50 protein-coding genes (2 of these 50 only partly in view) are annotated in these 57,273 nt (G+C 70.5%); 21 read left to right on the plus strand and 29 right to left on the minus strand.

Features of this window, described 5'->3' with window-relative positions; genetic code table 11:
- From ETD86_RS00995 to ETD86_RS01025, 7 genes are all read left to right on the plus strand, one after another.
- Positions 1 to 924: the 3' portion of an ABC transporter substrate-binding protein gene (locus ETD86_RS00995; protein WP_211369740.1), read on the plus strand. Its footprint begins 174 nt before the window's first position; the window shows 924 of its 1,098 coding nt (coding positions 175-1,098); the start codon falls outside the window, past its left edge; its stop codon occupies positions 922 to 924.
- A complete protein-coding gene (locus tag ETD86_RS01000) occupies positions 924 to 1,685 on the plus strand; it encodes an ATP-binding cassette domain-containing protein (RefSeq protein WP_138664149.1) in 762 nt (253 codons plus the stop codon). The genes ETD86_RS00995 and ETD86_RS01000 overlap by 1 nt, the downstream gene beginning before the upstream one ends.
- Positions 1,682 to 2,914 (plus strand): sugar ABC transporter permease, encoded by a 1,233-nt coding sequence (locus ETD86_RS01005; protein ID WP_138664150.1) that lies wholly within the window; start codon positions 1,682 to 1,684, stop codon positions 2,912 to 2,914. Before ETD86_RS01000 ends, ETD86_RS01005 begins: the two co-directional genes overlap by 4 nt.
- On the plus strand, positions 2,914 to 4,395 hold the full coding sequence (locus ETD86_RS01010; RefSeq protein WP_138664151.1) for an FGGY-family carbohydrate kinase: 1,482 nt from the start codon (positions 2,914 to 2,916) through the stop codon (positions 4,393 to 4,395). The genes ETD86_RS01005 and ETD86_RS01010 overlap by 1 nt, the downstream gene beginning before the upstream one ends.
- Before the next feature lie 67 nt (positions 4,396 to 4,462).
- Positions 4,463 to 5,929, plus strand: a complete 1,467-nt coding sequence (locus tag ETD86_RS01015) for an FGGY-family carbohydrate kinase (RefSeq protein ID WP_138664152.1) — start codon at positions 4,463 to 4,465, stop codon at positions 5,927 to 5,929.
- The gene (locus tag ETD86_RS01020) at positions 5,926 to 6,543 is read left to right on the plus strand and encodes a histidine phosphatase family protein (RefSeq protein ID WP_138664153.1); all 618 of its coding nucleotides are present in this window, start codon (positions 5,926 to 5,928) and stop codon (positions 6,541 to 6,543) included. The genes ETD86_RS01015 and ETD86_RS01020 overlap by 4 nt, the downstream gene beginning before the upstream one ends.
- On the plus strand, positions 6,540 to 7,544 hold the full coding sequence (locus ETD86_RS01025) for a 2-hydroxyacid dehydrogenase (protein WP_138664154.1): 1,005 nt from the start codon (positions 6,540 to 6,542) through the stop codon (positions 7,542 to 7,544). The genes ETD86_RS01020 and ETD86_RS01025 overlap by 4 nt, the downstream gene beginning before the upstream one ends.
- Positions 7,545 to 7,554: 10 nt before the next feature.
- Here ETD86_RS01025 and ETD86_RS01030 read toward each other — a convergent pair whose 3' ends face one another.
- Entirely contained in the window at positions 7,555 to 8,322 is a 768-nt protein-coding gene (locus ETD86_RS01030) for an AMP-binding protein (RefSeq protein WP_138664155.1), read from the minus strand.
- A gap of 399 nt (positions 8,323 to 8,721) precedes the next feature.
- On the opposite strand from ETD86_RS01030, the gene ETD86_RS01035 reads away from it, so the two are divergent.
- Positions 8,722 to 10,584 (plus strand): ABC transporter ATP-binding protein, encoded by a 1,863-nt coding sequence (locus ETD86_RS01035; protein WP_138664156.1) that lies wholly within the window; start codon positions 8,722 to 8,724, stop codon positions 10,582 to 10,584.
- A 7-nt stretch (positions 10,585 to 10,591) separates the two neighbouring features.
- On the opposite strand, the gene ETD86_RS01040 is transcribed toward ETD86_RS01035, so the two are convergent.
- Positions 10,592 to 12,043, minus strand: coding sequence for a penicillin-binding transpeptidase domain-containing protein (locus ETD86_RS01040; protein ID WP_138664157.1), 1,452 nt, complete (start codon positions 12,041 to 12,043; stop codon positions 10,592 to 10,594).
- Positions 12,044 to 12,079: 36 nt separating this feature from the next.
- Positions 12,080 to 12,439 (minus strand): MerR family transcriptional regulator, encoded by a 360-nt coding sequence (locus tag ETD86_RS01045; RefSeq protein ID WP_138664158.1) that lies wholly within the window; start codon positions 12,437 to 12,439, stop codon positions 12,080 to 12,082.
- A gap of 151 nt (positions 12,440 to 12,590) precedes the next feature.
- On the opposite strand from ETD86_RS01045, the gene ETD86_RS01050 reads away from it, so the two are divergent.
- Positions 12,591 to 13,514: an aldo/keto reductase gene (locus ETD86_RS01050; protein WP_138664159.1), complete on the plus strand. Its 924-nt coding sequence runs from the start codon at positions 12,591 to 12,593 to the stop codon at positions 13,512 to 13,514.
- Between the two features lie 79 nt (positions 13,515 to 13,593).
- On the opposite strand, the gene ETD86_RS01055 is transcribed toward ETD86_RS01050, so the two are convergent.
- Positions 13,594 to 14,232, minus strand: coding sequence for a TetR/AcrR family transcriptional regulator (locus ETD86_RS01055; RefSeq protein ID WP_138664160.1), 639 nt, complete (start codon positions 14,230 to 14,232; stop codon positions 13,594 to 13,596).
- A 93-nt stretch (positions 14,233 to 14,325) separates the two neighbouring features.
- Between ETD86_RS01055 and ETD86_RS01060 the strand changes: the two genes are divergently transcribed.
- A complete protein-coding gene (locus ETD86_RS01060) occupies positions 14,326 to 15,627 on the plus strand; it encodes a GH1 family beta-glucosidase (protein ID WP_138664161.1) in 1,302 nt (433 codons plus the stop codon).
- Here ETD86_RS01060 and ETD86_RS01065 read toward each other — a convergent pair.
- Positions 15,609 to 16,505 (minus strand): VldE C-terminal domain-containing protein, encoded by an 897-nt coding sequence (locus tag ETD86_RS01065; RefSeq protein ID WP_138664162.1) that lies wholly within the window; start codon positions 16,503 to 16,505, stop codon positions 15,609 to 15,611. The genes ETD86_RS01060 and ETD86_RS01065 overlap by 19 nt on opposite strands.
- Positions 16,506 to 16,701: 196 nt before the next feature.
- Here ETD86_RS01065 and ETD86_RS01070 point away from each other — a divergent pair, with 196 nt between their 5' ends.
- Both ETD86_RS01070 and ETD86_RS01075 read left to right on the plus strand, forming a co-directional pair.
- Complete coding sequence (locus tag ETD86_RS01070) at positions 16,702 to 19,728, plus strand: M14 family metallopeptidase (protein WP_246147481.1); 3,027 nt, start codon at positions 16,702 to 16,704, stop codon at positions 19,726 to 19,728.
- A gap of 169 nt (positions 19,729 to 19,897) precedes the next feature.
- Positions 19,898 to 21,331, plus strand: coding sequence for an aldehyde dehydrogenase (locus ETD86_RS01075; protein WP_138664163.1), 1,434 nt, complete (start codon positions 19,898 to 19,900; stop codon positions 21,329 to 21,331).
- 217 nt (positions 21,332 to 21,548) lie between these two features.
- Here the strand turns inward: ETD86_RS01075 and ETD86_RS01080 are convergent, their stop codons facing one another.
- From ETD86_RS01080 to ETD86_RS01100, 5 genes are all read right to left on the minus strand, one after another.
- The gene (locus ETD86_RS01080; protein ID WP_246147483.1) at positions 21,549 to 22,478 is read right to left on the minus strand and encodes an alpha/beta hydrolase; all 930 of its coding nucleotides are present in this window, start codon (positions 22,476 to 22,478) and stop codon (positions 21,549 to 21,551) included.
- 10 nt (positions 22,479 to 22,488) lie between these two features.
- Positions 22,489 to 24,942 (minus strand): LuxR C-terminal-related transcriptional regulator, encoded by a 2,454-nt coding sequence (locus ETD86_RS01085; protein WP_138664164.1) that lies wholly within the window; start codon positions 24,940 to 24,942, stop codon positions 22,489 to 22,491.
- 36 nt (positions 24,943 to 24,978) lie between these two features.
- A complete protein-coding gene (locus tag ETD86_RS01090) occupies positions 24,979 to 25,398 on the minus strand; it encodes an AMP-binding protein (RefSeq protein ID WP_138664165.1) in 420 nt (139 codons plus the stop codon).
- A gap of 56 nt (positions 25,399 to 25,454) precedes the next feature.
- Positions 25,455 to 27,869: a LuxR C-terminal-related transcriptional regulator gene (locus ETD86_RS01095; protein WP_138664166.1), complete on the minus strand. Its 2,415-nt coding sequence runs from the start codon at positions 27,867 to 27,869 to the stop codon at positions 25,455 to 25,457.
- A gap of 102 nt (positions 27,870 to 27,971) precedes the next feature.
- Positions 27,972 to 28,715, minus strand: coding sequence for an AMP-binding protein (locus ETD86_RS01100; RefSeq protein WP_138664167.1), 744 nt, complete (start codon positions 28,713 to 28,715; stop codon positions 27,972 to 27,974).
- Between the two features lie 125 nt (positions 28,716 to 28,840).
- Here ETD86_RS01100 and ETD86_RS01105 point away from each other — a divergent pair, with 125 nt between their 5' ends.
- Both ETD86_RS01105 and typA read left to right on the plus strand, forming a co-directional pair.
- Positions 28,841 to 29,398 carry a TetR/AcrR family transcriptional regulator gene (locus ETD86_RS01105; protein WP_211369741.1) on the plus strand — a complete coding sequence of 186 codons (558 nt, stop codon included), beginning with the start codon at positions 28,841 to 28,843 and terminating at the stop codon, positions 29,396 to 29,398.
- A gap of 57 nt (positions 29,399 to 29,455) precedes the next feature.
- Positions 29,456 to 31,306, plus strand: coding sequence for a translational GTPase TypA (gene typA, locus ETD86_RS01110; RefSeq protein WP_138664169.1), 1,851 nt, complete (start codon positions 29,456 to 29,458; stop codon positions 31,304 to 31,306).
- 227 nt (positions 31,307 to 31,533) lie between these two features.
- On the opposite strand, the gene ETD86_RS01115 is transcribed toward typA, so the two are convergent.
- The 4 genes from ETD86_RS01115 to ETD86_RS01130 form a co-directional block, all read right to left on the minus strand.
- The gene (locus ETD86_RS01115) at positions 31,534 to 32,184 is read right to left on the minus strand and encodes a DUF2461 domain-containing protein (protein WP_138664170.1); all 651 of its coding nucleotides are present in this window, start codon (positions 32,182 to 32,184) and stop codon (positions 31,534 to 31,536) included.
- 35 nt (positions 32,185 to 32,219) lie between these two features.
- Positions 32,220 to 33,014, minus strand: a complete 795-nt coding sequence (locus ETD86_RS01120; protein ID WP_138664171.1) for a polysaccharide deacetylase family protein — start codon at positions 33,012 to 33,014, stop codon at positions 32,220 to 32,222.
- 36 nt (positions 33,015 to 33,050) lie between these two features.
- Positions 33,051 to 33,356 (minus strand): hypothetical protein, encoded by a 306-nt coding sequence (locus ETD86_RS01125; protein ID WP_138664172.1) that lies wholly within the window; start codon positions 33,354 to 33,356, stop codon positions 33,051 to 33,053.
- A gap of 103 nt (positions 33,357 to 33,459) precedes the next feature.
- On the minus strand, positions 33,460 to 34,035 hold the full coding sequence (locus ETD86_RS01130) for a helix-turn-helix domain-containing protein (protein WP_138664173.1): 576 nt from the start codon (positions 34,033 to 34,035) through the stop codon (positions 33,460 to 33,462).
- A gap of 94 nt (positions 34,036 to 34,129) precedes the next feature.
- Here ETD86_RS01130 and ETD86_RS01135 point away from each other — a divergent pair, with 94 nt between their 5' ends.
- Positions 34,130 to 34,963, plus strand: coding sequence for a DMT family transporter (locus ETD86_RS01135; RefSeq protein WP_138664174.1), 834 nt, complete (start codon positions 34,130 to 34,132; stop codon positions 34,961 to 34,963).
- 27 nt (positions 34,964 to 34,990) lie between these two features.
- Positions 34,991 to 35,935, plus strand: coding sequence for a sensor histidine kinase (locus tag ETD86_RS01140; RefSeq protein ID WP_138664175.1), 945 nt, complete (start codon positions 34,991 to 34,993; stop codon positions 35,933 to 35,935).
- On the opposite strand, the gene ETD86_RS01145 is transcribed toward ETD86_RS01140, so the two are convergent.
- Positions 35,932 to 36,516, minus strand: a complete 585-nt coding sequence (locus ETD86_RS01145) for a sigma-70 family RNA polymerase sigma factor (protein ID WP_138664176.1) — start codon at positions 36,514 to 36,516, stop codon at positions 35,932 to 35,934. The genes ETD86_RS01140 and ETD86_RS01145 overlap by 4 nt on opposite strands.
- Positions 36,517 to 36,764: 248 nt before the next feature.
- On the opposite strand from ETD86_RS01145, the gene ETD86_RS01150 reads away from it, so the two are divergent.
- Positions 36,765 to 37,838 carry a PLP-dependent cysteine synthase family protein gene (locus ETD86_RS01150; RefSeq protein WP_138664177.1) on the plus strand — a complete coding sequence of 358 codons (1,074 nt, stop codon included), beginning with the start codon at positions 36,765 to 36,767 and terminating at the stop codon, positions 37,836 to 37,838.
- On the opposite strand, the gene ETD86_RS01155 is transcribed toward ETD86_RS01150, so the two are convergent.
- Complete coding sequence (locus ETD86_RS01155) at positions 37,835 to 38,812, minus strand: ABC transporter substrate-binding protein (protein WP_138664178.1); 978 nt, start codon at positions 38,810 to 38,812, stop codon at positions 37,835 to 37,837. The genes ETD86_RS01150 and ETD86_RS01155 overlap by 4 nt on opposite strands.
- A gap of 103 nt (positions 38,813 to 38,915) precedes the next feature.
- On the opposite strand from ETD86_RS01155, the gene ETD86_RS01160 reads away from it, so the two are divergent.
- The 3 genes from ETD86_RS01160 to ETD86_RS01170 are packed head-to-tail and all read left to right on the plus strand — an operon-like array spanning position 38,916 to position 41,824.
- Positions 38,916 to 39,950, plus strand: coding sequence for a FecCD family ABC transporter permease (locus ETD86_RS01160; protein ID WP_170222813.1), 1,035 nt, complete (start codon positions 38,916 to 38,918; stop codon positions 39,948 to 39,950).
- A 24-nt stretch (positions 39,951 to 39,974) separates the two neighbouring features.
- Entirely contained in the window at positions 39,975 to 41,030 is a 1,056-nt protein-coding gene (locus ETD86_RS01165) for a FecCD family ABC transporter permease (protein ID WP_138664180.1), read from the plus strand.
- An 8-nt stretch (positions 41,031 to 41,038) separates the two neighbouring features.
- Positions 41,039 to 41,824: an ABC transporter ATP-binding protein gene (locus ETD86_RS01170; protein WP_138664181.1), complete on the plus strand. Its 786-nt coding sequence runs from the start codon at positions 41,039 to 41,041 to the stop codon at positions 41,822 to 41,824.
- Here ETD86_RS01170 and ETD86_RS01175 read toward each other — a convergent pair.
- From ETD86_RS01175 to ETD86_RS01200, 6 genes are all read right to left on the minus strand, one after another.
- Complete coding sequence (locus tag ETD86_RS01175) at positions 41,763 to 43,484, minus strand: tetratricopeptide repeat protein (protein ID WP_138664182.1); 1,722 nt, start codon at positions 43,482 to 43,484, stop codon at positions 41,763 to 41,765. The genes ETD86_RS01170 and ETD86_RS01175 overlap by 62 nt on opposite strands.
- 250 nt (positions 43,485 to 43,734) lie before the next feature.
- Positions 43,735 to 44,910 (minus strand): signal recognition particle-docking protein FtsY, encoded by a 1,176-nt coding sequence (ftsY, locus tag ETD86_RS01180; protein ID WP_138664183.1) that lies wholly within the window; start codon positions 44,908 to 44,910, stop codon positions 43,735 to 43,737.
- Positions 44,911 to 44,963: 53 nt separating this feature from the next.
- The gene (gene smc, locus ETD86_RS01185) at positions 44,964 to 48,647 is read right to left on the minus strand and encodes a chromosome segregation protein SMC (protein ID WP_138664184.1); all 3,684 of its coding nucleotides are present in this window, start codon (positions 48,645 to 48,647) and stop codon (positions 44,964 to 44,966) included.
- A 158-nt stretch (positions 48,648 to 48,805) separates the two neighbouring features.
- The gene (locus ETD86_RS01190; protein WP_090938435.1) at positions 48,806 to 49,000 is read right to left on the minus strand and encodes a hypothetical protein; all 195 of its coding nucleotides are present in this window, start codon (positions 48,998 to 49,000) and stop codon (positions 48,806 to 48,808) included.
- A gap of 190 nt (positions 49,001 to 49,190) precedes the next feature.
- The gene (locus ETD86_RS01195; RefSeq protein ID WP_211369744.1) at positions 49,191 to 49,466 is read right to left on the minus strand and encodes an acylphosphatase; all 276 of its coding nucleotides are present in this window, start codon (positions 49,464 to 49,466) and stop codon (positions 49,191 to 49,193) included.
- Positions 49,467 to 49,494: 28 nt separating this feature from the next.
- On the minus strand, positions 49,495 to 50,397 hold the full coding sequence (locus tag ETD86_RS01200; protein WP_138664186.1) for a LysR family transcriptional regulator: 903 nt from the start codon (positions 50,395 to 50,397) through the stop codon (positions 49,495 to 49,497).
- A 92-nt stretch (positions 50,398 to 50,489) separates the two neighbouring features.
- Between ETD86_RS01200 and ETD86_RS01205 the strand changes: the two genes are divergently transcribed.
- On the plus strand, positions 50,490 to 51,641 hold the full coding sequence (locus ETD86_RS01205) for an MFS transporter (protein ID WP_138664187.1): 1,152 nt from the start codon (positions 50,490 to 50,492) through the stop codon (positions 51,639 to 51,641).
- Here the strand turns inward: ETD86_RS01205 and mutM are convergent.
- From mutM to recG, 7 genes are all read right to left on the minus strand, one after another.
- Positions 51,580 to 52,434 carry a bifunctional DNA-formamidopyrimidine glycosylase/DNA-(apurinic or apyrimidinic site) lyase gene (gene mutM, locus ETD86_RS01210; protein WP_138664188.1) on the minus strand — a complete coding sequence of 285 codons (855 nt, stop codon included), beginning with the start codon at positions 52,432 to 52,434 and terminating at the stop codon, positions 51,580 to 51,582. The genes ETD86_RS01205 and mutM overlap by 62 nt on opposite strands.
- Positions 52,435 to 52,545: 111 nt before the next feature.
- On the minus strand, positions 52,546 to 53,265 hold the full coding sequence (gene rnc / locus ETD86_RS01215; RefSeq protein ID WP_138664205.1) for a ribonuclease III: 720 nt from the start codon (positions 53,263 to 53,265) through the stop codon (positions 52,546 to 52,548).
- Between the two features lie 215 nt (positions 53,266 to 53,480).
- Positions 53,481 to 53,660, minus strand: a complete 180-nt coding sequence (gene rpmF, locus ETD86_RS01220) for a 50S ribosomal protein L32 (RefSeq protein ID WP_082535183.1) — start codon at positions 53,658 to 53,660, stop codon at positions 53,481 to 53,483.
- Between the two features lies 1 nt (position 53,661).
- Positions 53,662 to 54,213 carry a YceD family protein gene (locus ETD86_RS01225; RefSeq protein WP_138664189.1) on the minus strand — a complete coding sequence of 184 codons (552 nt, stop codon included), beginning with the start codon at positions 54,211 to 54,213 and terminating at the stop codon, positions 53,662 to 53,664.
- A gap of 72 nt (positions 54,214 to 54,285) precedes the next feature.
- Positions 54,286 to 54,762 carry a pantetheine-phosphate adenylyltransferase gene (gene coaD / locus ETD86_RS01230; protein WP_138664190.1) on the minus strand — a complete coding sequence of 159 codons (477 nt, stop codon included), beginning with the start codon at positions 54,760 to 54,762 and terminating at the stop codon, positions 54,286 to 54,288.
- 14 nt (positions 54,763 to 54,776) lie between these two features.
- Positions 54,777 to 55,343: a 16S rRNA (guanine(966)-N(2))-methyltransferase RsmD gene (gene rsmD, locus ETD86_RS01235; RefSeq protein ID WP_138664191.1), complete on the minus strand. Its 567-nt coding sequence runs from the start codon at positions 55,341 to 55,343 to the stop codon at positions 54,777 to 54,779.
- A gap of 300 nt (positions 55,344 to 55,643) precedes the next feature.
- Positions 55,644 to 57,273, minus strand: partial view of an ATP-dependent DNA helicase RecG gene (recG, locus tag ETD86_RS01240; RefSeq protein ID WP_138664192.1) — the 3' portion only. 554 nt of this gene lie beyond the right edge of the window; only the last 1,630 of its 2,184 coding nucleotides appear in the window; its start codon lies beyond the right edge, outside the window — the gene reads right to left on this strand; its stop codon occupies positions 55,644 to 55,646.

Raw genomic sequence — 57,273 nt, forward strand, 5'->3', positions numbered from 1 at the left:
TCGACCAGGTACGAGCTGCAGGACAAGCCGCTGTTCGAGGCGCGGATGAAGCAGCTCTGCCCGACCTGCGAGGTCATCTACCAGAACGCCGACTCCGACGCCGCCAAGCAGCAGCAGCAGGCCAACTCCGCGCTCGCCCAGGGCGTCAAGGCCATCGTGCTCGACCCGGTCGACTCCGCCGCGGCGGCCACCATCGTCAAGTCGGCCCAGTCGCAGCAGGTGCCGATCATCGCCTACGACCGGCCCATCCCGGCCACGCCCGCCGACTACTACATCTCGTTCGACAACGAGAAGATCGGCGCGATGATCGCCCAGTCCCTCGTGGACCACCTGAAGAAGGAGAACGCGGAGGGCGGGATCCTCCAGGTCAACGGCTCCCCCACCGACGCCGCGGCCGGGCTGATCAAGAAGGGCATCCACAGCGCGGTCGACCCGAGCGGCTTCAAGCTGCTGGCCGAGTACGACACCCCCGACTGGCAGCCGGAGAAGGCGCAGACCTGGGTGAGCGGCCAGATCACGCAGTTCAAGGACCAGATCGTCGGCGTGGTCGCGGCCAACGACGGCACCGGCGGCGGCTCGATCGCCGCGTTCAAGGCCGCGGGCGTGAAGGTGCCGCCGGTCACCGGCAACGACGCCGAGGTGGCCGCCGCGCAGCGCATCATCGCCGGCGACCAGTACAACACGATCTCCAAGCCCATCAAGATCGTGGCCGAGGCGTCGGCGAACGTGGCCTGGGAGTTCATGCAGGGCAAGAAGCCCGCAGGCAAGGCCACGCTGTACAACACGCCGTCCGAGCTGTTCACCCCCACGGTCGTGACCAAGGAGAACATCAAGGAAGTGTTGTTCGACAGCGGCATCATGAAGGCAGCGGACGTGTGCACCGGCGAGTACGCCAAGGGCTGCGGCGAGCTCGGAATCAAGTAATGGACGTTCTTACCCTCCGCGGGATCAGCAAGACCTTCGGGGCGGTGGCCGCGCTCACCGGCATCGACCTCGATGTGGCCGCCGGCCAGGTCGTCGCGGTCGTCGGCGACAACGGCGCGGGCAAGTCGACGCTGGTCAAGATCCTTTCGGGCGTGCACCCGCCGGACTCGGGCACGATCACGTTCGAGGGGAACGAGGTCGAGATCCCGACCCCGGCCGCCGCGCACAAGCTCGGCATCGCCACCGTCTTCCAGGACCTGGCGTTGTGCGAGAACCTCAACGTCATCCAGAACCTCTTCCTCGGCCAGGAGATCCGCCCGCTGCGGTTGAACGACGTGGCCATGGAGACCCGCTCGTGGGAGCTGCTCCGCCAGCTCTCGGCCAAGATCCCGAGCGTGCGGGTGCCGGTCGCGGCGCTGTCCGGCGGCCAGCGGCAGACGGTCGCCATCGCCAGGTCGTTGCTCGGCGACCCGAAGATCATCATCCTCGACGAGCCGACCGCCGCGCTCGGCGTGGCGCAGACGGCCGAGGTGCTCAACCTGGTCGAGCGGCTGCGGGAGAACGGCCTGGGCGTCATCATGATCAGCCACAACATGGCGGACGTGAAGGCCGTCGCCGACACCGTGGCGGTGCTGCGGCTCGGCCGCAACAACGGCGTCTTCGACGTGAGCGAGGTCACCACCGAGGACATCATCGCCGCCATCACCGGCGCCACCGACAACGCCGTCTCCCGCCGGGCGCAGAAAGGAACGCCGTCATGAGCACGCTCACCACGGACCGGCAGGACGAGCGCCTTCAGAACCGCGACGGGCTGCGCGGCGCGCTCGCCGACGTGATCGAGCGGGCCCGCGGCGGCGACCTGGGCGTCATCCCGGTCGTGGTCGGGCTCGTGGTCATCTGGACGGTTCTGCAGGTGCTCAACCCGATCTTCCTGTCCAGCGCGAACCTGGTGAACCTCACCCTCGAATCCGCCGCCGTCGGCATCATCGCGCTCGGCATCGTGTGCGTGCTGCTCGTGGGCCAGATCGACCTGTCGGTCGGCTCGGTGAGCGGTCTGTCGGGCGCGGTGCTCGCGGTGTTGTTCGTGGGCGAGGGGCTGCCGGTCTGGCTGGCCGTCGCGGCCTCGGTCGTCATGGGTGCGGTGATCGGCTGGGTGTACGGGCAGCTGTTCAACAGGTTCGGGGTGCCGAGCTTCGTGATCACGCTGGCCGGGCTGCTGGCCTTTCTCGGGCTCCAGCTGTACGTGCTGGGCACGAAGGGGTCGATCAACCTGCCGTTCGACTCGGGGCTGGTGAACTTCGCGCAGCTGGACTTCGTACCGGCCTGGTTGTCGTACACGTTCGCGGTGATCGCCGCGGTCTGGCTGTTCGACAGCGGCTACCTGCACGCGCGGGAGCGGCGCCGGGCAGGGCTGTCGGCAAGAGGCGTGTCCACGCTCGCGCTCAGGAGCGTGGCGCTGCTGGCGGTGCTGGCCTTCGTGGTCTGGTACCTCGGGCAGACGCGTGGCGTCGGCTGGATGTTCGTCTTCTTCGTCGCGTTGGTGCTGATCATGCACTACCTGCTGTCGCGGACGAAGTGGGGGCGGGCGGTCTACGCCGTGGGCGGCAACGTGGAGGCCGCCCGACGGGCGGGCATCAACGTCAAGGCGATCTACACCTCGGTGTTCGTGTTGTGCTCGACGTTCGCGGCGGTCGGCGGCATCCTGGCCGCGGCCAGGCTCGCGGCCGCCAACCAGAGCAGCGGCTCGGGCGACGTCAACCTCAACGCGATCGCGGCGGCGGTGATCGGCGGAACGAGCCTGTTCGGCGGGCGCGGCACCGCCTTCGGCGCGCTGCTCGGGATCATCGTCATCCAGTCGATCTCCAGCGGGCTGACGCTGCTCAACCTGGACTCCTCGATCAGGTTCGTGGTCACCGGCGCGGTGCTGCTGCTCGCGGTGATCGTCGACTCTGTGTCGCGCCGGTCGAGGACCTCCCACGGCAGGGCGTGATGGCGATCATCTGCGTGGACGCGGGGACCACGGTCATCAAGGCGGTCGCGTACGACGCCGCGGGCGCCGAGTCGGCCGTCGCCCGGCGCGAGACCGTGGTGTCCAGGCCGGAGCCCGGCCATGCCGAGCAGGACATGGGAGCGGTCTGGGACGCGGTCGTGGCCACGGTCCGTGAGGTCGCGACCGGGCACGTCGACTTCGTTGCGGTGACGGCGCAGGGCGACGGCTGCTGGCCGGTCGGCGCGGACCTCGAGCCCACCGGGCCGGCCATCCTGTGGAACGACGCCCGTGCGGCGGCCACCGTGGACGCCTGGACCCGGGACGGACTGGCCGCGGCGGCGTTCCGCGTCAACGGGTCCTCGGCCGCGTCCGGGCTCCCGCACGCGATCCTGACCTGGCTCCACACGAACGACCCCGAACGGCTGGACCGGTCGGCCGCCGTGCTGACCTGCGGCGGCTGGATCTTCGCGAAGCTGACCGGAGAGCTGGTCGCGGACGAGTCGGACGCCTCCGCGCCGTTCATGGACCTGCGGGCACGGGCCTACTCGGCCGAACTGCTCGCCCTGTTCGGCCTGGAGTGGGCCGAACGGCTCCTTCCACCGGTCCGTTCCTGCCCCGTCGCCCAGCTGACCGCGGACGCGGCGGCAGCGCTGGGGCTGGCCGCCGGGACGCCGGTCGTGATGGCCCCGTACGACATCGCCGCGACCGCGCTCGGCGCGGGCGCGGTCACGGCCGGGCAGGCGTGCGGCATCCTCGGGACCACGCTGTGCACCGAGGTCCTCCTCGACTCCCCCGCGTTGGACGGCGAGCCGACCGGCATCACGATCGCGCTGCCCGGGGGTTATCTGCGGGCGTTCCCCACGTTCGCGGGCACGGAGGTGGTGCAGTGGACGTGCCGCCTGCTGGGGCTGCGCGAGCCGGCGGAGCTGGGCGAGCTGGCCGGGCGGAGCGCGCCGGGCGCGGGCGGGCTGACGTTCCTGCCCTACCTGTCGCCCGCCGGCGAGCGGGCGCCCTTCACGGACCCCCTCGCGCGGGGGGCGATGCTCGGCATGTCGTTCGAGCATGGCCGTGAGCACGTCGCGCGGGCGGCGCTCGAAGGGCTCACCATGGTGATCAAGGACTGCCTGGCGGCCACCGGCGCGGCCCCGACGGAGTTGCGGGTGTGCGGGGGCGGGTCGGCCAGCACCGCCTGGCTCGGGATGATCGCCGACGTCACCGGGCTGCCGGTGCGACGCTCGGCCGACACCGAGGTGGGGGCGCGGGGTGCGTATCTGGTGGGGCTGGCCGCGACCGGTGCCGCGCCGTCCGTCGCGGCGGCCGCCGCCGATCACGTACGCCTGCGCGACGCGGTCGAGCCCGACCCGGGGCGGCAGGCGTTCTACGCGCGCCTGTTCGCCGACTTCCTGACGCTGCGTGCGGCCACCGGGGGTTCGTGGCCGTTGCTGGGTGAGATGCGCGACCGTTCAAGGGGCCGTTCATGAGCGAGCGCAGCGAGCGAACAATCAGACACAGCCGTGTCACGTTCATGCGACCGACGAAGGAGGGCGCATGAACGTGTGGATCGGCATCGACCTCGGCACGCAGAGCGTGCGGGCGATGGCCGTCGGCGAGACCGGCGAGGTGCTCGGCGCGGCCGGGCGGCCGCTGACCAGCCACCGTGACGGGCCCCGCCACGAGCAGGACCCCGAGGAGTGGTGGCGGGCGCTGGCCGCCGCCACCCGTGAGGCGCTGCGTGACGTGCCCCCTTCCCTGGTCGCGGGCGTGGCCGTGGCCGCGACCTCTGGAACGATCCTGCTCACGGACGTTTCCGGCAGGCCGTTGACGCCCGCTCTCATGTACGACGACCGCCGCGCCGACGCCGACCTGGCCAACGAGGTGGGCGCGGCCGTGTGGGAGCGGCTCGGCTACCGCCGCATGCAACCCAACTGGGCGCTGCCGAAGCTGCTGTGGCTCCTCCGCGACGCTCCCGCCGGGGCCCGGCCGGCGCACCAGAACGACTTCGTGAACCGGCGCCTGGTCGGGCACGAGGTGCCCACGGATCTGAGCAACGCGCTCAAGACCGGCGTGGACCTGATCGAGGAGCGCTGGCCTGCCGAAGTGCTGGACCTGGTGCCTCCGGAGATCCTTCCCGAGGTCGTGCGGCCCGGCACCCGGCTGGGCGTGGTCTGCGCGGCCGCCGCTGAGGAGACCGGCATCCCCGCGGGCACACCGGTGATCGCCGGGACCACGGACGGCTGCGCGGCCCAGCTCGGCGCGGGCGCCACCCGGGTCGGCAGCTGGAACTCGGTGCTGGGCACGACGCTGGTGCTCAAGGGCGTGACGAAGGAGCTGCTCCACGACCCGCTCGGCGTGGTGTATTCGCACCGCGCCCCGGACGGCTCATGGCTGCCGGGCGGCGCGTCCAGTACGGGGGCGGGCGCGCTGACCCGCGACCTGCCCGGCCGCGACCTGGACGCGCTGAGCGCCCAGGCCGCCGAGAGTTTCGGGCTGGGACGGATGGATGACGGCCGTTCCGCGACCGGGGACAGCCGGCCCGCATCCGCGCCCGTCACCTATCCGCTGGTGTCGCGCGGCGAGCGCTTCCCGTTCGCCGCCCCCGACGCCGAGACCTTCACCCTCGGCGCCCCGGTCGGCGACGTGGACCGCTACGCCGCCATCATCCTGGGCGCGGCCTTCATCGAGCGTCTCTGCTTCGACTACCTCGACCTCCTCGGCGCACCCGTGGACGGCGAGGTGATCCTGACCGGCGGCGCCACCCGCAGCGCATTCTGGACCCAGGTGCGGGCGGACGTCCTGGGACGTCCCGTGACGCTGCGCGAGAACGCCGAGCCCGCCCTCGGCATGGCCGTCCTGGCAGGCGGCGACCCCACCCGGATGATCAGGACCCGCGCGACGGTGGACCCGTCCGGCGCCGGCTTCGGAGAGCCGTACATCCGCTTCATCGAGGAGCTGGAGCGGCGCGGCTGGCTCGCCGGCGCGGCCGCGCGACACGCTCGTGAGAGGACCGCCCGATGACCGACCTCGTCCTCGTGCGCCATGGCGAGACCGTCTGGCACGCCGAGAACCGCTATGCCGGCGTCAGCGACATCGAGCTGACCCCACGTGGCTACGAGCAAGCCGAACGGCTCGCCGAATGGACGGCGAACGCGGACCTGGCGGTGGTGTGGGCCTCCACGCTCAGCCGGGCCGTGATCACCGCCGAGGCGAGCGCCGCCAAGGCGGGGCTCCCCCTGCACACCGACGCCCGGCTGCGCGAGCTGGACTTCGGCCAGGCAGAGGGCCTGACCGCCGCCGAGATGAAGGAACGGTTCCCCGGCGCCCGCGCCGCCTTCGAGTCCGACCCCGCCGCGCACCCGCTCCCCGGCGGCGAGGACCCGCACGCGGCCGCCACCCGCTTCGTCGCGGCCCTGCACGACATCGCCGCCGCGAACCCCGGCGCCCGCGTCCTGGTGGTCGCGCACACGACCGCCATCAGGCTGGCCCTGTGCCGGCTGATCGGCGTCCCGCTCGGCGAGTACCGCCGGTTGTTCCCGCGCCTGGACAACTGCGCACTGACCGAGCTACGCGTGCGCGACCAGGGGCGGGCCGCGTTGCTGCAGTACAACTCCCCGATTGGAGCCGTTCGTTGACCACCCGAGTCCTTGTCGCAGGCGACCACTTCGTCCAGAACCGCCTGCTCATCGACGCGCTCAGGCGCGAGGTCCCCGGCGAGGTGGACATCCGCGAGCTGACGCTGCCGTGGCCGGTGGAGCCGTTCGGCCGGGTGGGCGAGGTGGACGAGGCGTCGGACGTGGAGGACGAGCTGATCGAGGCGCTGCGCGGCATCGAGGTGTGCGTGACGCAGATGGCTCCCCTGACCAAGCGTGTCCTGGACGCCTCCCCCGACCTGCGGCTGTTCTGCGTCAGCCGGGGCGGGCCGGTGAACGCGAACCTGGAGGCGGCGGAGCAGGCCGGCGTCGCGGTGACGTACGCGCCCGGCCGCAACGCGGTCGCCACCGCCGAGCACACGCTCGCCATGTTGCTGGCCGCCACCCGCAGGATCCCCCAGACGCACGCCGACCTGGCGGGTGGCGTGTGGCGCGGCGACTACTACATGTACGACAACGTCGGCCCCGAACTGGACGGCAGCACGGTCGGCCTGGTCGGCTACGGCGCGATCGGCCGCCGCGTGGCCCGCATGCTGGAGGGCTTCGGCGCGACCGTCCTCGTCCACGACCCGTACGTCGACGTTCACGGGAAGGTGGACCTGGACGAGCTCCTGGGTCGCTCGCGTTTCGTCTCCCTGCACGCCCGCGCCACCCCCGAGACCGCCGGCATGATCGGCGCGGCCGAGCTCGCCGCCATGCCGCGCGGCTCGGTCGTGGTCAACTGCGCCCGCGGCGCGCTGCTCGACTACGACGCGCTGTGCGACGCGCTGGACTCCGGCCACCTGTTCGGCGCGGCGATGGACGTCTTCCCCGAGGAGCCGATCCCGCCGGGCTCACGCCTGCTCACGACGCCGAATCTGATCATGACCCCGCACCTGGCCGGGGCCAGCAAGGAGACGGCCGTGAAGGCCGCCGCGATCGTGGCCGCGGACGTGGCCCGCTACGTACGCGGCGAGCCACTCGCCCATGTGGCCACCCCTTGAGCGCGCACACTCAGCCCACCCGCTCCAGCGTGCGCTGAGGGCAGGTCACCACGGTGACATCGAAGTCGTGGCCGGCTCCGGGCAGATCGCCGCCGCCCGACGCCACCACCAGCGCACCCTTCGACATGCAGAGACCGACGAGGGCGAGCAGGTCGCAGCCGCCGTCAGGGCGCCACGTGGTCAGCACCACGTCGGACTCGGTCAGGCGTACGGGCCGGTCGAGCTCGGCCATCCTGGCCAGCAGGTCCGCGTGCGACAGGCGGCGGCCGTCCGCCAGCAGCAGCGCGTCCTGGTGCTCGGCGTCGAGCGCGGGCAGCGCGGTCGGCTCGAGCGTGAGCAGGGTGCGGAAGTCGATCGCGTCGAGCGCCGCACCGAGCGAGACCACCTCCCGCACCCGGGATCGGTCCGCCGCCAGCGTCGCGGTCACGGCCAGGTCGGGCGTGGTGATCAGGGTATGGGCGTCGCAGGCCCGCAGCCGGGCCGCGATCTCCTCGGCGCCGAGCGAGGGGTCGATGGGCGCCGCCACCCCTCCGGCCGCGAGCACCGTGTGCACGGCCAGCGTCTGCGCGCCCGCCGTCGAGACGTGCACGCCCACCACCTGGTCCCGCCTGGCACCCCTGTGCACCAGCCCGGACGCCGCCCTGGTCACCTCGGTCACCAGCCGCCGGTACCCGTAGACGTGGCCGCCACGCAGGTCGACGAGCGCCGGCCGGTCGCCACGCTCGTAGGCCCGGCGGAACACCTCGTTGATCACGGTGGCCGAGGCGTCGGGCTGCATGCCCGCCAACGTACGACCGCCCTGGGCGGCGCAGCATCCACCGATCTATGTACGCCCATGTGCATTCTGGTGAACGGGGCGGGCCCGAGTCCTGCGCGACTCGAGCCCGCTGCCGCACGCCCGGAGCCGGACTCCCACCCCTCCGAAGACGTCCGGCCCCGTAGGCCGCGCGACGCCCCCAACCGTAGGGCTGCGCACGCCGGCGGCACATGCGTTGACATGGCCATTCGACGATGCAGAAGCCAATGTGTAGACGAGATGCCGTCAAGCCGGAGAATCAAGGGGCCGCGCCGGCGCACTGCTGGACACCGACCGGTAGCGGATCGACCGGCTTCAGCCAGTGACGCGCGCGGCGATAACCGGTGGAGAACTGTCGGTGCCCGTAGGCACACTCGACTCATGGCCGATGAGCCGCTGGAGCTCGGCGAGATCTCCTTCTCCGACTGGCACGCCCACACGGACAAGCTGGCGGACGTGGGCTTCCTGACCATCGCCAGGAGGCTGCCGTCACTCGTGGCCCAGGCGATGCGCATGGCGTGGCGGGCCAGCCCGCGCGACACCGTGGCCACGGTCACGCTCAACCTGCTCGGCGGCGTGTTCACCGCGTTCGGGCTGCTGGCCACGACCGGCGTGCTCACCGCGCTCTTCAGCGAGGGCCCGACCCCGGACCGCGTCGTGGCCGCGCTGCCGAGCCTGGCCCTGGTGGCCGCGGCGGCGGCGCTGCGCACGGCGGTGCAGGCCGGCGCGGGCTGGGCGCAGTCGCGTCTGGACCCGCAGGTCAGCCGCCTGACCGAGGAGCGGCTCTACGGCCTGACCAGCCGCGTCGACCTGGTGGCCTACGACGACCCCGAGTTCCATGACGCCTTGCAGCGGGCCAGGCTGCGCGGCGTGGCCATGGCGGACCAGGTGGTGTCGGCGGCCGTCGACGTGCTGACGTCCGCCGTCGGCATCGCCGCCGTGGCCGGCGTGCTCGGTGTCCTGCACCCGGTGCTGCTCCCGCTGCTCCTGCTGGCGGTGCTGCCGGACGCGTGGGCGATGGTGCGCAGCGCCAGGATGCGCTACGCCACCCTCTACGCCCTCATTCCCGCCAACCGCCGCAAGTGGATCATCGGCGAGTTGCTGGCCAACCGCGAGCCCGCGGCCGAGGTCCGCTCGTTCACCATGCGCGGTTTCCTGCTGCGCATGTACGACGCCGTGGCCAAAGCCGAGCAGGACGTCATGCTCAAGCTGGCCAGGCGGCAGACGTTCGCCAAGCTCGTCGGCGAGTCGCTCGGCGGCCTCGGCACCGGCCTGGTCTACGTCGCGCTCGGCGTGCTGCTCGCGATCGCCGCGATCCCGCTGGCCGTGGCGGGCACGGCGGTGCTGGCCATCAGGTCGGCCCAGCAGTCGCTGGGCAATCTGATGTACGCCACCAATCGCCTCTACGAGGAGGGCCTCTACTTCACCGACTTCCTCGAGTTCTGCGCCGACGCCGAACGCCGCGTGCCCGGGAGGCGGCCGGCCGCGTTGCCGGCGGGCTTCCAGCGCATCACCGCCAGGGCCGTGACGTTCACGTACCCGGGGGCGGAGGAGCCGGCCCTGCGCGAGGTGAACATCGAGATCAAGCAGGGCGAGGTGATCGCCTTCGTCGGCGAGAACGGCTCCGGCAAGACCACCCTCGCCAAGATCCTCTCAGGCCTGTACGAGCCGGACTCCGGGACGGTCTTCTGGGACGACACCGACCTGAAACAGGTCAACCCCGAGGACCTGCGCCTGCGCACGGCGGTGATCGCCCAGGACCACACCCGCTGGCCGCTGACCGCCCGCTACAACATCACGATGGGCACCGACAAAGGTGACGAGGCCTTACACGCGGCCGCGGGGGTGGCGGGCGCGGACGAGGTCGTCGCCGACCTGCCGCACGGCTACCGCACCCTGCTCGACCGCCGCTTCAAGGACGGCCACGAGCTGTCCGGCGGCCAATGGCAGCGCATCGCCGTCGCGCGCGGCTTCCACCGCGACGCCGACCTGCTCATCTGCGACGAGCCCACCGCCGCACTCGACGCCCGCGCCGAACACGCCCTCTTCGAACGCATCCGCGGCCACTCCGACGGACGCACCGTCCTGCTCATCACCCACCGGCTGGCCAGCGTCCGCTACGCCGACCGCATCTACGTCCTCGACCACGGCAAGGTCACCGAGCAGGGCGACCACGACACGCTCATGGCACTCGACGGCCTCTACGCCGACCTCTACACCCTGCAGGCGAGGGCATACCGCTGAGCGGCGCTCACGCCAGGGCGGCCTCGATCAAGGCCCGCGCGATCGGCGCCGCGTCGGCGGCCCGGGCGCCCGGATGCTCCAGCACGACCCCCACCGCCACCTCGGGCTTGTCCGCGGGCGCGAAGGCGGTGACCAGCGCGTTGTCCTCCGCACCGGGGACGGCTCGGGACATGGCGGTCTTGGCGGCCACCTCCACGCCCGGGATGGCCGCGCCCGTTCCTGTGCCGCCCGCGTGGGTCACCGTGGTCATCATCGCCGCCAGGTGCTTGGCCAGCGTGGCCGGCACCGCCGTGCGGTACGGCGTGGGACCGGCGCGGTTGATGACCGAGCCGTCCGGCAGGCGTACCTCCTCCACCAGGTACGGCCGCATCAGCACCCCGTCGTTGGCCACCGCCGCCGACAGCATGGCGATCATCAGCGGCGTGGCACGGTCGTCGTGGTGCCCGATGGCCGCCAGAGCCGTCTGGGCACGATTCATGGCAGTGGGAAACCGGCTCGGCGTCGCGGTCACCGGGATCGCCAGGCTCTCCGCGTTGAAGCCGAACGCCTCCGCCTGGTCCCGCAGGATGTCCTGGCCCAGCTGCAGCCCGATGGTGGCGAACGCCGTGTCGCAGGAGACCTGGAAGGCGTACATGAGCGTCGGGCGCGGATCGCGGCAGCCGGGGTCGTTGCGGACGAACGCGGAGGTCCCCGGCAGCGGCAGCCGTGCCGGCGCGTTGACCAGGCTGGCCGGGTTGTACTCTCCGGAGCCCAGCGCCGCGGCCGTGGTCACCAGCTTGAACGTGGAACCCGGCGGATACGCCCGGTGCAGCGCCCGGTTCAGCAGCGGCTGCCCCGGCTCATGCCGTAGCCGCCGCACCGTCTCGGCGAGCCGGGCACGGTCGAAGGTGGTGAAGGCGTTCGGGTCGTACGACGGGTACGAGGCCAGCGCCAGGATCGCGCCGGTGGCCGGGTTGATCGCCACCGCGGCCCCGGGGACGCCCGTCGCCTTGAGGCTCTGGTACGCCGCCCACTGTGCCCGATCGCTGATCGTCAGCCGCACGTCGGCCCCCTCGATGGCGCCGTCCCTGACCAGCGACCGGACCTTGACCTTGGCGTCGTCGCCGGACAACACGGCGTCCTGCGCCTGCTCGATGCCGGTGGAGCGGTACAGCGACAGGTGTCCCGTGACGGCTGCGTACAGCTCGCCGTGCCGGTAGACCCGCTGGTAGAGGTACGGGCCGCCGCCGGCCGGGCGGCTGGTCGCGATGGCCGTGCCGTCGTAGGTCAGGATGTCGCCGCGCGGATGGCCGAACCTGGCGAGCAGCGGCCGTTCGTTCCTGTGGTCGGCGTTGAGCGCATGGGAGCCGAACGCCTGCACGATCGTGATGTGGCCCAGCAGGAGGAACAACATCACCGCGCCGAGCAGGGCGACGTGGCGCAGCGACATGTTGATCCGCCCGCCCCTCGATCCGGCCATGGATCTTGGTTTACCGGCCGGAAGGCAAAGGCGGGACTACATGACGCTGCGGTAGTAGGAGATCTTGTTGTGGATGTAGCGCTGACGCTCGGCCAGGTTCGCGATCTGCGCCTGGACCTGCCGGTCGTGCTCTTCCAGCAGCTTGATCCGGTCCGGGATCGTATGGTCTCCCGCGCGGACGAGCTCGGCGAAGCGCAACATCGTGGCGATGGGCATGCCCGTGTCGCGCAGACAGCGCAGCATGCCTAGCCAGCCGATGTCGTCCTGGGTGAACCTGCGCTGGCCGGATGCGTTCCTGGTGACTCGCTCCAGCAAGCCGATCTTCTCGTAGTAACGAAGGGTATCGAGGCTGAAGCCGGTCTCCTCGACCGCTTCCGCAGGCGTGTACACGGTCATGCGGCCTCCTGCGGAGGTCGCGTGACAGGGACCGTCCTGGGTCTATTGGTTCGCTCGCTGCGCTCCCTCACGTCGCCCAGTTTCCCACCTGGAGCACACTCCAGGTCAACCGCTTGACATGGAGTGGGCTCCAGCTCCCACAGTCGGGGCCATGAACATCGCACTCGGCACGATTCACTTCGGCACCGGCGTCGATCTCAAGGACACCTTCGCCATTCTGGACCGGTTCCACGAGGCGGGCGGCACCATGCTCGACACCGCCAACAACTACCCGTTCTGGGTGGAGGGCTGCACCGGCGACGAGAGCGAACAGGCCATCGGGGCCTGGATGGCCGCCCGTGGCAACCGGGACGAGATCTTCATCAGCACCAAGGCCGGGGGACGGCCCACCGTCCCCGGCGACACCACCCTGGACTCCGCCGAGGGTCTGTCGGCGCCCGTCCTCGCCGGGGCCGCGGAAGGCAGCCTCCGGAGGCTGGGGACGGACTACATCGACCTGTACTGGGCGCACATCGAGGACCGGTCCGTGCCGCTGGAGGAGACTCTGGGGGTATTCAACGAACTCGCCGTGGCGGGCAAGGTCCGCGCCCTTGGGGCGAGCAACGTGGCGACCTGGCGGCTGGACCGGGCCAGGAACGTCTCTCTGGCGCGCGGGTGGCTGCCGTACACGTACGTGCAGCTGCGGCACACCTACCTGCGGCCGCGGCCGCTCACCAGGCCCGCCGAGACGGGGCACACACTGGTGACGGACGAGCTGCTCGGCTACCTGGCCGCCGAGCAGGACATGACGTTGTGGGCGTACAACACGCTGATGTTCGGCGCCTACACGCGTCCCGACCGGCCGATCTCCGAGATCTACGACCACCCGGGCACCACCCGCCGGCTCGCCGTGCTCCATGAGGTGGCGAACGAGCTGGGGGCCACGCCGAACCAGGTGGTCCTGGCCTGGCTGATGGCCGACGGCATCGTCCCGATCGTCGGCGTCTCGACGATGGCCCAGGTGGAGGAGGCCATCGGCGCCGCGGACCTCAAGCTGGACCCGGACCTGCGCGACCGGCTCGACGCCCCATGCTGAGCCGCCTCTTCCGGTTGCCCGCCGGGCTCTATCCGACGCGCCGCCCGCCCGCTCTGGCCCGGGCGGCGGGCCGGGGTGGTCAGGGCAGGTGGTCGGCAAGGTAACGACGGACGAGCTGCTTGCATTCGGCGATCAGCGCCGCGTCGCCTCGGGGGTCGACGCGGAAGGCGAGCTTGAGCACCGCGTCCGTCGCCTCCACCGCCACCACCAGCGCCCGGTCGAGTCCCGGCCCAGCCGGCGCGTCCAGCAAGTCCATCGTCAGCGTACGCAACCGATCGGCCACGATCGCGTTGTTGTCCTTCGCCTCATCGAGCGCACGATTGGTCCCCGGGATCGCGGGCCCTCCTGGCGCGGTGAGCACCTCGCCGAAGTCCATGACCGCGAACCCCGGCGTGGTGCGCTTCATGACGACGAACTCGTCGATGGCCAGGTCGACCAGGTCGGTCCAGTGCCCGAGATCGGCCGCCGCGATGCGCTCGCTGATCCGTTCCAGGAACGCGTCCAGGTTACGCAGCGCCAGCGCCCGCACCAGCCCCTGCTTGTCGTGGAAGAACTGGTAGAACGTCCCGATCGGCACCTCGGCCCGCCGCGCGACCTCCTTCGTCGTCAGCGCCTCGTATCCGACCTCGTCGAGCAGCAACGCGCACTCGTCGAGCATCCGCTCCACCCGCTCCACGCTGCGACGTTGGGCGGGACGGCGGCGCAAGATACTCGTCATGCCTCCATCCTGGCTTATTACCAGGAAGTAAAGGGAGTCACTTGGGCTTCAGATAACATGAGCCGCACTCGGATCTAGCGCTGGGAGCGCGTCATGTTCCTTTGGGGTACGGCCACCGCCGCTTACCAGATCGAGGGCGCCGTCGCGGAAGACGGCAGAGGCGTCTCCATCTGGGACACGTTCACCCACGAGCCCGGCCGGACCAGGGACGGCCAGACCGGCGACGTGGCGTGCGACCACTACCACCGCTGGCGCGAGGACGTCGACCTCATGCAGGGCCTCGGCGTGAACGCGTACCGGTTCTCGATCGCCTGGCCCCGCGTACAGCCCCTCGGCGAGGGCCCGGCGAACGCCAAAGGCCTCGACTTCTACGAACGGCTGGTGGACGCCCTGCTGGAGGCGGGCATCCAGCCCGTGCCCACGTTGTTCCACTGGGACCTGCCGCAGGCACTGGAGGATCGCGGCGGGTGGCTGAATCGCGAGATCTCGGAAAGGTTCGCCGAGTACGCCGCCATCGTCGCCACCCGCCTCGCCGACCGCGTCCCCCTGTGGATCACCCTGAACGAGCCGTTCGTGCACATGGCCTTCGGCTACGCCATGGGGGTGCACGCCCCCGGCCAGGCCCTGCTGACCGGCGCCCTGCCGGCCGCACACCACCAGCTCCTGGCCCACGGCCTCGCCGTCCAGGCCCTGAGAGCCGCGGGAGCCGGCCAGGTGGCCGTGACGAACAACTGCACCCCGGTCTGGCCGGCCTCCCAGCAGGAGCCCGATCTGAGGGCCGCCGACGCCTACGACATCCTGCACAACCGCCTGTTCAACGACCCCATCCTTCTCGGCAAATATCCGGACTTGTCGGCCTACGTCCCGGCCCTCGACTTCGTCCAGGACGGAGACCTGGACGTCATCGCCACGCCTCTGGACGCCCTGGGCATCAACTACTACAACCCCACGCGCATAGCCGCCCCGACCTCCGAAGGGCTCCCCTTCACGGACGCCGGCGTCACCGGCTACCCCACGACCGCGTTCGGCTGGCCGGTGGTCCCCGATGGCCTGCGCGAGCTCCTCACCGGGCTCAAGGCCAGGTACGGCGCCGCGCTCCCGCCCATCCTCATCACCGAGAACGGCTGCTCCAACGACGACACGACCACGGTCGACGACGAGGCCCGCATCGTGTTCCTCGACGGCCACATCGCGGCGATGCGGCAGGCCATGGAGGAGGGCGTGGACGTACGGGGCTACTTCGTCTGGTCACTGCTGGACAACTTCGAGTGGGCCGAGGGCTACCACCAGCGTTTCGGCCTGGTCCACGTGGACTTCGCGACCCAGCGCCGCACCCCGAAGGCGTCCTACCGGTGGCTGCGGGAGTTTCTGGAGCGTCAGAACACCGACACGTGAACGTGGTCATAGTGGTTGGCCGTGACCCCGCCGCGGTCCGACATCGGATCCCAGCCGCCGCCTGAGCGGATGTCGTAGTAACGCTGCTTCCAGATGATGTACATCACGCCGAGCCTGGAGCCGTTCTTGATGAGCCAGTCGGCCAGGGCGTCCCCGTTGGCGGCGTCGGCGCCGGCGGCCATGGTGCCGCCTCGGGACGTCATGAAGTCGCAGGCCCGGCCCTTGCCGTGCTCGCCGGGGTCGCCGGGGCGCAGGCAGCCCACGCCGTACCTCATGGGGAAGTTCTGCATGATCTCCGCGCGTACCGAGATCATGCGGGGGGTCAGGCCCTCCGCGCCACCGGGCCGCTGGAAGCCGTACTTGTTGAGCAGGCGCTGGATGTCGTCGCGCTTGCTCTGCAGGGTCTTGATCTCCTTCTTCAGCTTCTCGATCTTGTCACTGGCGTTGAGCTTGGCCTCTTTGGACTTCTCGATCAGCTTCTGGATGCTCTTGACGCGCTCGGTCCGCTCGGTGGCCATGTAGGTCATGTTCGCCGCCTGGCCCAGGATCTGGTGCGGCTCGGCCTTCATGCCGAGGAGCTGGATGCCGTCGAGCGGGCCCACCATGTATGCGGTCTGGGCGATGCGCCCCACGTCCGCCCGAGCGGCCGCGAGCTGCGCCTGCAGACCACTTGAGGTGTCGGTGGCCCGCTTGGCCTGGATCCTGATCTCCTCCAGGCTCTGGATCTGGCCGCGGTAGAGATCGTTGAGCCGGGCCGCCTGTTTGGTGAGTTTACGCAGCTCAGCGGGGCTGGGGTCGGCCGACGCCGACTGCGGGGAATGGAGCCCGAGCAGGCCGGAGAGGACGGCGACAAGAACGGCGAACCGCCAGATTCTCACACCCGTCCCTCCCCTCATAGACGGACCGAAACTATAGAAGATGATCTTGATTCCTGTCATCCGAACGACGGAACTGCCGCACCTTTGGCGAGGTTTGGCGCATTTTGCCGCAGTTATACAGAACTTTAGGCCTTGTCTAGATCGCTCCAACGGTCTGAGATGGCGATCGAACTCGTCTCTGCGAAGGGGCAGACCGTTGTCTCGATCAACGACCCTCGCCGCGGCCGTGATCCTCGGCTTAGGCACATCACTCGTGGCCCTCCCCGTCCAAGTCTCCGCGGACCCGCTGCCACCCAGCGACCAGATCGAGCTCTACCAGCTCGAAAGCACGCCGGGCACCGGCCAGACGCTCAGAGAGAAAGGCTTCGACGTCGTCCAGCACGAAACCAAGGGCGACAAGGAGCACGTGGAACTGACCGCCGCCCAGGCGGACCTGACCGGGCTGCGGAAGCTCGGTTACAAACCAGAGCCCGTACGCAACCCACAGGGCCAGTCCCAGTTGCAGGCCGCCAAGGCCCAGGCAGCCGGCGGCTACACCGTCTGGAAGTCCTACTCCGAGCCCGGCGGCATCGCCGACCAGCTCAAAGCCATCGCGAACGCCAACAAGGACATCGTCAAGCTCCAGTCCATCGGCAAGTCCGTGCAGGGCAAGGACATCCTGGCCGCCAAGGTGAGCACCGGCGCGCGACTGCTGCCCGACGGCCTCAAGCCGGCCACCCTCTACTCGGCCACGCAGCACGCCCGCGAGTGGATCACGACCGAGATCGACATGCGGCTGCTGAAGCACGTGATCGCGAACAAGTCCGCGCTCAAGGACCTGCTCAACAAGACCGAGTTGTGGTTCGTGCCGGTGGCCAACCCCGACGGGTACGACTTCACCTTCACCGAGGGCAACCGCCTGTGGCGCAAGAACCTGCGCGACAACAACGGCGACGGCAAGATCACGGTCGGCGACGGCGTCGACCCCAACCGGAACTTCCCCACGAACTTCCACTACGACGAAGAGGGCTCGTCGAGCATCCCCAGCAGCGACACCTACCGCGGCCCAGGGCCGGCCAGCGAGCCGGAGACCAAGGCCATGGACGGCCTGCTCAAGCGCGTCGGTTTCGAGATGCAGCTGAACTACCACTCCTACGGCCCGCTGCTGCTCTACCCGATGGGCGTGCAGATCGCCACGGAGACGGCCGACAACCCGATCTACGAGGCGCTCACCGGGACCGACGAGAACCCCGCCGTCCCGGGCTTCGACCCCGACCTCGGCGCCGAGTTGTACACCACGAACGGCGACACCAACGACCAGGCGCACTTCCAGTACGGCACGCTGTCGTGGACGCCGGAGCTGAACGAGGGCTGCGACGGCTGCGGGTTCGTCTTCCCCGACGACGAGGCTCTGGTGCAGGCGGAGTTCGAGAAGAACGTGCCGTTCGCGCTCGACGTCGCCAAGTCGGCGGTCAACCCGGTCGAGCCGGTGAGCCACCTGGGCAACAAGACCCCGGACTTCGTGCTCGACCCGTTCGAGGTCAGCCACGGCAAGGACCAGGTCGTCCAGGTCAACGCCAAGCGCAAGCTCGGGCCGGTCTTCCTGAACTACCAGGTCAACGGCGGCCGTACGAAGACCGCGCTGACCGGCGAGTGGAAGGGCGGCGAGCGCTACGGCAAGGGCTACAACCGCTACTACCACTGGATGCGCGGCAAGATCACCGGCACCAAGCCCGGCGACACGGTGAAGGTCTGGTTCAGCTCGATCGGCAAGAAGAGCGCCGACTTCACCTACACCGTCGCTTCCGACATCGGGGGCAAGGTGCTGGTCCTGGCCGCCGAGGACGTCACCGGCATCAGTCCCGTCCAGGGCGTGGCCGAGGCCCAGTACGCCGACGAGTACGCCAGCGCGCTGACCGCCGCCGGCTACACCTCGGACGTGTACGACATGGACAAGATGGGCCGCAAGGCCCCGCACCCGCTCGGTGTGCTCAGCCACTACAAGGCCGTGGTGTGGGAGACCGGCGACGACATCATCCCGAGGTCGGTCGGCCAGGTGCCGGGCACCACGTCCAAGGCCGGCGTGCAGACCGAGCTGGCCGTGCGCGACTACCTCAACGAGGGCGGCAAGCTGCTGCACGCCGGCAAGTTCCCGTCGTACGCGGCCAACAACAACGGCGCGTACTACTACGAGCCGGACTACCCCGCGCAGCCCGAGTGCACGGTCGACGACGACCCGCCGTGCATCCCGGTGTTCAACGACTTCCAGCAGTACTACCTGGGCGCCTACGTCTTCTTCGACGACGCGGGCACCGATCACGACACCGGTCAGCCGTTCGCGCTGGCCGGCAACGGCGGCCGGTTCGAGGGCTTCAACGCCACGCTGGAGCCGAGCCACACCAACTCGTTCGTGGCCACCTCGGCGATCCTGCCGGCGCGGCAGTTCCCGTTGTTCGAGAGCTCGGCGCAGGTCAAGTGGGTACGCCCCGGCGGCCCGTTCGACCCGCACACCGGCGCGTGGGACGTCTACAGCGGCATCGCCGACGTCTCGTGGAAGCGGCTGACCAAGACCATCGACCTGACCGGCAAGACGAGCGGCGACCTGTCGTTCTGGACGTCGTACGACACCGAGGCCAACTGGGACTTCCTGACCGTGGAGGCCAGGACGGCCGGCGGCGACGACTGGACCACGCTGCCCGAGGCCAACGGGCACACCACGCAGGAGGCCGGCGACAGCTGCGACCCGCCGAGCGGCGGTGACGGCTGGCGGACCATCCATCCGTTCACGCAGCGCTACCAGGGCCCGAACTGCGAGCCGACCGGCACCTCCGGCACGTGGAACGCCGCCTCGGGCAACTCGGCCGGCTGGCAGCAGTGGAAGATCGACCTGACCCCGTACGCGGGCAAGCAGGTCGAGCTGTCCATCTCCTACATCAGCGACTGGAGCACCCAGGGCGCGGGCGTCTTCCTCGACGACTTCAAGGTCACGCTGGACGGTGCGACGGCCGAGGAGACCTCGTTCGAGTCCGACCTCGGCGGCTGGACCATCGGAGCGCCGCCCGAGGGCACCTCTCCGTCGGTCAACAACTGGTTCCGTACGGACCAGGTCTTCGAGGAGGGCGGCGGCATCGTCACCAAGGACACCGTCTACCTCGGGTTCGGCGCGGAGAGCATCACCGACCAGGCGACGCGTACGGACCTGATCAAGCGGTCCATGCTGCACCTTCTCGGAGATTCTCGCTGACGCTCGGTTGAGGGGCGCGGCGGTGTGCCGCGCCCCTCTTGCGTGCATGGACAGAACATGGTTCGGTCGCCTTGGGACATCCCCCGAGCAAGCAAGCATTAGGCCGGGCGGTCGGCCGGTTGCGATACAGGGTTGATTGGTCGGGGATAACAGGAGGAGGGCTCACGACATGCGCCAGCACGACACGCTGTTCATCGGGGGCGAATGGGTGGCCCCTGCGGGCACGGGAATCATCGACGTCGTCTCCCCGCACACCGAGGAGGTCGTCGGCCGGGTGCCGGAGGGCACGGCCGCGGACATGGAACGCGCGGTGGCGGCCGCCCGCGAGACGTTCGACCACGGGCCGTGGCCGCGGATGACCTTCGCTGAGCGGGCCGAGGTGATCGGCCGGCTGGCCGCGATCTACAACGAGCGGCAGGGCGAGATGGCCGCGCTGATCACCGAGGAGATGGGCTCGCCGATCACGTTCTCCAACCTCGCGCAGGCGCCGCAGCCGCTCGGCATGCTGCAGTACTACGCCGAGCTCGGCAGGACGTACGAGCAGGAGGAGCAGCGGCCCGGGCTGTTCGGCCCGGTCACGGTGCGGCGCGAGCCCGTGGGCGTGGTGGCGGCCGTGGTGCCGTGGAACGTCCCGCAGTTCGTCACGATGACCAAGCTGGCGCCCGCGCTGCTGGCCGGCTGCACGATCGTGCTCAAGCCCGCGCCGGAGACGCCGCTGGACGCGTACCTGCTGGCCGAGTGGGTGGCCGAGGCCGGCGTGCCCGCCGGGGTGCTCAACATCGTGACCGCCGGCCGCGAGGTCGGCGAGCACCTGATCTCGCACGCCGGCGTGGACAAGGTGGCCTTCACCGGCTCCACCGCGGCCGGCCGGCGCATCGCCGCCATCTGCGGCGAGCAGCTCAAGCGGGTCAGCCTGGAGCTGGGCGGCAAGTCGGCCGCGATCATCCTGGACGACGCCGACCTGGCCGCCAGCATGGGCTTCCTGTCGATGGCGTCGCTCATGAACAACGGGCAGGCGTGCGTGGCGCAGACCCGCATCCTGGCCTCGCGCAACCGCTACGACGAGGTCGTCGAGGCCATCGCGAACATGGTCAACTCCCAGCCCGTCGGCGACCCCGCCGACCCGGCCACCGGCATCGGCCCGCTCGTGGCCAAACGGCAGCAGGACCGGGTCGAGGGCTACATCAAGATCGGCATGGACGAAGGCGCCAAGGTCGTCGTCGGCGGCCTCGACCGGCCCTACGACCGCGGCTGGTACGTCTCCCCCACCGTCTTCGCCGGCGTCAACAACGACATGCGCATCGCCCGCGAGGAGATCTTCGGCCCGGTCCTGGCCGTGATCCCGTACGAGGACGAGGCGGACGCCGTCAGGATCGCCAACGACAGCGACTACGGCCTGGCCGGCACGGTGTGGACCGGTGACACCGAGCGCGGCATGGAGGTGGCCCGCCAGGTGCGGACCGGCACATACGGCGTCAACTGCTTCATGCTCGAGACCAACGCGCCCTTCGGCGGCTACAAGGCCAGCGGCGTCGGCCGCGAGCTGGGCCCCGAGGGCCTGCAGAGCTACCTGGAGTACAAGTCGATCGCCCGACTCGGCTGAGGGGTGCTTGTGGCCTCACGGCGTGAGGCCGGCTCGGGGGCCCCGCGCGGTGTCTCGCGGGGCCCTCGGGCAGGATGTCACCCAGCGCGCCCCCGCGACGCTGGGCGACCGCCTGACTACTGAAGTATGTCCCACGTCAACCGCATCGACGGTTTCCATCCCCAGGGACTTTCTCCCGGCGGTTTCCTTCCATCCGCTCTAGGTAGACGTGTTTTACTCACGAAAAGTTCGAGGAGATCCATTTGCCGATTCTGTGGATGAGTGCGGGGGTCGCCGCGGTCTCGGCGTGACCGTATCCGGGCTCGATCCAGAGCTCTTTGGGCTCGCGCGCGCCGGTGTACAACTGGTGCGCGTGCTCCAGCGGGAAGAACGCGTCGGCGTCGCCGTGGACGATCAGCAGCGGCGCCGGCGTGATGAGCGCGGCGGCCTCGTGCGGCGGCATCGGGATCGGATCCCACCGGCCGCGGGCGATCCTGGTGCGCTTGGCCACCCTGGCCGCCCACCGCCCGAACGGCTGCTCGATGGCCCAGTGCACCTGCCGCATCGGCTTGGTGCCCCGGTAGTACCAGCGGGCCGGGCCGCTCACCGCCACCACCGCGTCCACCCCGCCCCGCAACCCCGCGTGCCGTACGGCCACCGCCGCGCCCATGGAGAAGCCCACCACCGCGATCTTCTCGTAGCCCACCACGCGGGCGTGCCTGACGGCCGCCTCCACGTCCAGGATCTCCAGGTCGCCCACGGTCGTCTCACCGCCGGAGCGCCCGTGGCCGCGGAAGTCGAAGGCGATCACGCCGCCGTACCCGCTGAGCACGTGCACGATGCGGCGCGCCTGACGCTCCCGCCACGACCCGGTGAAGCCGTGCGCCACCACGATCCCCACATCTGTGTCACGCTGCGAGGCGGGCTCGATCGCCTCGATCGCCTCGATGCCGCCGCCTTCCCCTGCCGCTCTGGTCGCCTCGATGCCGCCGCCTTCCCCCGTCGTTCTGGTCGCCTCGCTCCCGACGCTCCTCCTCCAGGCTCCGGCGCCCCCTCGCGTGTCCATGGCCGCACTCCGTGAGGCGCGCGCGGGCGGGGTGTGCGCGGCGTCGATGCGGACCCCGTCCTCGGTCCTGAGCATGACGGGAAAGTTGGGCGAGAAAGGCATGAATACGAGCTTATGCTCGCTCGATATCCGCCTCGCGCGCGGCCTGGTGGTCGGCGTCCAGCCCGTGCTCGGCCGCCCACACCGCGATCTGGGCGCGGGAGGTGAAGCCCAGTTTCTCCATGATGTTGGCGACGTGCTTGGCCACCGTCGCCGGGCTGATCACCAGCTCCAGCGCGATCACCCGGTTGCTCAGCCCGCGAGTGAGCAACCCGGCGATCTCCTGCTCCCTGCAGGTCAGCCCGCCGTACCGGGAGCCGGCCGGCGCGGGCGGCCCGAACGGCGGCGCGGCGGCGAGGTCGCTGTCGAGCACCCGCGCGGCCACCTCCTCGGGCGAGCCGTCCATGCCTCTGGCCCACAGGAGCGCCACCCGGCCCTCGCCCAGCCTCGCCCGGGCCGGCGCCAGCAACTGCTGCACCCGGCCCGGAGTGCCGTACTGGCCGATGGACTCGCGCAGCGCGGTGCCCGCCGCGGCGGCGAGCACCGCGCCTTCGAGGTCGTCCTGAGCCTGCGCCAGGTCGGCGAGGGCCATGAGTGCGCGGACTATCCCACGGCGCTGACCGCTCTGCCTGCTCAGGGCCAGCCCGGCCGCCAGGTGACGACGGGCGGCGGCGTAGTCGCGCAACCCGGCCGCCACCCGGCCGATCTTGGCGTGGCAGCGGGCCAGCTCGACGCGGTTGTCCATGTCCTCCAGAAGCGGCAGGGCGGCGGTGTGGTGCGCCATGGCCGCCTCCAGGTCACCGTCGGCCTCGGCCACCGCGCCGAGGTGGGTCAGCGCCCTGGCCAGCGTCCAGTGGTGGCCGGACTCCCTGGCCAGGGCGAGCGCCTCCTCGCCGCGGCGGCGCGCGTAGCGCACCTGTCCGCGGAAGAGCGCCAGGTTGAGCTGCGCGATCCGGGCCGTGGCCAGGTTGAACAGGTCGTCGTGGGCACTGGCCGCCGCCTCCAGCTCTTCCAGGTAACGCAGCGCCCGCTCGCTCTGCCCGGTGCGGAAGAACACGGTCAGCGCCACGTTGTACGTGATGCCGAGCCAGTGCGTGTACGGGTGTTTCTTCTGCTCCTCGACGGCCTGCACGATGAGCTCCTCGGCGCGGGCCAGCTCGTCGCCGACCTCCAGCCCGTACGCCAGCCCGCCCTTGGCCACCGCGATCAGGTCTCCCGGCACCGCGGACAGGTCCAGCGCGAGCAGCCGCTCGTGCCAGCCGACGCTCTCCCCCAGATCGCCGCGGACGGCCAGGATCGACAGGGCCGCGCGGGCCAGGCGCAGGCCGAGCACTGGATCCCGGGACTCCACCGCCCAGTCCACGGCGATGCGGCAGTCGTCGAGCAGGCCGCGGCCCCTGACGAAATGCGGGAACCGCTCGCTCCACGGCATCCGCCGATCCAGCGAACCCCCTTCGTAGCAGCGCTCCATCTCCTCGCAGATCACCCGCAGGTGGCGGTCGCGCAGGCGGGCATCCTCGCCGGCCTCGGCCAGCCGCTCGGCGGCGTACTGCCTGATCGTCTCCAGCAGCCGGTAGCGGCCGCGAGCGTCGTGGTGAAGCACCAGCGACTTGTCGACCAGGCCGCTGAGCAGGTCGAGCAGCTCCGCCTTGCGCAGGATGCCGCCGTCGGCGCACACCCGCTCGGCCAGGCCGAGGTCGAACAGGCCGGCGAACACCGACAACCGGCGCAGCAGCACGCGCTCCTTGGGCTGGAGCAGGTCGTGGCTCCACTCGACGGTCGCCAGGAGTGTGCGCTGCCGGGGCGGGGCGGTGCGATCACCCAGGGTGAGCAGGCCGAACCGGTTGCCGATGCGGTCGGCGATGCGTCCGGGGCTCAGCAGGCTGGTGCGGGCGGCCGCCAGCTCCAGCGCCAGCGGCAGGCCGTCGAGCGCGCGGCACAGGCGAACGATGTCGGCCATGCTCGCGGTCACCTCGCGGGCGCCGGCCGCCGCCGCCCGTTCGACGAAGAGCAGCACCGACTCGGCGTCGGGATGGTCCGCGTCGGGCAGCTCCAGCGGCGGCACCCGCCAGACCAGCTCGCCGGGGATCCGCAGCGGCTCGCGGCTGGTGAGCAGGAACCGCAGGCACGGGCATTCGGCGATCAAGCCGGCCACCAGTTGCGCGCAGCGCTCCACCAGGTGCTCGCAGTTGTCGAGGAGGATCAGCGCTCTGGCCTCACGCAGGCGTACGCGCAGGCCGTCGAGCAGCCGTCCGGGGATCTCGTCGCGGACGCCGAGCACCTCGGCCATCTCGTTGACGATCAGCCCGGAGTCGCCGATGCGGCCCAGCTCGACCAGCCAGACGCCGTCGGAGAACCACGGCGCCGCCTGCGCCGCCACGCGCAGCGACAGGCGGGTCTTGCCGATGCCGCCCACCCCGCTGAGCGTGACCACCCGGTGTTGCCGGACGAGCGTGCCGAGCTCGGCCACGTCACGCGCGCGTCCGACGAAGCGGTTGGGCTCGGCTGGGAGATTGTGCGGGGTCATGTGGGGCCCAAGTGGTCGCGGGGATCACCTTCCCGCTCATCCTCCACTGGCCGAAGGCACGATGCGATCACTTTGCGTTGAGAGTTCGCGACTGTTCGGATACGAATGTAGGTCTGCGACGCTCATCACGATCCGCACGCGGGACTCCTCCGCCGCCTCCAGCGCCTGCGGGAGGTCGGAGATCAGCACGCGGGCCCCGCTGGCCTGAATGCGTTCCTGGAGCACGCACGCGTCGAGGTCGGCCGGCACCGGCCAGGCCACGCCGCCCACGGCGATCACCGCGTCGGCCGCCACCAGCAGGTCGGGGCCGACCGGCAGGCAGATGAGCACGGTGTCGCCCACGCGCACGCCCCTGCGCCGCAGCTGGACGATCGCGACCGCGGATCTCTCGTCGAGTTGCTCCTCGGTGAGGGTCAGGCCCGTGCCGGAGTCCACGATGACGATGCGCTCATCCATGCCGCCCACGGTAGGGAGGGCGCCTCATGCGTACATGGGGCGGAATATGCAGATCCCTATGCAGACGGGTTCGCGGAGTGCTCGGCGGCCCATACCGCGATCTGCGCGCGGGAGGTGTAGCCGAGCTTCTCCATGATGTTGGCTATATGCCGCGCGACCGTGGCCGGGCTGATCACCAGCTCCTCCGCGATGGCCCGGTTGGACAGGCCGCGGGTGAGCAGGCCGGCGATCTCTTGCTCGCGGGCGGTCAGCAACGAGTGCCTGACAGGCTCGGCGGCCACCGGCGTCCCGGCCGCCGAGCGCTCGCCCTCCAGCACGTGGCGGGCGGCGTCGTCGGGGCTCATCGCCCGGCCTCGCGACCACAGCGACATGGTCCGGCTCTCGCCCAGCTTGGCGCGGGCCCGGCCGAGCAGCTCCTCGATCCTGATCGTGGCCGAATGTTGCCCGATCGACTCGCGTAGCGCGGCCGCCGCCGCGGCGGCCAGCACCGCGCCCTCCAGGTCGCCTTCGTGCTCCGCCAGGACCGACAGCCCTGCCAGGCAGCGGGCCACCCCCTGGCGCTGCCCGGCCTCCCTGCTCAGCGCGAGGCTCGCGGCCAGCCGCTCCCTGGCGGCGCCGAACTCGTGCAGCATCGCCGCCACCCGGCCGCTCCTGGCCAGGCAGCGCGCCAGGTCGGCGTCGCCGCCCAGCTCCCGCAGCCAGGGGACGGCCATCGCGTACTGGGCCTCGGCCGCCACCAGGTCGCCGCGGGCCTCGGCCACCGCGCCGAGCTGGGCCGCGGCCCTGGCCATGATCCAGCGGTGGCCGTGCTCGCGGGCCCGCGCCAGCGCCTCCTCGCCGTGCCGCTGCGCCTCGCGCAACCGGCCGCGGGTCAGGGCCACCGCCGACAGCCCGGCCAGCCCCGCCGCCTGGTTCCACGCGTCGCCGGTGCGTGTCGCGACGGCCAGGCTCTCCTCCGCGTAGCGCAGCGCCTCGTCTGCCCGCCCCATGCGGAGCAGCACCGCCACGATGATGTTGAGCATGACGCAGCGCGAGAACACAGTGGCCGGCGACATCCCGGCCAGGCTCTCCTCGGCCACCTCCAGCGAGCGGCTCAGCTCGTCGCGCGCCTCCAGGCCATAGGCGAGGTACGCCTTGACGTGCGCGATCTGCTCGGCGGGCACGCGGGACAGATCGAGCGAGAGCAGCCGCTCGATCCACGTGACGATCTCCGTCAGGCCGCCGATCGGCAGCAACCCGGTGCTGGTCGCGCAGAGGCGCAGGCCCAGTGGCACGTTCCCGGACTCGGCGGCCCAGTCGAGCGCCACGCGCTGGTCGTCGAGCAGGCTCCTGCTCGACGTCAGGGCACGAAGGCGTTCGTGCCACGGTACGCCGGGCTCCACCATCTCGGTCGCGAAGTGGCGCGCCTGCAGCTCACAGAGCACACGGAGGTGCCGCTCGCGCAGGACTTCGAGCTCCCCGGCCAGCTGAAGGCGCTCCACCGCGTACCGCTTGATGGTCTCCAGCAGCCAATAGTGCGTGCGGCTCTCGTCGCACAACACGAGCGACTTGTCGACCAGACCGCCGAGCAGGTCCACGACCTCCTCGGGCGCAAGGGGCCGCTCCGCGCAGATCTGCTCGGCCAGGTCCAGGTCGAACGAGCCGGCGAACACCGACAGCCGGCGCAGCATGACCTGCTCCTTGGCCGACAGCAGGTCATAGCTCCAATCGACGGCCGCCAGCAACGTGCGCTGCCGGGCGGGGGCGGTGCGGCCGCCCGTGGTGAGCAACGAGAAGCGGTCGTCGATGCGGTCGGCGATCTGTCCGGGGCTGAGCAGGCTCGTACGGGCCGCCGCCAGCTCCAGCGCCAGCGGCAGCCCGTCGAGCGCCCGGCACAGGCGTACGACGTCGGGCAGACTGTCCGGACCGAGCCTGGTGCCCGCGGCCGCCGCCCGGTCCAGGAACAGCTGCACGGACTCGGCGTCGGCGCTGTCCGCGTCGGGCAGGTCGAGCGGCGGCACCCGCCAGATCAGCTCACTGGCGATGCGCAGCGGCTCCCTGCTGGTGGCCAGGACGCTCACGCGCGGGCAGGAGGCCACCAGCGCGGCCGCCACCTCGGCACACGTGTCGACCAGGTGCTCGCAGTTGTCGAGCACCAGCAGGCAGCGCAGGTCGCGCAGCCTGGCCGTCACGGTGTCGAGCAGCGGCCGGTTGGCCTCCCCGCGAATCCGCAGGACGCGGGCGATCTCCGGCACGACCAGCTCGGCCCGGCCGACCCTGGCCAGCTCGACCAGCCAGACGCCTTCGGAGAAACGGGGCAGCAGACCCGCGGCGACCCGCAGGGCCAGCCGGGTCTTGCCGATGCCGCCGACGCCGCACAGGGTCACGACCCGCGTTTCGCCTAACAACCCGCGGAGATCGTCGAGATCGCGTTCACGGCCGACGAACCGGTTGGGCTCTGCGGGAAGGTTGTGCCTGGGGGGCTCTGGCATGCGGTCACCCTGCGTCGCTGAAGGATCACCCTTTCGGACAGTGTCGCACAGCCCGGGAAGCCTCACGACGCTCACCAGCGAGCCCACGCCCCTGAGCGCGCCTCACAGGCCGAGCGAGCTCACGACCGCCCTCTGGTCCACGACGCGCCGGACGGGGTCGCCGAGCAGCCGCCTGGCCAGGTCGTACGGTGCGACGATCATGGTCGCCCCGCGCTCCTCGGCCAGCACGCGGCAACCGATCACGCTGGGGTCGTGGGCGAGCACCACGTGGGCGCCGGCCATCATCGCCAGATCCATCACCCGCAGACCCGTGAACGGCTCGCTGACGGCGCTGATCACGACGTCGTCCTCGCCGATCACCAGGCGAGCGGCCAGCTTGCGCAGGTCACCGGCCAGCTCGATGTGGTCGAACACCCGCACGCCGTCGAGCGTGACCGCCGGCCCCGCCACCGGACCGAACTCCACGGCCCCGCTGACCAGCAACTCGCCGAACGGCCGGACGCCTGGCGCCGGCCGGAAGGAGAAGACCCGGTCCACCTGCACGGCGCCCGGGTCGTAGTCACGCAAGGTGATCATCATGCGGGCCTTGCCGGTGGACCCGAGCGTCGAGACCCCGCCGGCCCAGGCGACGGAGTGGACCGCGACAGGCAGCGACACACCGAGCGGGACGTCGACGATGACGTGGTCGCCCTGCTCGAGGCCGTTGCGGCGCAGGCCCGCCGCGGCCCGCGTGACGCGGCGCACGAACGCGGAGTACGACAACACCTCGCCGGTCCTGACGTCGCTCACCGCCGGCTGGTCTCCCTTCGTCGGCGCCGACGACATCACCAGCTCTGTCCACGTCATGCCGACAATCTAGGGAGCAGGCCCCTGATTGCCATGCGCACAATTGTGCAACCCGCTATGTAGGTGCGACCGCCTCCACCGCGGACGCCGGCCCCATGCCTTTACCCGCCGCCTACGCTTGGTCCATGCCGGACGGTTCCCTCGGGCGTATCCTCGACGCCGCCTACGCGGGGATGCTGGAGCAGGGCCTGCGCCGGTTGACCATGGACGACGTGGCCAGGCGCGCCGGGCTGGCCCGGATCACCGTCTACCGGCGCTTCGCCCGCAAGAGTGACCTGATCCAGGCGGTCGTCATGCGCGAGCTGCGCCGCTTCCTCAGCGCCTTCGAGCAGGCCATGGCGGCGCTGCCGACGGCTGAGGAACAGGTGGTGGAGGGGTTCGCGGTCACGTTGCGGCTGGTGCGCGCGCATCCGCTGCTCGGCCGGTTGCTCGCGGACGCGCCGGAGACGATGTTGCCGCAGCTGACGCTGGAGGCGGGGCCGTACCTGGCGGTGGCCAGGCAATACCTGGCGGAGAGGCTGGAGGTGCCGGACTCGGCGGTGGTGGCGGAGACGTACATCCGCATCGCGCTGTCGTTCGTGCTGACGCCGGACAGCGTGATCCCGCTCGGCAACGACGCGGACGCCCGCGCTTACGCCCGCCGTCATCTCGTGCCGCTCTTGCCATCAGAGGGGATCAACTAGACTTATGTGGTCGCGACTTCGCGCGGCCGACCCCACGACACAGAGCGAGACGTCATCATGCCTTTGAACAGCCGCGACGACCTGCGGAACATCGCGATCATCGCGCACGTCGACCATGGCAAGACCACGCTGGTCGACGCCATGCTCTGGCAGTCCGGGGCCTTCCGCGCCAACCAGGACGTCGACGACCGCGTCATGGACTCCAACGACCTCGAGCGCGAGAAGGGCATCACCATTCTCGCGAAGAACACCGCGGTCAATCACGGCGGCATGACCATCAACATCATCGACACCCCGGGCCACGCCGACTTCGGCGGCGAGGTCGAGCGCGGGCTGTCCATGGTCGACGGTGTCGTGCTGCTGGTGGACGCCTCGGAAGGGCCGCTGCCGCAGACCCGCTTCGTCCTGCGCAAGGCGCTGTCGGCGAAGATGCCGGTCATCCTCTGCATCAACAAGGTCGACCGTCCCGACGCCCGCATCAAGGACGTCGTGGACGAGGTCTACGAGCTCTTCATGGACCTGGACGCGACCGAGGAGCAGATCGACTTCCCGATCGTCTACGCCTCCGCGAAGGCCGGCCGGGCCTCGATGAGCCGCCCCGAAGACGGCGGCATGCCCGACTCGGAGGACCTGGAGCCGCTGTTCGACATCATCAAGTCGACCATCCCGGCGCCGACGTACGACCCGAACGCGCCGCTGCAGGCGCACGTGACCAACCTCGACGCCTCCTCCTACCTCGGCCGCATCGCGCTGTGCCGCATCCACCAGGGTGTCATGCGCAAGGGCCAGCAGGTGGCCTGGTGCCGCACCGACGGCACGGTCCAGAGAGTCAAGATCACCGAGCTCCTCATGACCGAGGCGCTGGAGCGCAAGCCGGCCGAGGAGGCGGGCCCCGGCGACATCATCGCCATCGCCGGCATCCCCGACATCATGATCGGCGAGACGCTGGCCGACCCCGACGACCCGCGCCCGCTGCCGCTCATCACCGTGGACGAGCCGGCCATCTCGATGACGATCGGCACCAACACCTCGCCGCTGGTGGGCAAGAGCAAGGGCACCAAGGTCACCGCCCGCATGGTCAAGGACCGCCTCGAGAAGGAGCTCGTCGGCAACGTGTCGCTGCGCGTGCTGCCGACCGAGCGGCCCGACGCCTGGGAGGTGCAGGGCCGGGGCGAGCTGGCGCTGGCCATCCTCGTCGAGCAGATGCGCCGCGAGGGCTACGAGCTGACCGTCGGCAAGCCGCAGGTGGTCACCAAGGTCGTCGACGGCAAGGTGCACGAGCCGGTCGAGCGGCTCACGGTCGACTGCCCCGAGGAATACCTCGGCGCGGTGACGCAGCTGCTGGCCGTGCGCAAGGGCCGCATGGAGCACATGACGAACCACGGCACCGGCTGGATCCGGATGGAGTTCGTGGTGCCGGCGCGTGGCCTGATCGGCTTCCGTACCGAGTTCCTGACCGAGACGCGCGGCACCGGCCTGGTGCACCACGTGTTCGACTCGTACGAGCCGTGGTTCGGCGAGCTGCGCACCCGCAACAACGGCTCCCTGGTGGCCGACAGGTCCGGCCCGGTGACCGCGTTCGCGATGCTCAACCTGCAGGAGCGTGGCACCCTGTTCGTCTCGCCGACGACCGAGGTCTACGAAGGAATGATCATCGGCGAGAACTCCAGGTCCGACGACATGGACGTGAACATCACCAAGGAGAAGAAGCTCACCAACATGCGCTCCTCGACCAGCGAGGAGACCGAGAAGGTGATCCCGCCACGGGTGTTGTCGCTGGAGCAGGCGCTGGAGTTCATCCGCGAGGACGAGTGCGTGGAGATCACCCCGGACGCCGTACGCATCCGCAAGGTCGTGCTCGACGCCTCCATCCGGGGGCGCGCCGCCGCCCGCGCCAAGCGCGCGTGAACGTCTTCTTCGCTGAGCAAAGCACCGCTCTCGGGTAAGTGCGGCCAGTAGAAGTCCGGCCCCATCGGCGAGCGCTCCCATGTCGTCTCGTCGTCGTTCGGGGGCGATCGTTGGGTGCGCCATGGCGGCCAGACCGGTAGCGGGGCCCGCGGTTCTCACGAGCGCCGCGGACCCCGATCCGTGGGTGGCCGCAACACCCCGCCGGCGCCGGGCGCCGGGGTAGGTGGTCAGCGGCGAGGGAGCTCGCTGCCGCGGACGTGGGTGCAGAGCCATTCGACCAGCGGGCCGAAGGCGCGCCACGTGCGCTCCACCCGGGAGCGGGCCTCCGCCGTGTGCACCCAAGGCTCGGGCTCGAAGCGCATCCCCGCGTACAACGACTTGTGACGCAGCAGGTCGATGCGCGGGTGCTCCTCGCTGAAACCCCGAGGTTTGGTCTTCAGGCGCTCGCCCAGCAAGGCGTAACCACCCGCCGCCAACGCGTCGGTGATCGCCGACAGCGGCTTGCCCGACAGGTCCTCGTCCACCGCCGCCCGATACCGAGCCACCTGGTCGGCCGCCTGCGTGTAGAAGCCACCAGCGGTGAACAGCCCGGACGCGCTGATCTCGACATAGAACCCGATCCCCGGCATCAGATCCACGAACGCACCCTGATGGGTCTTATAAGGAGACTTGTCCTTGGCGAAGCGCACGTCCCGATAGGGCCGGAAGAGCTGCGCGGGCCCGAACTCGGCGGCCAGCTCGTCGGTGAGCGCGAGCATGGGCGCCCGCACGGCCTCCTCGTAAAGCTGCTTGTGCCGGGCGAAGTAGGTCTTGCTGTTGTCCGCCTCGAGACCCTCGTAAAAGATGAACGCCTCGTCGGGGAAGCCGGTGAAACCCATGCCGTCAGGGTGCCACGTCCCACCGACATCCCGGGTCACCGCGAGATGTACGTCCGCCCCGGCAGCGGCGTCTTGCCGTACAACTCCGACACCGTGACGAACGTGTAGCCCTTCCTGGCGAGCGTGTCGAGCATCGCCGGCACGGCGTCCACAGTGCTGCGGTGGATGTCATGCAGCAGGACGATCGACCCGGGTTTGGCCTCGCCCGCCCGCTTGGCCACGGTCGCGGCCGCCCGGTCTCGCCAGTCGAGCGTGTCGACGTTCCACAGGATCTGCGCCAGCCCCTCGCGGCGGGTCTCCGCGGCCACGGCGTCGTCCGTGGACCCGTACGGCGGCCGCATCACCCGCATCCTGACCCCGGTCACCCGCTCCACGATGTCCTCGGTGTACCGGAGCTCGCGCCGGACCGCCTCCTGCGACAGTTCGGCCAGCGGCGGATGGCTCCAGGAGTGGTTGCCGATCTCGTGGCCGTCGTCCACGATGCGGCGCGTGATGAACCCGCCCTTGTCGGCGGCCACCATCTGCCCGATGACGAAGAACGTGGCCCGGACGTCACGCTGGCTGAGCAGGTCGAGCAGCCGGCCGGTGTACTCGCCGGGTCCGTCGTCGAAGGTCAGGGCCACACACTTGATCCGCGCGCAGTCGAACTTGCGGCTCTTCGGCCAGCCGGCCTGCATCGACGCGAGCCGTTTGGCCAGCGCGACGGGATCGATGCTCGCCGGTCGCATCGGCGCGATCACCGGTGCTTCGGCCGATCGGCGGTACGCCACCGAGTACGTGACGCAGGCCACCAAGGCGAGCAGGGCCAGCGGCAGGGCCCATACGCGCATGCTTCCCCCCGGAACACCGCATGCGGGGGGCCGACGCTATGGATAATCCTGGACCGGTTTCCCCCGCATTTCCCTGGCCAGGTCGTCCCACCAGAGTGGGATATCGGCCTGCAGTTCCTTGTAGCGGCGCGCCACGCGTATGGCACATCCAACCGGATCCGTACCCAGATGCCGACGTTTCGCCGTTCCTTCCTGCCAGCGGTAAAAACCATCCCTATACCGCACGACAAGGCCTATCCACACCGAGATGGTGGCGTCGTCGCCCACCTCGTACGCGCTGGTGACGCCCAGACCATGAAGTTCCGTATGGAGCTTCTCCGTCGCCGCTCGGGCCTCACTCACCCGTCACCCCCTGCCGACGTCCCGCAGTACACCAGGGATGTACCCAGCAACGGGCATGAGCCGTCCAAGATATGCCGTACGTGTAGGCCTCCCGAACGTGCCGTCACTGGTCATGTGTGTCGCGTGGCTCGGCGACCACCATGATGAGCCTGAGCTCCTCTTCGCCCCGGTTCGCGTACCGATGGGGCCGGTCGGCGGTGAAGAGCACCGCGTCGTCCGTGCCGATCACGTGAGTCTTGCCGTAGACGCTGAGCGTCAGCTCACCCTCCAGGACGGTGAGCATCTCGCGGGTGCCGGGCGGGTGCGCGTCGCCGTCGTGGTGCTCGCCCGGCGCCAGTCGCCAGTCCCACAGCTCGAGGATCATCGGCGTGTCCGCGCCGACGAGCAGCCGCGCCTGCACGTCGCCCTGGTGGAACGTGACCACGTCGGCCTTGTCCACGATGCGCACCATGGGCACGTCGGCCACCTCGACCAGCCGGGCCACGGTGACGCCCAGCGCGGAGGCGATCCGGGTGAGGGTGGAGACGCTCGGGTTCGTACGCCCCTGCTCCACCTGGACCAGCATGCCCCGGCTCACGCCTGATCTGGCGGCCAGCTGGTCCAGCGTCAGCCCTCGGTGCGAGCGCTGGAAACGAACGTTGTTGGCGATGGCCTGGTTGATCAGCGCGGGGTCCTCCACCAGTTCAGTCTAGTGATACCGATTTGCACTCTGTTGCACCTAATGTGTTGTACTACGTGTGCAACACATTGAACTGTCCCCAAGGAGGACAAGGGTGACCGCAGTGATCTTGGCGACCGCCTGCGCGGTGGTCTACGGGACGGCCGACTTCTTCGGCGGCCTGGCCACCCGACGGACACAGGTGCTGTCGGTCGTCGTGCTCTCGCAGCTGGCGGGGCTGGCGCTGATCCTCGGCCTGCTGCCGCTGCTGCCGGGGACCTTCAGCGATCGGGCGATCCTCTGGGGGCTGGCCGCCGGGCTGTCGGGCGCCGCCGGACTGGCACTGTTCTACCGGGCACTGGCCACCGGCGTCATGTCGGTGGTCGCGCCGACGACTGCGGTGACCTCGGCGGCCTTGCCGGTGGTGTTCGGGCTGGCGACGGGCGAGCGGCCCGGGTTCTGGGCGCTGGCCGGCGTGGTGCTGGCCCTGGGCTCGGTGCTCCTGGTCAGCCAGGACGGGTCCCCGGGCGGGCGCGCCTCGCTCGGGGCGCTGATGACCTCGCTGGCCGCCGGCGCCGGGTTCGGCGGGTTCTTCATCCTGCTCGCCATGGCGCCCGTCGACGGGGGTCTGTGGCCTCTGGTCGGGGCGCGGCTGTCCTCGGTGACCGCGGTGGCGCTGGTGGCGCTGGCCGCCCGGCGTTCGCTCCGGCCGCGGGCTGGTGCGCTGCGCATCATCGTGGCCGCGGGCGTGCTCGACATGGCGGCGAACGTGCTCTTCCTGCTCGCGCAGCGCGAGGGCCTGCTCAGCCTGGTCGCCGTGCTGGTGTCTCTCTACCCCGCCAGCACGCTGCTGCTGGCCAGGCAGGTGCTCGGGGAGCGGCTGAACACGATTCAGGTGACCGGTGTGGCATGCGCGCTCGGCGCGGTGGCCTTGATAGCCGTTGCGTAGCCCACCGGCGCTTGTTACGTTTCGCCCGTGCGCCCTGAGCGGGCACGTTTCGATGGCGAGGGTCTGCGGCACGTTGGCGTGCCTTACGACTCCGATGAGTCCTTTCTGGATCTCACCGTGCCCCGCGTGCGGGCCGCGCTCAACGAGGGCAGACGGGTCCTCGTGATCACCGGCGCGACCAAGCTCGCCCGGCTGGCCGACGCCCTGGGCCGCGACGCGGGACGCGTCGACACACGGGTCTCCACCTCCTGGTACGGCCACCCGTACCGCACGCTGGCCGCCTATCACGAGTACACGCGCGGGCGCCGTACTCTCGTGATCGGCGAGCCCAGCTGGGAGGGCAGGAGCGGCCGCGAGATCAGGGAGCTGATCCGCTACGAGTCCGTGGTCAACGCCGCGCTCAGCGCGGTCTCGGCCGTCATGTTGTGCATGTACGACCTCCGCAGGGTGCCGCCGGCCGTGCTGGCGTACAACGAGGTGAACCATCCCCTGCTGCTCGGCGCCCAAGGTGAGACGACGAGCACCCGTTTCGTCCCGCCCCACGAGCTGGTGCTCGACGATGACCACGCGCCGCTCCCCGAGCCGGGACCCGGCGCGGTGACCATCAGGTTCACCGGACGCGAGCTGCGGCGGCTGCGCCAGAGCGTCGGCGAGTACGCCAGGGCGGCGGGAATGGACCGCAACCACGTCACGTCGCTGGTCATCAGCGTCTCGGAGATCGCCGCGAACAGCATCGAGCACGGCGCCGGGTACGGCACGATCACGATGTGGGCGAGCGACGGTGAGCTGATCTGTGAGATCGCCGATCCCGGCGGCGCCCTCGACGACCCCTTACCCGGCTACATACCACCTGAGCCCGAATCCCCCAGGGGATACGGGCTCTGGATCAGTCGTCAGCTCTGCGATCTCGTGGAGCTGCGCACGGAAGGCGGCGTGTTACGCGTCCGCCTTCATCTGTCTATGGAGTCCTAGGCGGCACGCTGCGTCGGGACGCGGATCGCGCCCTCCTCGCGGGCGTACTCCTCCAGCATGCCGCGCAGCTGCCGGCGACCCCGGTGCAGGCGGGACATGACCGTGCCGATGGGCGTGCCCATGCGGTCAGCGATCTCCTTGTACGCGAACCCCTCGACGTCGGCCAGGTAGACGGCCACGCGGAAGTCCTCGGGCAGGGAGCGCAGGGCGTTCATCACGACGCTGTCGGGCAGCCGGTCGAGCGCTTCGTTCTCGGCCGACCGCAGCCCGGTCGAGCTGTGCGACTCGGCGGCGTGCAGCTGCCAGTCCTCGATCTCCTCGGCGGCGGACAGCTTCGGCGAGCGCTGCTTCTTCCGGTAGTCGTTGATGAAGTTGTTGGTCAGAATCCGGTGCAGCCACGCCTTGAGGTTGGTGCCCTCCCGGAACTGGTGGTACGACGTATATGCCTTCGCCACCGTCTCCTGCACCAGATCCTCCGCGTCAGCGGCGTTACGGGTGAGGCGCATGGCGGAGGCGAACAGCTGCGACGTCACGGGCACGACATCGCGCTCGAACCAGTCCTGACGCTGCTCATCGGTCATAGTGATCAAATCATTCCCCCTAGCGCTATCCCCCGTTTCGGCATAGGCCGCCTGACAGCGGTCCCATCATGGCAAGTCCCGGCTAAGGGACGCGTTAAAGAGGGTCCGCCTTGGTCAGAGGGGGTTTCCGTCCATCTGCTCGCGGCGTGTGTGGTCACGTCCACGGCCGGACAAGTCTCAGTATCATAACACTACCCACCCAAATTTGCAGTTCTAGTGGCCAACGTCACATGGGATAGCGTAAGGACATGGATTTCGTGGACCGTCACGATACGGGAACGCGCCGCTGGGTGGCGGAGGCGATACGCAAGGTCGAAGCCGACGCCAACCGCAGTTGCGACACACACCTGCACGTCTTTCCGCTGCCCTCGGACTGGGGTGTAAACCTCTACTTGAAAGACGAGTCGGTGCACCCGACCGGTTCACTCAAACATCGACTTGCCCGATCCCTCTTCCTGTACGGCCTGGCGAACGGGTGGATCGGCCCCACGACCACGATCGTCGAGGCGTCCAGCGGATCCACGGCCGTGAGTGAAGCCTACTTCGCCCGGCTGCTCGGCCTGCCCTTCATCGCCGTCATGCCGGCCTCCACGTCGCCGGAGAAGTGTCACCTCATCGAGTTCTACGGCGGGAAGTGTCATCTCGTGACGGACCCCGGCGCGATCTATGACGAATCTCATCGTCTCGCCACCGAGACCGGCGGCCACTTCATGGACCAGTTCACCTACGCGGAGCGGGCCACCGACTGGCGGGGCAACAACAACATCGCCGAGTCGATCTATTCCCAGATGTCCCTGGAGCCGTACCCCGAGCCCGCCTGGATCGTGGTCGGGGCCGGCACCGGCGGCACGTCGTCGACCATCGGCCGCTACATCCGCTACCGCCGCCACCCCACCCGCCTGGCCGTCGTCGACCCCGAAGGCTCGGCCTTCTACCCGAGCTGGATCTCCGGCGACACCTCCGTCACCGCGAAGGGCTCCCGCATCGAGGGCATCGGCCGCCCCCGCGTGGAACCCTCCTTCCAGCCGTCCGTCATCGACCGCATGATCGCCGTGCCCGACGCCCGCTCGATCGCCGCCATGCACTGGACCCGCGAGGTGACCGGCCTCGACGTCGGCGGCTCCACCGGCACCAACATGGCGGCCTGCGTGGAGCTGATCGACGAGATGCGGCGAACGGGCGAACAGGGCAGCATCGTCACGCTGATCTGCGACAGCGGGAACCGCTACAAGGGCACGTACGGCAACCCGGAGTGGCTCGCCGGCCGACGGCTGGACATCGAGCCACATCTGCGCGAGCTACGCGCCTGGATGCCTCGTTAGGCGGCCCTGGCCGGGTCCACGCCGAAGAACTCGGCGACGTCGTCCAGGATCGAGTGCGCGCCCTGGATACCCACCGCGGTCATCCACGTCAGGTCGGCGACGTCGTGCTTCTCGCCCTTGAGCTTGGCCCACAGCGGGTTGTCCAGGAACTTCTTCTTGGACTCCGCGACCGACGGGTCCTCGTAGGAGGAGACGAAGATGTGGTCGGCGTCCAGGTCCGGGATCCGCTCCTGGCTCACGTCCACCGCGATCGTGTCCTCAACGGTGGGCTGGCCGTCAGGGCGCGGGAAACCGACGTCCTTCATCACGATGCCGGAGTAGGACTTCTCCACGTAGAGCCGGACCGTGGGCTCACCGGCGAACCGCACGATGGAGATCGTCGGCAGCTCGCCCTCCTTCTCCTTGATCGACGCGCCGATCTTGGCGGCCCGGTCCTCGTACTCCTTGATCTTGGTGTCGGCGAGCTGCTCCTTGCCCAGGGCCTGACCCATGAGCCGGATGTTCTCCTTCCAGATGGCCCCGGTGGTCTCGCTGAAGACGGTCGGCGCGATCTTGGAAAGCTTGTCGTACAGCGCCTCGTGGCGGACCTTGGCCGAGACGATCAGGTCAGGCTTGAGTGCCATGATCTTCTCGAGGCTGGGCTCCTCCAGCGTGCCGACCGGGGTGGCCTCCTTGCCGTACTGCTCGGCGACGGTCCCCAGATAGTCGGGCAGCTTGTCGTCAAGTGAGCGGTACGTCGTGTGCCCCACCACAGGGGTCTCCAGCGTGAGGACCGCGTCCACGAAGCTCTGGTCGAGCGCGACCACCCGCTTCGGCTGGGCCGGGATCTTCGTCTCCCCCATCGCGTGCTTGATGGTGCGGAACGAGGCGTCCGCCGCGGAGGTGGTGGAAGTGGTGGCCGCGGGCTCGGCCGAGCCGCAGGCGGCGAGGCCCGCCACGAGGAGTGCGCCGACCAGCGCGCGCAACGGTCTCATGTGAAATCCCTTTCCCGAAAAAGTAAGGCAAACCTAAATTAGGTTAGCCCTGCCTAAGCTGGCATACTTCACCGGGATCGAGCAAACGCTGAGGAGGGACCGGGTGAGCGCAACCGCCGCCGCGCCGCGCCTCCAGGGCATTCGTCACCGCCGTTTCACCGTCTTGCTCACGCTCCTCGCCGCCGTGGCGGTGGCCGTGGTGCTGAGCATCACGATCGGCTCCAAGTCCGTCCCGCTCGCCGACGCCTGGGCCGCGCTGACCACGCCCACCGGCAGCGAGAACGACATCATTATCCGCTCGCTCCGCGTCCCGAGGACCGTCTTAGGAGTGCTCGCCGGCGTCGCGCTCGGCGTGGCCGGCGCGCTGATGCAGGGCCACACCCGCAACCCGCTCGCCGACCCGGGGCTGCTCGGCGTCACGCAGGGGGCGGCGTTCGCGATGGTGGCCTCGATCATCCTGCTCGGTGCGTCCAGCCTGCTCGTCTACATCTGGTTCGGGCTGGCGGGCGCGTTGGTCGCCAGCGTGGCGGTGTTCGCGCTCGGCATGGTGGGCGGCAGGGGCGGGCCCACGCCGGTCACGCTGGCGCTGGCCGGCACCGCGGTCAGCGCCATGTTGTACGCCCTCACCTCGGCCATCGTGCTCCTGGACGAGCAGGCCATGGACGTGTTCAGGTTCTGGCAGGCCGGCTCGATCGCGGCCAGGGGCGCCGACGTGGTCCGGCAGGTGCTGCCGTTCATCCTGGTCGGCCTGGTCCTGGCGATCCTCAACGCGCCCGGCCTGAACGCGCTCTCCCTCGGCGAGGACGTGGCCAGGAGCCTCGGCCAGAACATCGCCATGACCCGCACCATCGGCGTCGCCGCCGTCACCCTGCTGTCGGGCGCGGCAGTCGCCGCCTGCGGCTCGCTGTCGTTCGTCGGCCTGATCGTGCCCCACCTGGCCCGCCCGCTCTCCGGCACCGACCACCGGTGGCTGCTGCCGTACTCGGGGCTGATCGGCGCGGCGCTGCTGCTGCTCGCCGACGTGATCGGCCGCGTCGTCGCCCCGCCGGGCGAGCTGGAGGTCGGCGTGGTGCTCGCGCTGATCGGCGCCCCGTTCTTCGTGGCCCTGGTCCGCCGCAGGAAGCCGGTGCGGCTGTGATGACCGCTGTGTTGGGGCAATCTCATGCCGACTTCTGAGATCGCTGTCTCCCTCCGCGTCGGCACCCTGTCCTGGCGGCTACGCCTGCGCGGCGTCGCCATCACGGTGTTCGGTCTGGCCGTCCTCGCCCTGCTCATGGCTCTGAACATGCGCATCGGCGACATCGAGATGACCGTCGCCGAGGTGATCGCCGGCACCTTCGACCAGAACAGCCCCGCCCACTTCATCATCATGGAGTTGCGCCTGCCGCGCGCGCTGACCGGCGCCCTCGTCGGCGCCGCGCTCGCGCTGTCCGGCGCGATCATCCAGTCCATCGCCCGCAACCCGCTGGCCAGCCCCGAGATCCTCGGCGTCACCACCGGCGCCTCCGTCATGGTCGTGGCGGGCGTGGTGGCCAGCGGCAGCGTGTACGGCGGCACCAGCGGCCTGCTGGCCACCCTCGGCATCCCCGCGCTCTCCCTGCTCGGCGGCCTGATCGGCGCGGCCGTCGTGTACGGCCTGGCGTGGCGGCGCGGCCTGGACGGCTACCGCCTGGTCCTGGTCGGCATCGGTGTGGCCGCCGTCTTCACCAACGTCAAGTTCTGGCTCCTGACCGTAGGCGACGTCAACGACACCGCCCGCGCCATGGTCTGGATCAGCGGCTCGCTCAACGGCCGCGGCTGGGAGCACGTGATGCCCACGGCCCTCGCCCTTGCCGTGCTGGTGCCGCTGACCCTGCTCGGCACCCGCTCGCTCGACGCGCTGCGCTTCAGCGACGACACGGTCACCTCCCTGGGCGTGCGGACGAACCTGGCCCGCGCCCTGATGATCCTGGCCGCCGTGCTGCTGGCCGCCGTGGCCACCGCCTCGGCCGGGCCGATCGCGTTCGTGGCGCTCGCCTCGCCACAGATCGCGCTCCGGCTGGCCCGGTCCGGGCAGCCGCCGCTCCTGTGCTCGGCGGTCATCGGCGGCGTGCTCACCACGGCCGCCGACCTGATCGCCAGGACCGCGTTCTCCCCGCTCGAACTGCCCGTCGGCATCGTCACCGCCGTCCTGGGCGCCCCGTACTTGATCCACCTGATCTGGAGGGCCCGAAAGTGAGCCCGGAAGTGAGACTGCAGGCCACCGACGTCAAGCTCGGGTACGGGGACCGCATCGTCGTCGACGGGCTCGACCTGGGCGTCGAGGCGGGCACCGTGACCACGATCATCGGCCCGAACGGCTGCGGCAAGTCCACCCTGCTACGCGCGCTCGGCCGTCTGCTCAAGCCCCAGGGCGGCGAGGTCCTGCTGGACGGCAAGCGCATCGACAAGATCCCCACCCGCGAGGTGGCCAAGATCCTCGGCGTGCTCCCCCAGGCGCCCACCGCTCCCGAGGGGTTGACCGTGGCCGACCTGGTGGCCAGGGGCCGGCATCCGCACCAGACGTGGTATCGGCAGTGGTCTTCCGACGACGAGGGCGCGGTCGCGGCGGCGCTGGACATGACAGGCCTGGCCGACCTGGCCGAGCGGCCGCTGGACGAGCTGTCGGGCGGGCAGCGGCAGCGGGCGTGGATCTCCATGGCGCTGGCCCAGGGCACGGATCTGCTGCTGCTCGACGAGCCCACGACGTTCCTGGACCTGGCGCATCAGGTGGAGGTGCTGGAGCTCGTCCGGCACCTGCACCAGGAGGCGGGCCGCACGGTCGTCATGGTGCTGCACGACCTCAACCTGGCCGCCCGCTACGCCGACCGGCTGGTGGCCATGCGGTCCGGCAAGGTGATCGCGGTGGGCTCCCCGCACGAGGTGCTCACGGAGGAGCTGCTGGGCGAGGTGTTCGAGCTGGACGCCAAGGTCATCGAGGATCCTGTGGCGGGGACGCCGCTGGTCGTGCCGATCCGGCCGCGCTCCCACTGACGCGGTCAGCCCTGGCCAGCGCCTCCTCGACGTCCGCGTCGCCCGGGGCCAGCTCGGCGGCCCTGAGCAGGTCCTGCCTGGCCCGGTCCGGCCGGCCCACGGCTCGGTACACCACCGACCGGTTGAACAGCAGCTCGGCCGTCTCCTCCAGCTCCAGCGCCCGTGCCAGATCGGCCAGCGCCGCCTCGTGGTCGCCGTGCTCGAAGGCCAGCTCGGCCCGGCTCGCCCAGCCTGCCGCCAGGCCGGGATCCAACTCCAGCGCCCGGTCGAACGCGATGCGCGCCTCGGGGTGGCGGCCCTCGGCCAGCTCCACCTGTCCGAGCACACACAGCAGGTGGGGATCCTGCGGCGCGATCGCCAGCCCGCGTTCGACGTCCTGCCTGGCCAAAGCATGATCCCCGATCGCCACACAGAGACCGGCGCGATTGACGTACGCGGGCGCGAAGTCGGGATCGAGCTCCAGCGTATGATCCAGGTCGGCGCGGGCGCCCGTCAGATCGCCGGCGGCGAAGCGCAGCTCGGACCGGTTGTAGTACGCCTCGGGGAACGGGGGGCTCAGCCGCATGACGGCCTCGTAGTCGGCCAGCGCCTCCTCCGTCCTGCCTAACCTGTGCAGCAGGTTGCCCCGGTCGAGGTAGTAGTCGGGGTAGCCGGGATCGGCCTCGATGGCCCGCGTGTAGTCGGCCAGCGCCTCCTCCTCGCGGCCGGCCATGGCCAGGAGCTGGGCGCGGTTGGCGTGCAGCACGAGCCGGTGTATGGGGTGCTCGCCGGGCAGGTCCCGCTCGGCCAGGTCGATGGCCTGCTGCACGAGCTCCATTGCGGCGTCGTAGTGTCCTCTGCGTACCTCGACCAGGGCCTTGCCGTTGAGGTCGAAGCCGAGGTGGAAGGCTCGCTCACGCCGGTCGGGCAGGAGTGACGTGATCGTGATCGCCTCGTTGATCCAGGCCAGCGCCTGCTCGGGGTCACGCCGGTCGTGGTCGTGGTGGCGTACGAGGATCATCGCGGTGGCGTAGGCGGCGGTGGCGCGCTGCCGGGGATCGGTGCTCTCACGCCGGGCCCGGTCGTAGAGGTCGCGGGCCTCGTCCTCGCGTTCGATGGCCTCCAGGGCGGCGGCTACGCGCAGCAGGAGGGGCACGTTCTCCACGCCGCGCAACTCCACCAGGCCCGACTCCGCCATGGCGTGGTGGAAACCCTCGTCGCGATAACGGTCGAAGTCAGCGGGCAGCGGGCCCGCGCCGGGCGCGGACGGACCCTCCTCGATCCTGAGGAGCCCGGGGTCCAGCCGGCGCCGTAACACGGCGACGAGCTCGGCGTCGGTGTGGTCGGCCTCGCCGAGGTTCGTCACGATCAGCGTGAGCGCCCCGGTCCGGCTCAGATGGTCGCGGACGAACGCGGCAAGCCCGTTGGCGATCCTGAGGCTGCGCCGCGCGCCCGGCACGAGCACCCGCTGTGCCCTGGGCAGGTCGTCGGCCAGCGAGCGCCGTCGCGCCGGCACGGCGTCACGCAGGTGCGGCGCCGCCGCGCGGATCTCGATGTCGTGAGCGGCCACCAGGCCGGGCCGGCGCCGCAGCGCCTGCGGGACGAGGCGGTCGAGAAGGGCGGCGGCCAGCGTGTAAGGGCCGCCGACACGGCGGTCGGCATCGAGAACGATCGTGTCCACACGAACCTCCTAGGCACCGGCGCCCCCCGCGCGAGACGCCGGGCCGACGGTGTCAGGAGTGGTGTCTCGGCGCGGCCGCGGCCGTCGGCTTCACGGTCCCGGGCCTGTGGACAACGATCTTCTTCATGGGCGCCCTTTCCCTACTGCGATCATTGATGACCGATACATCTCAACACAGACATATGCGACCGATCACCATTTATCTGGTAAGGGCCATTCCCCTTGTCATTACCGCCCGTCCGGAAATCGATCACTCCCCCAGAATCGCGTCCACGAACACCTCCGGGTCGAACGGCGCCAGGTCGTCCGGCCCCTCACCGAGCCCCGCGAGCTTGACCGGGACGCCCAGCTCCCGCTGCACCGAGATCACGATGCCGCCCTTGGCGGTGCCGTCGAGCTTGGTCAGCGCGATGCCCGTGATGTTGACGACCTCGGCGAACACCTGAGCCTGGCGCATGCCGTTCTGGCCCGTGGTGGCGTCGAGGACGAGCAGCACCTCGTCCACCGTGGCCTTCTTCTCGATGACCCGCTTGACCTTGCCCAGCTCGTCCATGAGGCCGGTCTTGGTGTGCAGGCGGCCGGCGGTGTCGACGATGACGACGTCGACCTTCTCCTCGATGCCCTTGGCCACGGCGTCGAAGGCCACGGAGGCGGGGTCGCCGCCCTCGGGCCCGCGCACCGTGTCGGCGCCGACCCGCTCCCCCCAGGTCTGCAGCTGGTCGGCGGCCGCGGCGCGGAAGGTGTCCGCCGCGCCGAGCACGACCTTCTTTCCGTCGCCGATCAGGACACGGGCGAGCTTGCCTGTGGTGGTGGTCTTGCCGGTGCCGTTGACGCCCACGATGAGGAGCACCGCGGGCCGCTCGCCGTGCTTCTGGACGTGCAGCGTGCGGTCCAGATCGGGGTTGATCTGGGCGAGCAGCTGCTCGCGCAGCAGGCGGCGCACCTCCCCGGGCGTGCGGCTGCCCAGCACCTTGACCTTGGTGCGCAGCTCCTCCACGACGGCACGGGTCGGCGCGACGCCCACGTCGGCCGTGATCAGGCGCTCCTCGATCTCGTCCCAGACATCGTCGTCGAGCCGGTCTCGGGACAGCAGCTCCAGCAGGCCGCGCCCGAGCGCGCTCTGGGAACGCGCCAGCCGGGAGCGCAGCCGCACCATCCGGCCCGCGGACGGCGGCGGCACCTCGATCTCGGGCTTGACGACCATCGGCTCGGCCGGCTTCGCCGGCGGCGGCAGCGTGGTGGTCGCGCCCTCGCCCTCCTCGGCCGCCGCGGGCGGCCGCTCCGCCTCCTCGGGAAGGGGAGGCGCCTCAGGCGGCTTGACCGGCGGGGGCGCCTTGCGGCCCGGCCTGAAGAGCAGGAAGAGGCTGCCGGCCGCCAGCAGGGCGACGACGGCCACGATCACGATGACGGCGAGATAACCTTCCACAAGATGTCAGTTTTCCAGATCGTCCGGCATGGTCATGCACAAGACCACACCGATCAGGCGGACTCGCGCTCCCGAAGCCGCTGGCTGACGACCTGCGTCACGCCGTCGCCGCGCATCGACACGCCGTAGAGCGCGTCGGCGATCTCCATCGTGCGCTTGTTGTGGGTGATGACGATCAACTGCGAGCTCTGCCGCAACTCCTCGAACAACGTCAGCAGCCGCTGCGTGTTCGTGTCGTCGAGCGCGGCCTCGACCTCGTCCATCACGTAGAACGGCGACGGCCGCGCCTTGAAGATCGAGATCAGGAACGCGACCGCCGTGAGCGACCGCTCCCCGCCCGACAGCAGCGACAGCCGCTTGACCTTCTTGCCCGGCGGCCGGGCCTCGACCTCGATGCCGGTGGTCAGCATGTCGGTGGGGTCGGTCAGCACCAGGCGGCCATCGCCTCCGGGGAACACCCTGGTGAAGATCTGCTCGAACTCGCGGGCCACGTCCTCGTACGCGGAGGAGAACATCTGCTCGACCCGGTCGTCGACCTCCTTGACCACGGTCAGCAGATCGCGCCTGGTCTTCTTGAGGTCCTCCAGCTGCGAGGTGAGGAAGGCGTGCCGCTCCTCCAGCGCCGCGAACTCCTCCAGCGCGAGCGGGTTGACCTTGCCCAGCTGGTTCATCTGCCGCTCGGCGGCCCTGGCCCGCTTCTCCTGCTCTTCGCGGACGTACGGGATCGGCGGGTCGCCGGGGACCGGGACCTCGGGGCCGTACTCGGAGATCAGGGCCTCGATCTCGACCCCGAACTCCTCCATCGCCCGCTGCTCCAGCTGCTCCAGCCGCAGGCGCTGCTCGGTGCGGGCCACCTCGCTGCCGTGCACGCGGTTGACCAGCTTGTCCAGCTCCTGGCCGAGCTCGCGGACGCGCAGGCGCACCTGCTTGAGCTCTGCGTCGACGGCCACCCTGGCCAGATCGGCCTCGTCGCGCTCCCTGGCCGCGAGCCCGACGGACTCGGACAGGGCCCTGAGCACGTGCTTGGCGCCCTTGCTGACCGACTCGGCCACCGCCGCCTGCCGCCTGCGCCTGGCGCGCTGAGCGGCCGCCTGGGCGCGTTCGTGGCGCTCGCGCTGTGCGGCCCGGATCAGGCCGTCGGCGCGGCCCTCGATGCCCTTGACGCGTTCCTCGGCGGTGCGCACCTGGAGCCGGGTGTCCATCTCGCGCTGCCTGGCGACCTCGCAGCCGCTCGCCAGCTCGTCGCGCTGGTCGGTGGTGGGCTCGGACTCCAGCTCCTGGGCGTATTCGGCCTCGGCCAGGCGGACCTCCAGCTCGGCCAGCTCCTCCTGGCCCTCGGCGCGGGCCTCCTCGGCCTTGGTGACGCTGCCCGCCAGCCGCTCGGCCTCGGCACGCGCGGCATCGGCGGCGGCCTCGAGCTGGGCCAAACGCTGGGCCGCCGCGGCAGTACGCTGGTCGGCCTCCCGCTGGCGGGCCCTGACCTGGTCCAGCGTGCCCTGGGCGGCGCTCACGCCGGCCTGGGCGGTGGTGACGGCGGTCTGGGCCTCGTTCACCCGCGCCTGAGCGGCCTCCAGCGCCGCCTGAGCACGCTGCTCCTGGGCGAAGGCCTCGTCCAGGGCCTCTGCGGTCTCCTCGGCCCTGGCCTCGGCCTGCTCCAGGTCCCTGACGGCCTCGTCGAGCGCGGCCCGCACCTGCAGCACGGAGGTGCCACCCTCGGACCCGCCGCCGGCCAGGTGCGCCCCGACGACGTCGCCTGCCCGGGTGACGGCTTGGAGCGCGGGATGGCCCTCGACGAGCGCCCGTGCGGCCTCCAGATCCTCCACGACCACGACGTCCTTGAGCACGTGGTCCAGGGAGGGGCGCAGGTGGTCGGGAACGGTGACCAGGTCGGCGGCCCACTGACCGCCCTCAGGCGCCGTCGTGCGGGGGTGCCCGCCGCCGCCGTCTCCGTCCTGTGCCACCAGGAGTGTCGCCTGGCCCTTGCCGCCGGTGCGCAGAAGCTCCAGCGCCTCGACGGCCGTGTCCAGGGTCTTGACCGCGATGGCCTCGGCGACAGGTCCCAGGACGGCGGCCACCGCCGGCTCGGCCCCGGGAGTGACCTGCATCGAGGCGGCCAGCGGGCCGAGCACCCCGGCCAGGTCCGCGTCCAGCAGCGCCGCGCCGCCGTCGCCCTTGGCCAGGCCCAGCTCCAGCGCGTCCCGGCGGGCGGCCAGGGCGGCGACCGACCGCTGGGCCTCCTGGTCGGCGGACCGGGCGGTCCCGACCCCCGACTTGGCGGCCTGAAGCGCGGCACGCGGCGTGTCCAGCGCGGACTTGGCCTCCTCCGCCGCGACCCTGGCCTCGTCGGCCACGACCTTGGCCTCCTCGACCAGGGACTGAGCCATGGCCAGCTCCTCGGCCAGCGCGGGATCGACGGCGGGCTCCTCCTCCCGCCGGGCCTCGAGGTCCTCCCTGGCCTGCCGCTCGCGTTCGGCCGCGTCGGCCACGGCCTGCTGGAGCCGCCCGATCTCCTCCTCGGCGGCTCTTGCCCGGCTCCGTACGGAATCGACCTGGCCACGCAGCTTGGCCAGACCTTCGCGGCGGTCGGCGGCGGCCCTGGCGGCCAGCGCGAGCCGCTGCTCCTCGGCGCTCAGCTCGGCCTCGGCGTCGGCCCGCCGCTGCACGGCCTCCTCCAGCAGCTCCTGCGCGTGCTCCAGCTCGGCCTTGAGCACAAGCTCCTGCTCGCGTACGTCGGCCGCCTCGCGTTCGAGGTCCTCGGGGTCCCGGCCGCGGCGCTCGATGGCGGCGGCGTCCAGCGCGTGCCGGTGCCGCTCGGCGGCGAGTTGCTCCAGGCCGGTGATGCGCTCACGCAGCGACGAGAGCCTGAAGTACGTCTCCTGCGCGGCCGCCAGCCGGGGCTGGGCCTCGGCCTCGGCCGTCTCCAGCACCCCCTCGCGCTGCTGGGCCTCGGCCAGCTCCGCCTCCACCTGGTTGCGCCTGGCCATGATCGCGGCCTCGTCGGCGGCCTCGCGCTCCAGCGTCGACCGCAGGATGCCGAGGTCGTCGGCCAGCAGCCGCAGCCTGGCGTCCCGCAGATCGGCCTGGATGACGGCGGCCTTGCGGGCGATCTCCGCCTGCCGGCCGAGAGGCTTGAGCTGACGGCGCAGCTCGGTGGCGAGGTCCTGGACGCGGGTCAGGTTGGCCTGCATGGCGTCCAGCTTGCGCAGCGCCTTTTCCTTGCGCTTGCGGTGCTTGAGCACGCCGGCGGCCTCTTCGATGAACGCCCGCCGGTCCTCGGGCCCCGCGTGCAGGACGGCGTCGAGCTGGCCCTGCCCGACGATCACGTGCATCTCGCGGCCGATGCCCGAGTCGGACAGCAGCTCCTGGATGTCGAGGAGGCGGCAGGTGTCGCCGTTGATCGCGTATTCGCTCTGCCCCGACCTGAACATCAGCCGGCTGATCGTGACCTCGGTGTAGTCGATCGGCAGCGCGCCGTCGGTGTTGTCGATGGTCAGCGTCACCTCGGCGCGCCCGAGCGGCGGGCGGGACGAGGTGCCGGCGAAGATCACGTCCTCCATCTTGCCGCCGCGCAGCGACTTGGCGCTGTGCTCGCCCATCACCCAGGCCAGGGCGTCGACGACGTTGGACTTGCCGGAGCCGTTGGGGCCCACCACACAGGTGATGCCGGGCTCGAACCGCAGGGCGGTGGCGGAGGCGAACGACTTGAAGCCACGCAGGGTGAGGGTCTTCAAATACAAGAGACCCTCCTTCTCCCTGATCCGGCTTCGGAAAGCCTACTGGTCCTGACTGCCCTACGGGGGCATGTACAGTCCGGGACCGCGTTGACCAGGGAGTTCGGGCAAATAACAAGGGACGCCTCGCTGAGACGTCCCTGGGTCTTGCGCTCCGATCACTCTCAGGTGAGTGCCGGCTCGCGCTCTTGCATGCGGCTGAGTGCCTCGTCGCGGGTTTGCGCCGCAAGAGCGTCATTCGTGGCCTGAAGTCGGATGAGTTCTGCCTCCAGGTCGCGGATACGCTGCTGCAGGCGGCGCATCTCCGAGACCATCCGAGGGTCAGGACCGCCGACGTGGCCGAGTAGAGCCTTCGCCATGGTAAAGGGTCCTCCACGCTGAGTGACCAGACTGGTTCGCGCACTTCTATTCCGCGGGAGGGGTGCGCGTGGTACCTAACAAGAGTCGCACCGGCAGTGTGGGCGGTCAAGTCGAACAAACCGCTGCGCCCTACTGATGGGCACTCCCGACATACAACTATACCCTATTTGGGCCGTTTATCGGAAGCCGCTATCGCTCTACAAAATCGCCCAAACTACCTCGGGGTTCGCTCCAGCGTTCTACTACTCCATCGACCCTGCCCGGCGTGTCGCAACCTCTGAGCAGCTCCAGCAGCTTGACGCAGCTCTCCCGCGGCCCCTCCGCCACGACCTCCACCCGGCCGTCCTCGGTGTTGCGCGCCCAGCCCGCCAGACCGAGCTCCAGGGCTCTGGCCCGGGTCCACCAGCGGAACCCCACACCCTGGACTCTCCCCCGTACCCAAGCCGTCAGTCTTGCGTCATCCAAATTTTCGTGCATCTTTCCTCCCCTGAGATCAGGCCACCAGGGCCTCCACCCCGAGCGCGTGCCCCGCCGCCGCCTCCTCGAACGCCCTGATCGCTGCCGTCTCCGCCGCCTTCACCCAGGCCAGGCCCAAGATCGACGGGGGTAGCCCGGTGACGGGGACGAAGCTTAGGTCGGGGCGCCGGTGGTGGGCGGCCGTGGGGGTGCAGAACAACATGCCGCCCCGGTCGAGCGCCACCTGGGTGAGGCCCTCCTGGGTGGTGGCGACCGTACCGGCGCGGGGAATCGGACGTCCTGAAGGGGTCACGGAGGGTGCGACGCGCTCCCGCCACCAGCGCGGCGCCGGGCCCTCCAGGCCGATCAGCGGAACCGACGCCAGCTCCTCCACGCCGATGCTCGCGCGGGCGGCCAGCGGGTGGCGAGCGGACACGCCGAGCCGGTACGAGACCCGGTTCAGCGCCGTACCCGTGGCCAGGTCCGGCTCGTCCACCGGCAGCAGCGTGAACGCGATGTCCACCCGCCCGGCCCGCAACTTGCCGAAGGGGTCGGAGAGCGAGATCTCCACCAGCTCCGCCTCGCACTCCGGGTGACGGCGCTCGAAGGCCCGTACGGCGCCCGTGACGGCGTCCGTGGGCGTCGCCAGGAAGCCGACCCTGAGCACGCCCGTCACCTCGCGGGCGGCCGCCATGGCGCGGCTCACGGCGTTCGCCAGCCCGTCGTAGGCGGGCCTCAGATCGGCCAGGAAGCGCTCACCGAGGGGCGTCAGGCGGACGCGGCGGCTGGTGCGGTCGAAGAGCCTGGCGCCGATCCTGGTCTCCAGCGCGCGCATGAGCTGGCTCACCCGGCCCGGCGACAGGTAGAGGCGTTCGGCCGTACGCGCGAAGTGCAGCTCCTCGCTGAGCACCACGAAGCACTCCAGCTCCCTGAAGTCCATCCCCACCTCCGGGCGATCGCTTAGCCTGCCTAAACCAAGTCTTCGACCTTCGCCATTGTTCCCGCCCTTGGTGCGGCAACAGGCTGAGGCGCATGACGACATCCCTTGTTCCCGCCCCCGTACGGGCGCGCTGGCTCGCCGTGTCCTCGCTGGCGGTGGGCACGTTCACGCTCGTGACCAGCGAGATGCTGCCTGTCGGCCTGTTGACCTCGATCGCCGCCGACCTCGGCGTGTCCGCCGGCACGGCCGGGCTCACGATGACGGCGCCAGGGCTGGTCGCCGCGGTCTCCGCGCCCGTGCTGACGATCGCCACCCGCCGGCTGGACCGCCGTACCGTGCTGCTGGGGCTGATGGCGCTGCTGGCCGTGGCCAATCTGGCGGCCGCGCTGGCGCCCGGCTACGCGGTCATGCTGGCGGCCCGGGTGCTGACCGGGGTGAGCATCGGCGGCTTCTGGGCGTTCGCGGCCGGCCTCGGAACACGGCTGGCCCCGGAGCGGCACGTCGGGCGGGCCACGTCGATCATCTTGTCCGGGGTGTCGGTGGCGTCGGTGCTGGGGGTGCCCGCGGCGACGTTCGTCTCGTCGTTCGCAGGCTGGCGCACGGCGTTCGCGGCGATGGGCGTGCTCGCCCTGGCCCTGCTCGCGCTGCTGGCCGCGACGGTGCCGCCGCTGCCCGGCGAGGCCCACGGCGCCCGTGCCGGGCGGCTCTCGGGGACGCTGAAGGTCGCCCTGCTCCTGACCGTCCTGATCGTGTCCGGCCACTTCTCGGCCTACACCTACGTCCGGCCGTTCCTGGAGCAGGTCGCGCACGCCGGTCCCGCGCTCGTGAGCACGGCGCTGCTCGTGTACGGGGCCGCGGGTGTGCTCGGCAACTTCGCCGCCGGGGCCCGGGCGGCCAGGAACCCCCAGCCGGTCCTGATCACGCTGGCCGCCCTCATGGCCCTGGCCACGGCGGCGCTGCCGCTGATCGGCCTGCCGCTGCCCGCTCTCGTGGTGTGGGGGCTCGGCTACGGCGGCGTGGGCGTCACCCTGCAGCTGTGGATCATGCGGGAAGGCGGCGGCGAGCTCGGCACGGCGCTCTTCGTCGCCGCCTTCAACGTCTCCATCGCGCTCGGCGCGTTCGCCGGCGGCCGGATCGTGGACGGCGTGTCGATCTCCGCGGTGATGTGGGCAGGGGCCGCGCTCAGCGTGCTGGTCGCGGCCGTCGCTGGCATGTGGGGCAGGAGTAGGACGACCGGTTCATGAACGCCTCCCGCCTGATCGGCGTGCCGCATCTGGAGCACGGCAGGTCGCGGCGGCCGTAGACCTCCAGGGAGCGGTCGAAGTAGCCGCTCTCGCCGTTGACGTTGACGTACAGGCTGTCGAATGACGTGCCGCCCTGCACGAGCGCGGCGGCCATGACCGTGCGGACGGCGGTGACCAGCTCGGCGATCTTGGGGCGGGTGAGCGTCTGCGTGGGGCGGGCCCAGTGCAGCTTGGCGATCCACAACGCCTCGTCGGCGTAGATGTTGCCGACGCCACTGATCAGCGACTGGTCGAGCAGTGCCCGTTTGATCTCGGTGTGCTTGCCCCTGAGCCGGCGGGCGAACTCGGTCTCGTCGAACGCCGGCTCGAACGGGTCGGGGGCGATGTGGGAGATCGGCTCGGGCACCCCGCCCGCCATGGCGGCGATCATGACGTGGCCGAACGTCCGCTGGTCGATGAAGCGCAGGTCGGGGCCGCCGTCCACGAAGCGGAGGCGTACCCGCAGGTGCTTCTCCAGCGGCGCGTCCTGGTCCACGACGAGCAGCTGGCCGCTCATGCCCAGGTGGGCCATGAGGGCCTCCTCGGCCCCGGACAGCGGCAGCCACAGGTATTTGCCGCGGCGCTCCGCCGACAACACCGCGCGGCCCTTGAGCCGCGCGGCGAACTCGTCGGCGCCGGGCACGTGGCGCCTGATGGCACGGGGGTGGTAGACCTCCGCCGCGGCGATCTCACGGCCGGCGACCCACTGCGCGAGGCCGCGCCTGACGACCTCGACCTCCGGCAACTCCGGCAACCCGCACCTCGCCCTCTGTCCGATGGCCCCGTCGCCTGCCCGGAAACTTCCGGAGGAGGCGCTGGGCCCAGTATCGGGCACCCGCAGCCCGGCCGGTGCCGGCTGAGCGGCTCAGCCGGCCGGTTGGCTCTCCCGCTGCTCGCGGCGGGCCCTGATGCGGGTCCACGCCGCCTCGGCCGCCTGCTGCTCGGCCTCCTTCTTGCTGCGCCCGGTGCCCGAGCCGTAGGACTCGCCGCCGACCCGGACCATGGCCGTGAACGACTTGGCGTGGTCGGGGCCGCTCTCCTCGACGTGGTATTCGGGCACCCCGAGCGCCTCGGAGGCGGTCAGCTCCTGCAGCGAGGTCTTCCAGTCGAGCCCGGCGCCGAGCGAGGCCGAGCGGACGATCAGCGGGTCGAACAGCACGTGCACGACCCGGAACGCCTCGTCGAGCCCCTTGTCGACGTAGATCGCGCCGATCAGGGCCTCCAGCGTGTCTGCCAGGATCGACGACTTGTCGCGGCCGCCCGTGCCCTCCTCGCCCCTGCCCAGCCGCAGGAACCGGCCCAGGCCCAGGTTGCGGGCCACGTCGGCGAGCGCGCGCATGTTGACCACCGCGGCCCGCAGCTTCGCCAGCTGGCCCTCGGGCAGGTCGGGGTGGTTGCGGTAAAGGGTGTCGGTGACGACCAGGCCCAGCACCGAGTCGCCCAGGAACTCCAGGCGCTCGTTGGTGGGCAGGCCGCCGTTCTCGTACGCGTACGAGCGGTGCGTCAGCGCCCGCTCGAGAATGTCGGGGTCGAGACCGACCGACAGGACCCGCTCCAGCTCGTCTTGGGCGACCTCCACGGCCACCGGCTTAGGACCTGCGCCCACGTGCTTCCTCCTCGGACATCTTCGCATGGCGCGTGGACTGCGGAAGATGCCCGAAAACGTGGTGGGCGTCGGGGTAACACGTAGCCCCGGCGTCCACCACGGCCGCGGGCGAACCGCTGCCGCACGCTTCTGAGACGGTAACGCCGACCGAGGCACAATGGCACCCGGTCGGCATCACGTCAACTGTCAGCGGATCAGGCGGACGGCTCGACGACCTGACGACGGTTGTAGGTGCCGCAGGTGGGGCACGCGATGTGCGGCTGCTTCGGCGAACGGCACTGAGGGCAGCTCACCAGGGCGACGGCAGTCGTCTTCCACTGGGAGCGACGGGCGCGGGTGTTGCTCCGCGACATCTTTCGCTTCGGGACGGCCACGTCACTTCTCCTGATCGTTATCTTTGTCGGTAACCAGACCTTGCAACGACGCCCAACGGGCGTCGATATTCTCGTGCCGGTGATCCTCGCCGGCCTCGGCCAGCTTGATCCCGCACTCCGCGCAGAGCCCTTCGCAGTCCTCACGGCACACCGGGCTCAGCGGCAGTGCGAGCACCACCGCGTCGCGGAACGCCGGCTCGAGGTCGAGCAGCTCACCGTCGAGCAGCGAGTCCTCCTCCGAGGCGTCCTCGTCGGAGTAGAAGAACAGCTCCTGCAGGTCCACCTCGATGTCCGAGGAGACCGGATCCAGACAGCGAGCGCACTCCCCGGCGAGCGGGGCCTGCGCCGTGCCGGACACGAGCACGCCTTCCATCACTGCTTCGAACCGGAGATCCAGCTCGACTTCGGCGTCCTTGGGGACACCGATCATGTCGACGCCGAGATCCACCGGTGCCGGGAGGGTCAGGGTCATCCGCCGCATCGTGCCCGGCCGCTTTCCCAGGTCATGAGTGGAGATCACCCACGGGGAGCGGGGGTCGAGGTGCTGAGTCATCCTGCTCTCGCTAGGCGTGGCGAAAACAATCGCCGTCGTACAAGGCCGAAATGAAAGGATAGCAGGTCGGCGTCAGCTCCTGAGCCGCTCGATGAGCAGCTTGTGGACCAGGTCCGGGACCAGGCCCGAGACGTCCCCACCATATCGGGCGATCTCCTTCACCCGGCTGGAGGACAGGAACGAGTATTCGGGGTTCGTGGGCATGAACAGCGTCTCCACCCCCGAGAGGCGGTAGTTGAGCTGGGCCATCTGCAGCTCGTAGTCGAAGTCGCTGACCACCCTGATGCCCTTGACGATGGCGGGGATGTCGTTCTGCTTGCAGAAGTCCACGAGCAGGCCGTGGAACTTCCGGACCTTGACGTTGTCGAATTCCTTGGTCACGGTCTGCAGGATCTCGATGCGTTCGTCGACGGTGAACAGACTGCTCTTCTCGACGTTGATGAGCACTGCCACGGTCACCTCGTCATAAAGGCGGGCCGAGCGGCCGATGATGTCGAGGTGGCCATTGGTGATGGGGTCGAACGACCCCGGGCAGACAACGCGGCGCAAGACGCCTCCCAGGTCTACGGGTTCCCGGCGGCGCGACCGTACCAAACGGACGCTTCGCCATAGCGACGGACCCTCTCCTCAACGTACCCTTCCGGCCATACCAGGGCCTTTCCCCTGCTTTCCCGCTCGAACGCCACCAACCCCTCCTCGACCAGCCAGCCGTGGTCACGCAGCAACTCCAGGACCGTGCGGACCTCGGCGTCGGAGACGGCGTAGGGCGGGTCGGCGAAGACGATGTCGAACGGGGCGTCCGGCGTCTTGGCCAGCACCCGCTCCACCCTGTCGGCCACCACGCTCGCGCCGTCCAGCCCCAGGGACTGGACGTTCGCCTTGATCGTTCTGGCCGCCTTCGGGTCGGACTCGACCAGCACGGCCTCGGCCGCTCCGCGTGACAGCGCCTCCAGGCCGACAGCCCCTGATCCGGCGTAGAGGTCCATGACCCGGGCGTCGTGGAGTCCGTACAGTGAATCGAGCGTCAAGAAGATCCCTTCTCGTGCCCTGTCACTGGTCGGTCTCGTCCCGCGCCCCGGCGGGACCGCCAGCCGCCGCCCACCCGCGCTCCCCGCGATGATCCGAGTCATGTGCCCCATTCTTTCGCATGTTGACGCAGGTCAAGAGTGGACAAGTGTCTGCCTCGAGTGCGCAAGGGTGATTCACATCGGTGCGACGGGCCCGCATGATGAGTCTGCGGCCTTCAAGGTGACCCACATGAAGGCCGACCGGCGTGATCGTGAGCCCTTCCGCACGCCGGTTCCCTCGGCACCTGACCCGAGGGTGGGCCCAGCCGGGGACGGCATTCGGGGGGAGGCCGTCCCCGCGGCTGGGTTCTTTTTTCATGTTTCACGCGGTGCCGTGGTCCGCCATTCGCCCCACCGCACCCGTCACGTCTTCTCCAAATACTCCGCCCGCTCGTCCTCCAGCAGCCGGTCGATCTCGGCCCTCAGCCCTTCGTGGGACGTCAGGTCCGGGTCGTCGACCAGGAGGGCGGCCGCCTCCTCGCGGGCCGTGGCGATGACGTCCTCGTCCCGCAGCAGTTGCAGCAGCTTCAGCGACGAGCGCTTGCCCGACTGGGCCGCCCCCAGGACGTCGCCCTCCCGCCGCTGCTCCAGGTCCACCCGCGACAGCTCGAAGCCGTCCAGGGTGGCGGCCACCGCGTCCAGGCGGAGGCGGGCCGGAGTGCCCTCGGGGAAGTCGGAGACCAGGAGGCACAGGCCGGGGAGGCCGCCGCGCCCCACGCGGCCGCGCAACTGGTGGAGCTGGGAGACGCCGAAGCGGTCGGCGTCCATGATGATCATGACGGAGGAGTTGGGGACGTCGACGCCCACCTCGATGACCGTCGTGGCGACCAGGACGTCCAGCTCGCCGCGGGTGAAGGAGCGCATGATCGCGTCCTTCTCCTCCGGCGGCAGCTTGCCGTGCAGGGTGCCGACCCGCAGGTCGTGGAAGGGGCCCTGGGTCAGGAGCTCGGCCACGTCCAGGACGGCCAGCGGCGGCCGGCGCTCGTCGTCCGCGGCCGCCGCCACGACCGCCATGTCGCCCTCGTCGCCCTCCAGATCGCCGATGCGCGGGCACACGATGTAGGCCTGCCGCCCCAGCGCCACCTCCTCCCGCACCCGCTCCCAGGTGCGCTCCAGGTAGTGGGGCTTGTCCGCGGCTGGTACGACGTGCGTGGTGATCGGGGCGCGGCCCGACGGAAGCTGGGACAGGGTCGAGACCTCCAGGTCGCCGAAGACCGTCATGGCGACCGTACGAGGAATCGGCGTGGCCGTCATGACCAGGACGTGCGGGCGGCCGCCGCCCGCCTTCTCACGCAACGCGTCGCGCTGCTCGACCCCGAAGCGATGCTGCTCGTCGACCACGACCAGCCCCAGGTCGGCGAACTGCACGTGCTCCTGCAGCAACGCGTGCGTGCCGACGACGATCCCGGCGGTGCCGGAGGCGGCGTCGAGCAGCGCGGAGCGCCGGGCGGCCGCGCCCATCGAACCGGTCAGCAGCGTGACCGCGGTGCCGCCGAACATGCCGCCCTGCGCCAGGTCACCCAGCATGTTCGTGATCGAGCGGTGGTGCTGCTGGGCGAGCACCTCGGTCGGGGCCAGCAGCGCGGCCTGCCCACCGGCGTCCACCACCTGCAACATCGCGCGCAGCGCCACCACCGTCTTGCCCGCGCCGACCTCGCCCTGCAGCAGCCGGTGCATCGGGTGTTCGAGCGCGAGGTCGGCGGCGATCTCCTCCCCCACCTGCGCCTGCCCCTCCGTCAGCGAGAACGGCAACCGCTCGTCGAACGACGCCAGCAGCCCGTCACCCCGCCTGGGCCGCGGCTTGGCCGGCCAGGCGGTGGCCGCCTGGCGACGCTGCAGCAGCACGGCCTGCAACACGAACGCCTCGTCGAACTTCAGCCGTTTGCGCGCCCGCCCCACCTCGGCGAAGTCCTTCGGCCGGTGGATGGCCACCAGCGCCTCGGCCAGCGGCTGCAGGCCGTGCCGCACGCGCAGCTCGGCGGGCAGCGGGTCC

Origin of the sequence: Nonomuraea turkmeniaca (assembly GCF_005889735.1) — a bacterium.
In the GTDB taxonomy this organism is placed as follows: Bacteria; Actinomycetota; Actinomycetes; order Streptosporangiales; family Streptosporangiaceae; genus Nonomuraea; species Nonomuraea turkmeniaca.

Excerpts from the sequence above, each read along its gene's own strand:
- ETD86_RS01000 (WP_138664149.1), top strand. The coding sequence starts at position 924 with ATGGACGTTCTTACCCTCCGCGGGATCAGCAAGACCTTCGGGGCGGTG.
- ETD86_RS01005 (WP_138664150.1), top strand. The coding sequence starts at position 1,682 with ATGAGCACGCTCACCACGGACCGGCAGGACGAGCGCCTTCAGAACCGC.
- ETD86_RS01010 (WP_138664151.1), top strand. The coding sequence starts at position 2,914 with ATGGCGATCATCTGCGTGGACGCGGGGACCACGGTCATCAAGGCGGTC.
- ETD86_RS01015 (WP_138664152.1), top strand. The coding sequence starts at position 4,463 with ATGAACGTGTGGATCGGCATCGACCTCGGCACGCAGAGCGTGCGGGCG.
- ETD86_RS01020 (WP_138664153.1), top strand. The coding sequence starts at position 5,926 with ATGACCGACCTCGTCCTCGTGCGCCATGGCGAGACCGTCTGGCACGCC.
- ETD86_RS01030 (WP_138664155.1), bottom strand. The coding sequence starts at position 8,322 with ATGCAGCCCGACGCCTCGGCCACCGTGATCAACGAGGTGTTCCGCCGG.
- ETD86_RS01035 (WP_138664156.1), top strand. The coding sequence starts at position 8,722 with ATGGCCGATGAGCCGCTGGAGCTCGGCGAGATCTCCTTCTCCGACTGG.
- ETD86_RS01040 (WP_138664157.1), bottom strand. The coding sequence starts at position 12,043 with ATGGCCGGATCGAGGGGCGGGCGGATCAACATGTCGCTGCGCCACGTC.
- ETD86_RS01045 (WP_138664158.1), bottom strand. The coding sequence starts at position 12,439 with ATGACCGTGTACACGCCTGCGGAAGCGGTCGAGGAGACCGGCTTCAGC.
- ETD86_RS01050 (WP_138664159.1), top strand. The coding sequence starts at position 12,591 with ATGAACATCGCACTCGGCACGATTCACTTCGGCACCGGCGTCGATCTC.
- ETD86_RS01055 (WP_138664160.1), bottom strand. The coding sequence starts at position 14,232 with ATGACGAGTATCTTGCGCCGCCGTCCCGCCCAACGTCGCAGCGTGGAG.
- ETD86_RS01060 (WP_138664161.1), top strand. The coding sequence starts at position 14,326 with ATGTTCCTTTGGGGTACGGCCACCGCCGCTTACCAGATCGAGGGCGCC.
- ETD86_RS01075 (WP_138664163.1), top strand. The coding sequence starts at position 19,898 with ATGCGCCAGCACGACACGCTGTTCATCGGGGGCGAATGGGTGGCCCCT.
- ETD86_RS01080 (WP_246147483.1), bottom strand. The coding sequence starts at position 22,478 with ATGCCTTTCTCGCCCAACTTTCCCGTCATGCTCAGGACCGAGGACGGG.
- ETD86_RS01085 (WP_138664164.1), bottom strand. The coding sequence starts at position 24,942 with ATGACCCCGCACAATCTCCCAGCCGAGCCCAACCGCTTCGTCGGACGC.
- ETD86_RS01090 (WP_138664165.1), bottom strand. The coding sequence starts at position 25,398 with ATGGATGAGCGCATCGTCATCGTGGACTCCGGCACGGGCCTGACCCTC.
- ETD86_RS01095 (WP_138664166.1), bottom strand. The coding sequence starts at position 27,869 with ATGCCAGAGCCCCCCAGGCACAACCTTCCCGCAGAGCCCAACCGGTTC.
- ETD86_RS01100 (WP_138664167.1), bottom strand. The coding sequence starts at position 28,715 with ATGACGTGGACAGAGCTGGTGATGTCGTCGGCGCCGACGAAGGGAGAC.
- ETD86_RS01105 (WP_211369741.1), top strand. The coding sequence starts at position 28,841 with ATGCCGGACGGTTCCCTCGGGCGTATCCTCGACGCCGCCTACGCGGGG.
- typA (WP_138664169.1), top strand. The coding sequence starts at position 29,456 with ATGCCTTTGAACAGCCGCGACGACCTGCGGAACATCGCGATCATCGCG.
- ETD86_RS01115 (WP_138664170.1), bottom strand. The coding sequence starts at position 32,184 with ATGGGTTTCACCGGCTTCCCCGACGAGGCGTTCATCTTTTACGAGGGT.
- ETD86_RS01120 (WP_138664171.1), bottom strand. The coding sequence starts at position 33,014 with ATGCGCGTATGGGCCCTGCCGCTGGCCCTGCTCGCCTTGGTGGCCTGC.
- ETD86_RS01145 (WP_138664176.1), bottom strand. The coding sequence starts at position 36,516 with ATGACCGATGAGCAGCGTCAGGACTGGTTCGAGCGCGATGTCGTGCCC.
- ETD86_RS01150 (WP_138664177.1), top strand. The coding sequence starts at position 36,765 with ATGGATTTCGTGGACCGTCACGATACGGGAACGCGCCGCTGGGTGGCG.
- ETD86_RS01155 (WP_138664178.1), bottom strand. The coding sequence starts at position 38,812 with ATGAGACCGTTGCGCGCGCTGGTCGGCGCACTCCTCGTGGCGGGCCTC.
- ETD86_RS01165 (WP_138664180.1), top strand. The coding sequence starts at position 39,975 with ATGCCGACTTCTGAGATCGCTGTCTCCCTCCGCGTCGGCACCCTGTCC.
- ETD86_RS01190 (WP_090938435.1), bottom strand. The coding sequence starts at position 49,000 with ATGGCGAAGGCTCTACTCGGCCACGTCGGCGGTCCTGACCCTCGGATG.
- ETD86_RS01200 (WP_138664186.1), bottom strand. The coding sequence starts at position 50,397 with ATGGACTTCAGGGAGCTGGAGTGCTTCGTGGTGCTCAGCGAGGAGCTG.
- ETD86_RS01205 (WP_138664187.1), top strand. The coding sequence starts at position 50,490 with ATGACGACATCCCTTGTTCCCGCCCCCGTACGGGCGCGCTGGCTCGCC.
- ETD86_RS01225 (WP_138664189.1), bottom strand. The coding sequence starts at position 54,213 with ATGACTCAGCACCTCGACCCCCGCTCCCCGTGGGTGATCTCCACTCAT.
- rsmD (WP_138664191.1), bottom strand. The coding sequence starts at position 55,343 with ATGACTCGGATCATCGCGGGGAGCGCGGGTGGGCGGCGGCTGGCGGTC.